The sequence below is a fragment of the Gordonia sp. NPDC003376 genome (assembly GCF_053589235.1).
Window position 1 is genome coordinate 1 of sequence record NZ_JBSFRM010000006.1, and the last position, 57,671, is coordinate 57,671.

Genomic DNA, 57,671 nt, shown 5'->3' on the forward strand with positions numbered 1-57,671 from the left:
CGCTTCAACTCCGCCGAATACCGCTTCGATCCAGACGCTGCCATAGGTTTCATCCTCCCTTGAGACGAACCCTCCGGAAACACCGGGACGGATCAAGGCGACGGATCAGTGCCCAATAGGCCCGACTTTTGAGACATCTGCACCTCGGACGCCCGTTGGCGATGCCTATCTCGTTTGTTGCGGTAAGGATCTGCGCTAGCCTCGCCAAGGAACAACGCCACAACCCCAAGTCTACTCCAAGGAGTACAGGTGACCACTGTTCGCGATGCAACTTTTCAACTTCTGCGCGAATTGGGATTGACCACAATCTTCGGTAATCCGGGTTCTACCGAGGAAACTTTCCTTTCCGACTTCCCCGACGATTTTCGGTACATTCTCGGATTGCATGAGGCCAGCGTCGTAGCGGCTGCCGACGGCTATGCGCAGGTGGTCCGCAAGCCCGCTCTGGTCAACGTTCACACCGGTGCCGGGATCAGCAATGCGCTGGGCACACTGGATTCGTCGTTCCAGAACAAGACGCCGCTCATCATCACCGCCGGACAGCAGACGCGCGAGATGCTGCTGCTCGAGCCGTGGCTGACCAACACCGATCCTGAGGTCATCGCACGGCCGTGGGTCAAGTGGGCGTACCAGCCGACCCGCCCGCAGGACGTGCCGGCGGCGTTCATGCGCGCCTACGCCGTCGCGATGCAGCCGCCACAGGGCCCGGTTCTACTGTCCCTACCGCTCGACGACTGGGACGTCGAGACCACCGTTCCCGCCGAGGTCCGGTCGGTCACGACCCGTGTCGCACCCGACCCGCAACGTCTCGCCGAGTTCGCCAGTATCCTCGGCGAGGCGACCAACCCGGCTCTCGTCTTCGGTTCCGATATCGCGCGCGGCCAGGGCTGGAACGAGGCAGTCGCACTCGCTGACAAGGTCGGGGCGCCGGTATGGGCGGCCCCTTCGTCCGAACGCGTGCCGTTCCCGGAGAATCACCCGCTCTATGCCGGCGGACTGCCGTTCGCCCAGGGCCTGCTGTCGCAGCGACTGGAGGGACATGACGTGATCCTCGTCGTCGGGGCGCCGGTCTTCCGTTACTACCCGTGGGTTCCGGGACGCTACATCCCGGAGGGCTCCCGATTGCTGCACGTTACTGACGACCCCGCCGAGTCGGGACGCGCTCCGGTCGGCGACAGTCTCGTGTCCGACGCCGTACTGGCACTGCGCGGACTCGCAGACCTGACCTGCCCCCGGTCGAACCCGGTCACCGTCGTAACTCAGGAACATCGCCTCGCCCCGCATGCTTCCGCAGAGGCCCGCCCCACCGATCCTGCTGACGACGACCGGCTGACTCCTCGCCAGCTCTTCCGCGTGCTGCGCGAGGCCGCCCCGGCAGATACCGTGATCGTCCAGGAGTCGCCGTCAAACATCGCTGATCTACACTCGGAGTGGGAGTTCACTTCTCCCGACAGCTATTTCGCGATGGCCAGCGGGGCGCTCGGATGGGACCTCCCCGCCGCGGTCGGCGTCGCACTCGCCGAACGTGACCTCGGACGCAACCGGCCGGTGGTCGCGGTGATCGGTGACGGGTCGATGCAGTTCTCACCACAGTCACTGTATACCGCTGTCCAGCAGGAGCTTCCGCTGGTCGTGGTGGTGCCGAACAACCATGAGTATGGAATCCTGAAGGCGTTCGCGGTCTTCCAGAAGAACCCCGGTGTACCAGGCCTCGATCTACCAGGCCTGAAACCGCATCTGGTTGCGCAGGGATACGGAGCTACGGGCGTGGTCGCGAAGACGGCGGCGGAGGTTCGGGTAGCGCTCCAGGAGGCGTGGGCGGGCCGGCGCGGGCCGACGGTGATCGAGGTTCCTATCGACCCGACCGTTCCGCCGTTGGTGTGACACACGAGCTCGGCAGGGCGTCGGAAGTCGGGGTGAGTACGGTGATCTCAACCGGGTTCGGTTTCGACGCACCGCCTTCGACGCTGCTGAACCGCGATTCGCCTGGTGACCAACAAGCCAGGGCGCGTCCGCTCTTTCCGTTTAGCGGAGCCCCAAACTTCTGGAACTGATACATTGTGCAAGAACGGCGTAGGCGGTCTTCAGGAAAAAGGCGCTGAATCGTGGTGTAAGCGATTTTGTGACCACTCACCTTCTGTTGCAGTAGCAGGGCGTTTGTCCTCGAAATGCGGGCTGTTGATCATTCGGAAACAGTCCCCTGGCCGGCCGACTTCGGGGTCATCAGTCTGGCTTTCCCTCATGGCCATTGCGCGGAATCAAGTCGTCAGACCACCCGCCTGGACCTCGCGCACAGAGAGCCACCCAGCGAGACGTCCGGGCCGGCGCATCCACTCGTGCGTGGGTGCCATTGGCGTTGTCGCCTGCGTCAAGGATCAAGTCCTCATTCGGATGTGAACTCGGCACAATTTGTCGTCTGATGGACGGCGATTTCTTGAATGTGTGGATACACTCCGTTGTGGCGCGTGTGCGCAACACGGTAGCTCGGATGTGGCGGCCACCGACTGGTTTGGTATTCGTAGTGGACGTTTCTGGCTGGAATATCGTGACAAATTATTGTTTGTGATCTTGTAGTTGGTGGAGTGGGCTGTGTCGATCACATGGTCCGGCGCAGGGTGAAAAAAAGATCGGACTGCTCTGTGGTAGAACGGCTTGTGTAGCAGCCAGTTTCCGGTGGTAGTCATTCCCTGGTCGGCGGTGGCTGGCTGATCTACTTCGTGGCAGGAACACTCAGAAATGGAGTTAGCAGCACTATGGCAATCCAGCCGAATACCATTGCTGATGCGATCACTAACCGTGGAACCGCTTTCACGGCCGAGGAGCGAACGCGATTGGGCCTGATCGGCCGACTTCCTTCTGCGGTCGAAACCCTCGATGATCAGGTCGCCCGCGCGTACAAGCAAATCGGCGGTTTCGAGACCGCGCTGGAGAAGTACAACTACCTGAATCAGCTGCACGACCGCAACGAGGTCCTGTACCACCCGAGGTAGCGCGCATCCGGACATCCGATCGGGTCCGGCAGAACGTGTCGCAACTGGTTTGCGCTTGCTCAGGCGTCGTCTCGTCGGGCAAGGTACGCCACCAACGTTGCGCGGCAGTGTGATTGGACTCTTCCACCACCCCTTGACGGTTGCCACGACGGGGCGGACACACATCCACTGACACCCCGTAGTGTTTGGCGACGCCGACGAACTCGGCGGTCAACTTCCCCGTCGAGGGGTGGCACACGGTGGCCATCCGGTCGAATCGCCACGACGTGGTCATCCCACCGAGTCGGCGGGTGATGCGATCGATTCCGGCGATCACCTGCGGGCGAGTCATATCCGGGGCCAGATAGCCCCGCCACTTTCCCGAATGAGACAACGAACCGACAAGCAGGAATGCTGTTGAACCCCAACCCTATTCGCTGGGTGGGCTCGGCAATTCCACCTAATCCCATTGCGTCTCTTCGCCCGGCGGATGCTCGATGATCGCGTTCGCCCGCTCAGTCACCCGAGCACAGTCCTCGCACCTCGGTCGCAGACCGCGGGCTCGGATCTGGCGGGTGAGCGTCTGATAGGACTGTGTGTAGCCAAGACCCTCGAGTTCGTCGCACAACGTGCGCGACCACACATGTGGATCCTCTCTCTGCCGTGTGGTCGCATACGTCAGGCACCGCTCGAAAGGATCAACCTCGGGCTACCTACGTTCGCCGGGCCTGCGGTCACCGTTGAGATAGGCCCTGATCGTCTTGCGGTCATGCCCGGTGTGACGGGCCTTCGCCGAGATCGTCCACCCCCGTTTGTGTAGTGCATGTACTTCCATATCGTTCTCCCGTGTCAACATGAAGGCGGGCCTCCTGAGATAGCTGGTGAGTGGTCAGAGACCACCAGCATCACGGGAGGCCCGCCTACTCTGGCGGAGCCACACGGGTGGGGAATTTAGATGAGCATCTGTGGGGAATCTCGATGAGCGCCGTCAGGTACGACGTTAAAGATGTACGGTCTCGTGTCCGACGCCGATGGGGTCTTCAAGCCCCTGGCTCAGCGCTTGGATGTCAGCCATCGCGCGTCGCGCCAGGTGCTCCGCGCGATGGTGGTCCTGCGTAACGTGTGCACGGATCACAACCGTATCTGGAATCGGACGGATGGCATCCTCGTCGAGACGCCGCCGGCGTCAAGGACGGAGATGGACAAGTCGATCTACAAGAACACGCCCTGGGCGTGGTGTACCACCGTAGTTCACCTCGCGGACGCCGCTAGCCGAGACGATTCCTACTCGACTTGGTTCTGGGATTTGATCGAAGAGTTCCCGGACTGGTTCGTCGACGGCCTCACCGCTCCCTCTCCGAAGTAGGCCGCGAAACCTCGGTGATGGCGCGCCCGCATTCGCGAGGCAGGCACGGCCGATACCACGGGTCGTGCGGTTGAGACAGCCACCCCGGGGCTGAGCTGCCAGCCGCCACAGGGCGTCCGCAGTGTGTTCGCAGCGCACCCAGCACGCCCCATACGCAGCAAACGTCCCAAACCCGATGAGCAGGTGTTTCAAGCTCTGCCGTGACTCACCAACATCAGCAAACACCCAGGTAACGGCGTTCGGGACGAAGAGGTCGTGGGTTCGAATCCCGCCACCCCGACGCAAGGTTGAGATTGCAGAAGAGGCCCTGGCCAGGAGAAATCCGGTCAGGGCCTCCTCGTCTTCAAAGCCCCGCCGTTCCTTGAGCTGAGGTGCGGACGAAGCGAACGAGCCCACGGGTCCCTGAGGTGCGAGCGAAGCGAGCCTCGAACGGCCCGGCGCCTTCGAGGCTCGTCGCTATCGCTCCTCGCGCCTCAGGCAGCGAGTTGGGGGTGCGAGCGCGGGGAGTCAGTCCTCCGTTCCCTGAGGCGCGAGCGAAGCGAGCCTCGAAACCCCTCACCCCACCACCGAATATCGCCCAGCCCGCAGGAAAACATCTACCTGCGACGTTGGTCGATGCCCTCGAGAATCGCAGCCCGGCGGAGGGCCTGCGTCAGTTTAATTACCCCCGTGACCCAACCTGGCGACGGCCAACGTGACGCCGAACGCGATCCCGGGGATCCGCTGTGGCTCCCGCCCAAACCCAAACGCGACAAGAGCCTGATCGTCGCCGCATCGTTAGTCGTCGCGGCGTTGGTGATCGGGGTCGGGTTTACCTTCTTCGGAAGCTCCGGACTCTTTCGCAGCGACGACGACACCGACGCGGTGACGATCGGAACCACTGAGGGAACTCAGGACTATTGGCCGATTTTCGTCCGCAAGGCGAAGGATCGCGGAATCACCATCCGGACGGTGAATTTCGCCGACGCCAACCAGGTCAATCCGGCGCTTGCGCAGGGACAGGTCGACCTGAATCTGTTCCAGCATCTGGCCTTCCTTGCCGACTACAACACCTCCACCGGGAATGACCTCGAACCGGTCGGCTCGACCTATATCGTGCCGCTCGCCGTCTACTCCCGCCGCTTCGACTCGATCGGCGCGATCCCACGTGGCGCGTCGGTGGCCATCCCGAATGATCCGACCAACCAGGCCAGGGCGCTGCTGGTGTTGCAGTCGGCTGGACTGGTCAGCCTGCGCAATGGCGGCACCATCGAGGCAACCCCGGCCGACGTTCTGCCGGAGTCCCGGGTCAAGGTGGTCCCGATCGCCGCACAGCAGACGGTCACCTCGCTTCCTTCGGTCGACGCCGCGGTGATCAACAACAACTTCGCTCAGGATGCGGACCTGGATCCGTCCTCGGCGATCTACAAGGACGATCCCAACGACTCCGCCGCGGAGCCCTACATCAATGTGATTGTCGCGCAGGCCGACAAGAAGAACGATCCGCTGTACAAGGAGATCGTCGAGGCATTCCATGATCCCGAGGTCACCGCGGCGTTGGTCGGCCAATCGCGCGGCACTGCCGTCATCGTCAACCGCACGCAGGCGGACCTGGAGACGATCCTGAGTGGGCTGGAGAAGCAGATCCGATGAGCGAGAAACCCCAACCCATCATCGAACTGCGCGACATCACGCAGACCTACAAGCTGCAAGGCGCCAAGGGCACCTTCAATGCGCTGGATTCGGTGAGCTTCACCATCAATGCCGGCGACATCTTCGCGATCATCGGCGGTTCGGGCGCGGGTAAGAGCACCGCGGTGCGGCTTATCAACGCGCTCGAACGTCCGACATCAGGACAGGTTCTCGTCGAGGGCGTCGACATAACGACGTTGAGCAACAAGGAGATCCGAAGCCTACGCACTCGGGTGTCGATGGTTTTTCAGCAGTTCAACCTGCTCAACTCGCGCACCGTGTACTCGAATATCGAGTTCGCCCTCGAGATCGCGAACTACCCCAAGGAAAAGCGCCGCGACCGCATCGCCGAACTGCTGCATTTCGTCGGACTCGCGGAGAAGGCGTGGGCTCGGCCGCGGCAACTGTCCGGCGGTCAGAAGCAACGCGTCGGCATCGCCCGCGCCTTGGCCGCCAATCCGTCGATCCTCCTCGCCGACGAAGCCACCTCGGCGCTCGACCCGCAGACCACGAATGAGGTGCTGCAGCTACTCAAACGGGTCAACGAGGAGTTCGGGATCACTGTCGTGGTGATCACTCACGAGATGGATGTGGTCCGCAAGATCGCCAATCGGGTCGCAGTCCTCGACAAGGGCCGATTGGTCGAGCAGGGCGATGTGTACGACATCTTCTCCGCTCCGCAGGCCGACCTCACCAAGCTCATCGTCGGGCATTCGCTGCACGGCGAGCCGAGCGCCGAGGACGCGGCGTTGCTCGGCGAACGCTATGAAGGCACCTTTGTCTCGGTCCCGATCGACGACAGCACCGAGGTCGGCCGGATCTTGGCCGACGTGACCCGGTCGAGCGACCTGGCCTTCGAGTTCGTCTACGGCGGAATCTCGGCCCTCCGGGGCCGGTCGGTGGGCAATATCACCCTGCTACTCAAGGGATCTGACGATGCCGTCGCCGAAGCGGTGCATCGACTCAAGGCGTCATCGAATACGGAGGAGACACCGTGAATATCGACTGGGACACGCTCCGCCCGATCTTCTGGGAATCGGTCTGGCAAACCTTGCAGATGGTGGTCGCCACCCTGGTGATCGGCGGATTCCTCGGGCTGCTGCTGGGCATCTTGCTGTACACCACTCGTCGCGGTGGGATTCTCGAGAATGTCTGGCTGTACAACATTCTCAACGTCATCGTGAACTTCGTCCGACCCATCCCGTTCATCATTTTCATCGTCGCGATCGGACCGCTCACCGTGAAGGTGGTCGGCACCACGATCGGCACCGGTGCAGCGATCTTCGCACTGGTCATCGCCGCGACCTTCGGGATCTCACGCATCGTGGAGCAGAACCTGGTGTCGATCGACCCGGGGGTGGTGGAAGCGGCGACCGCGCTGGGCGCCAGCCCATTACGGATCATCACTCGCGTGCTGCTACCCGAGGCACTCGGCCCACTGATCCTGGGATACACCTTCGTGTTCATCACCGTCGTCGACATGACCGCGGTGGCGGGCTCGGTCGGCGGAGGCGGCCTCGGAAACTTCGCCATCCAGTACGGCTATCAGCGATTCAACTGGTGGGTCACCTGGATTGCGGTTGCCGCTATCATCGTCATCGTGCAGGCGGCCCAGTTCTTCGGAAACTGGCTGTCGAACAAGGCACTTCAGCGCTGACCTGACGAATGACGATCCGATTCAACGAGTCGATCCGGTCGCGGCTGGGTCTGGAATGGGAAGTCGCCTGCGTGGACCGGCGCAGTGGTGAGCTGGCTCCGGCCGCACCCGAGATCCTGGCGACCCTCGGACGGCACACCGAGTTTCCGCATGTGACCGGCGAGTTGCTCACCAATACAGTCGAGTTGGTGACCGCCCCGCACCACCGGGTGGGTGCGGCGACCGATGAACTCGAGGACCTCGCGAGCCGGGTCATCAGCGTCGCCGAACCACTCGGTGTAGAGGTGATGTCCGCTGGCACCCACCCCTACAGTCAATGGTTCGATCAGCAGGTCACGCCGGGCAATCCCCGCTACGACACACTCATCGACCGGACGCAATGGTGGGGCCGCCAGATGATGATCTGGGGTGTGCACGTCCATGTGGGTATCGACCGCACCGACACCGTAATCCCGGTTCTCAACGGACTTCTCAATCATCTGCCGCTGTTTCAGGTCCTCAGCGCGTCGAGCCCGTTCTGGGCGGGTGAGCGCACCGGCTACGCCTCCAACCGAGCCTTGATGTTCCAGCAACTCCCCACCGCGGGGCTACCGCCGGTCTTTGCCGACTGGTCGGAGTACGAGCAATCCGTGGCCGACATGCTTCACATCGGTGTGATCGACGGCTTTGGCGATCTGCGTTGGGATATCCGGCCCTCCCCCAAGTGGGGCACCATCGAGTTGCGGGCCTTCGACGGTATCTCCACCGTGTACGAGATCGGCGCCATCGCGGCCTTCACGCAGACACTCGCCGAGCACCTGTCCCGGGAAGTCCGCCGCGGGGTGGAGATTCCGCGCTTCCCCGCCTGGTTTCATCGTGAGAACAAATGGCGCGCAGCCCGATACGGCGTGGAGGCGATCGTGGTCACCAATGCGCAAGGCGAGGAGCGACTGGCGACCGAGGTGATCGCCGAGTTGGTCGGCACACTGAGTCCCATCGCCGAGGAACTCGGCTGCGTCGAACATCTGCACCGCGTGCACACCATTGTCGACCAGGGGCCGAGTTACCTGCGTCAGCTTCGCGTTGCGCAGGCGCGTCAGGGCAGCCTGCGTGCGGTGGTTGGTGCGCTCGTCTCCGAGTTCCGGGACAACCACCTGACCGGCCTGCGCTGAGACCGTTCGCAACTCGGTCAGAGGGGGTTGGGGTCGACCCCATTTGCCGGACATCCTGATGGCCGGTGTGAGGCTGGTCAGGGAGGACGGAGTGATGGGAGCAAAGCGCAAGAGTTACACGCCGAAGTGAAGTATCGGCGTGAGGCTGCGCATCTGGGTGATCGACACCGGTCGCACGATTGCCGAGGTCGCGCGGGAGATCGGTGTGGGTGAGCAGTTGCTGGGCCGGTGGGTTGCGGTCGAGAGGGCCCGGATGGATGAAACGGCGCCGGCGGTGGATGCCGATGAGCGGGCAGGGTCGGAACGGTTGCGGCGTGAGGTGGCCGAGTTGCGGATGGATCGGGAGTTCCTAGAAAAGCAGCAGCCTTCTTTGCGTCGGAAACGTCGCACCAGAGCAAGCGTACGAAGTGATCGACGCGGAGAAGGCGTCTTTTCCTGTTGTCCGGGCCTCCGAGTTGTTGGGTGTGTCTCGGTCGGGGTTTATGAATGGCAGGCTCGTCGGGATTCACCACCCACACCACGACTGGGTTTGGTCGACGTGGCTCACGTATTATCAATGCTGTTGAAAGAGTGTGTATTTCAAGTCCAACGTCGCGAGATAGAGGTATGGTGGCGGGGCGAAATGACGGACGTGGGAGTGGCCGGGACGGATCGGCGGGTGGCGAGCCGACACGTCGAGTGGGAGACTGACTCCGCAGGTACGGACCGTGGGGCATGAGCACGACCGGTACGTTCCGGCTGTGGAGCGCCGAGCGCAGCGATTGGTGCAATCAGGAAATAGTCGGCACCTCCCACTACATGGGCACCATCTGTCGGCTCTGTGCACGGCACGGGGTCGCGGTGGGCGACGAGCTGCGAATGGATGTTGCCCTGGTCCCCGAACCGGACAACCCGCATGATTCGAACGCCGTTGCAGTCCGTTTCGACGGCCACACCGTTGGTTACCTCCCGAGGGATCTTGCGCCTGCATGGGTTCCGGCTCTGCGCCGAATAGCTGGATCCGAGTTCACCGCGATCACGTGCGGTCGGATTCAGCTGTGGGAGGGCAACGGGTGGCCCGATGACGACTGGGCGAGAGCGCCGGTCACGGTACTTCATGCCCGGGTCGAGATCAAACTCCGTGATCCGGCCAACGCGATCCCCTTGAACGCGCCGCCGGTGGGCCGCACACCGTGCTGCCGCGTGCGGCAATCGTGCAAGTCACCAAGGAATCGGACTTCTTCGACGCCCTCGCCCAGTTCGTGCCCGCCAACGGCTACGGATTGGTGTATGCCACGCTGCGCCGTGACGTCGTCGTCACTGCACGAACGACGAAGGACGTTGTTGCCGTGCGCATCAGCGGCGAGAAGATAGGTGAGCTCACGCCTGCGATGAGCGGAAAGTTCCTTCCCCTGATCGACCACCTGCAGTCGCGGGGATTGACGGCGGTGTGCTGGGCCGATCTCACCGGATCGGCGGTGGCGGCCGAGGTGCGCATCGATGCGGTGAAGGCGCACGAAGCCGACGCCGGTGTGCTGGACGGGCCTCCAACAGCTGCGCAGCCTCTGATTCCAGAGCTGGTGGCACAGTGGTGGGCCGCGGTGAGGACTCCACCTGAGCGGCGCGAACGGCTCGGCATGGGATACGCCCAGTAGTCTTTCCGCTTGGCGCACACGAGGGCAGCAGCAGGGCGTTGACGAGTGCCAGGTGTTCGATCTCTCCGCTGGGGCCGATGCTCTCGTCGGGGGCAACCGTAGTCGATCTGCTGCAAGCTCATGGCCGGGTCACGGCGCGATGCGGTCTGTCGAATCCAGGCGCCCGCATAGGTGTGGTGCCCTCCGGAGACCATGGCCGGCAAGGGATTCGGCCGAAAGGTCCCCGGTCACACGCCCAGTTGTGCTGCGAGATCCTCGATGTCGCGGGCGTGGAAGTCGTTGTGCGGTGAGCCCGAATCGTCCTTCGGGGCACCGCCCCACTCGGCGGGCCGCTCGATGAAGGCGGTGTGCAGGCCGTGTGAGCGGGCGGCGTCGAGGTCGGACTGATGGGTGGCCACCATCATCACCTGGGCCGGCTCGACCTCCAGCAGCCGTGCCAGTCCGAGGTAGGTCTCGGGGGCCGGTTTGTAGTGGTGCCACAGATTCGAGGCGCCGATGACATCCCAGCCGAAGTCGTTGCGCTTGGCCATCTCCGACAGCAGTGCGACGCTGCCGTTGCTCAGCGCACAGACGGTGAACCGACGACGCAGCAGCGCCAGACCCGGTGCGGCGTCGGGCCATCCGGGGATCGTGCGCCAGGCGCGCACGAGCCGTGCCACCGCGGCGTCGTCGGCGGTGACACCGGATTCGGCGAGCACACCCCGCAAGGTCTCGGTCTGCAGGTCGTCGAGACCACGCCAGGGCAGCTCACCGGACTCCACCCGGGCCAGTATCGGTGCGTACCGGCGGCGCCACTCCCGTGTCAACGCGGCCGCATCGTGTCCGGGCAACTCCGCGGCCATGGCGTCACGGATACCGGTGAACCAGTCGGCGACGGTACCGAAGGTGTCGAAGGCCAGGACCCGGATCTGATCGGCTGCGGTCACCGGCACGATCAGTGGGCGTCGGTCGCGAGCTGCGGCAGCGACTGGTCCTCGTCGAAGGACGCGTCACCGTGCGAGACCGGGGTCAGCGTCAGCAGACTGGCCTCGGGCCGGCAGCAGAACCGCGCCGGCGCATACGGGGAGGTGCCCAAACCCGCACTGACGTGCAGCTGCATCGACGCCCCCCACCTCGACGGACCCTTCACCCGGGACCGGTCGATGTGGCAGTTGGTCACCAATGCGCCGATACCCGGCAGGCACAGCTGACCACCATGCGTGTGGCCGGCCAGGACCAGGTCGTAGCCGTCGGCGGCGAAGCGGTCGAGTACCCGGGGCTCGGGCGAATGGGTCAGGCCCAGCCGCAGATGTGCCAGCGGATTGGGGCGCCCGGCCACGGTGTCGTACCGATCGCGCTCGATGTGCGGGTCGTCGACCCCGGCCGCCACCACACGTACCCCGCCGATCTCGAGCTCACGCACGGTGTGGGTGGTGTCGAGCCAGCCGCGCTCGACGAACGCCGCCCGCAGATCCTGCCAGGGCAACGGCTCGCCGTGGGTGCGCTTGTGGTCCTTCTTGAAGTACTTGAACGGGTTCTTCGGCTTGGGGCCGAAGTAGTCGTTGGACCCGAAGACGAACAGACCCGGCCGCGACAACAGACCACCGAGCGACTGGATCACCGCGGGCACCGCCTGTGGATGGGCGAGGTTGTCGCCGGTGTTGACCACCAGATCGGGTTCCAGGGCGTCGAGCTCGGACACCCACGCCTGCTTGAGGCGCTGGTCGGGCATCATGTGCAGATCGCTGATGTGCAACACCCGCAACGGCGTCGACCCGGGCTCGAGGACGGCCATCGTGGTGTGCCGCAACGTGAACGCATTGCGCTCGATCACCGTCGAATAGAACAGCCCGGCAGCCGCGAGGCCGGCTCCCACGGTCGCCGACCGCGCGATCGTCGACGACGGCAGGCGAAGATACAGACGCTGCACCGGATTCGAGTCGAGGATGGACATCAGCCCAGGATACGCGTGCGGGCGTTCATCCCGGAAGATCGATCACCACCGGTCCGACACCCGGGACCTGCACCGTCGTCTGGGTGGGCTGTCCGGACCCCTGGCCCTCGGCGCGCCGGCCGTTGCTCACATAGATGGTGATGGTGCTGCCCGGCAGTGCCGAGTCGCTCGGGGCGGTGAAGACCACCGTGCCCTGGGTCTTGCCGCTGTCGACCTCGAGCTGGGTGACCTTGAATCCCGCCGACTGCAGGCGAGAGGTGGCCTCGCTCGCGGTCAGCCCGGTGACCTGTGGGATCCGGCCTCGGTCGGTGCCCGCGACGTATCGCGGATCGGTCGGCGGCAGCTGGGTGGGGCCGAAGTTGTCGGCCACCGGCAGCATCGCCTGATACCACGTGCGGGCCGGTTCCATACCGCCGTACAGGTTGCCGTCGTAGCAGGACCGCAGCGGGCTCGAGCAGATTCCCGACGGGTTGGGGCCGTCGCTGTAGACGTAGGCGGCGCCGGCGATGTTGTTGGTGAACCCGAGGAAGGCCGACGAGCGGTGCGCCTCGGTGGTACCGGTCTTACCCGAGCTGGGCAGGGTCCATCCGATCGCCCCCGCGGCCCCCGCGGAGGTGCCGCCGCCCTTGTCGTCCTCGCTCAGGGCGTTCGCCAGGGTGTTGGCCAGACCGGTCTCCACCACGCGTTCACAGGCCGGCGGATTGAACGGGATCCCGGTGAGCGTCGGGTTCCCGTCCGGACCGGGGACCGGGTTGCCGTTCTCGTCGCGCTTGATGGTGCTGATCGACCCGATCGGCGACGGCGGGCACCACACACCACCGGATGCCAGGGTGGCCGCCACGTTGGAGAGCTCGACGCCGTTCACCGGGAGCGGGCCGAGGGTGAACGAACCGAAGTTCCCGTCCTTGACGTACTGGGCGATGCTCTTGTCCCCGTATCCCGACGTCCCCGGGGTGTTGTAGGACCGCAGTCCCAGCCGCACGGCCATGTCGACGGTGGGTTTGACGCCCACCTGCTTGAGCAGGTTCACGAACGCGGTGTTCGGTGATTGCGCGAGCGCCTGGGTCACCGACATCGACGCCGGGTACCGTCCGTCGTTCTTCACGCAGTAGGCGTTGGCCGGGCATCCGTTGGAACCGCCGCTGTTGCCCATGCCCTCCACTGCGAGGAACGCCGGCACCGGGATGTTGGTACCGGTCCCGAGGCCCTGCTCCATCGCGGCGGCGGTGGTGAAGACCTTGAAGACCGAGCCCGCGCCATCGCCGACCAGCGAGAACGGCTGCGGTTGGACGGTCTCGTCGGCGTTCTGGTCGAGTCCGTAGTTGCGGCTGGACGCCATCGCGAGCACCGCATGGGAGGTGGTGCCCGGGCGGATCGCGGTCATCACGTTGGCCACGCCGTCGGCGTGCGGGCTGGCCTGCGTCTGCGTCGCCCGCTGCACCGATCGCTGGACCGCGGGGTCCATCGTGGTCTTGATGATGTAGCCGCCACGCTGCACCGAGTCCCGGGAGATCCCGTTCTCGGCCAGGAACTGCAGTGCATAGTCGCAGAAGAAGCCGTTGTTGCCGGCGCCGATGCATCCCTGGGTGGGGATGTCGGCCCTGGCCAGGACGCCGAGCGGGGTCTTCTTGGCCTGGGTGAGTTCGTCGCGGCGGTCCGGGAAGTTCTGGATCATCGTGTCGAGCACGGTGTTGCGGCGGGCCATCGCGGCCTCGGGGTTGGTGTACGGGTCCAGGGCACTGCTCGACTGCACCATGCCGGCGAGCAGTGCGGCCTGCTCCACCTTCAGGTCCTTGGCGTGCACGCCGAAGTACACCTGCGCGGCCGCCTCGATGCCGTAGGCGTTGTTGCCGAACGGCACCACGTTCAGATAGCGGGTGACGATCTGCTTCTTCGCCTCCTGCTTGGCGGCGGCATCGGACATGCCCTTGCGCTTGGCCTGCTCGGTGAGCGACTGCTCGAGGGTCAGCGCCATCCTGACCTCACGCAGCTTGCGCGCCGGGGTGGTCTCGGTGGCGGCCTCGCGGTCGGCCTCGGTGCGGGCGAGCACGAGCAGTTGATAGTTCTTGATGTACTGCTGGTCGAGGGTCGACGCACCCTGCTGGACCTCGCCCGACGACGAGTTCTTCAGTGCGGCGCGGATCGTGCCCTTCCAGTCCACACCGTCGTGCTCGAGGAACCGCCGGTCCTCGATGGAGATGATCGCGGCGACCATGTCCGGGGAGATGTCGTTGTACCCGACCTGGTAGCGGTACTGGTCGAAGAGCAGTGCGATCGGGTTCCCGGCCGAGTCGGTCATGGTGGTGACCTCGGGCAGGGTGCCGTTGAGCAGTTCGGAGGAGACGTTCTCGACCGCCGACGCGGCGCGGTTCGAGACGAGTCCGACGCCGCTGGCCACGGGATAGAGGAGACCGGCGACGAGCACACCGGCGAGGACACACGCGGCAGCGAGCGGCCCGAGCTTCTTCGAGACTGGCACCACGACAGGATACGTGTGATTTCCCGAACACCCGGTCACCGGCGGGTGGGAGTCCGGTCGGGGGACACGGATTCTGGGTTTCACCTGCGGTTTCGTACCAAGTGTGCACGGTTGTGCCAGTTTTTCGTGTTCAGGGGTTGCGGCCTCAAGCACAGATCCCTAGATTGAGGGCAGAATGTGATTCACCTAACAGGCATTCGGGAGACGTGTCACACGTATCACGTCCGGATGAGGACTCCGTGAACCGGAGTCCGGTGTGGGTGGGGAGCACTCGACGTGGGGCGATGGCGTCCGGCGATGAGAATTCACAGAACAGGGGCGTGACGGTATGGCGACAGCGGCAGTATCGGCGGCGGCAGCAGCAGTATCGACAGGGGAGGCGCGACTGAGTTGGGTGTCGCAGGCGCGCTGCCGCGGCGAGAATCCCGATGACCTGTTCGTCCGTGGAGCCGCGCAGCGCAAGGCGGCGACCATCTGCCGGCACTGCCCGGTGCAGTTGCAGTGTGGTGCCGACGCGCTGGACAACCGCGTCGAGTTCGGTGTCTGGGGTGGGATGACCGAACGTCAGCGCCGGGCCCTGCTGCGTCAGCATCCCGAGGTCACCTCGTGGGCGGCCTTCTTCCAGGCGCAGCAACGCCGTCAGCGCGCCGCAGTCTGAGTTCCTGCAGTCTGAGTCCCTGCAGTCCGAGTTCCTGCCGTCTCGTTCCTGCGGTCCGGACATCGGCCGGCCGACACACACCCCACCACCCGAACACCACGAACCCCATCACCGACCGACACGCCGGCCGAGGGCGATCAGCCCCGGCCGGTGATCTGTTCGGCGACCGCCCGCAGTGCGACGCGGTCGGCCACCTCGAACGGCAGCGACGGCACCCCGACCACCGGCACCCGCGGATGCGATGCGGTGAACCGCTGCAGCAGGTGCAGCTCACGCTTGCCGGTCGCCGCGCGCTCGGCGTGCACCGCCAGCACCCCGCGGGTCAGATCGTCGTCGACGTGGTCGAGTGCCACCCGCGCGGCCTCCTCGGAGATCCCGGTGAGGTTGGGGTGGGTGCGGTTGAGGATCAGTCCGGCCAGCGGCATCGCCTCCTCGGACAGCCGGTTGACGAAGAACGCGGCCTCGCGCAGGGCGTCGGGTTCGGCCGCGGCGACCACCGCGAACCGGGTCCCGGGCTGTTTGAGCAGTTCGTAGGTCTTGAGTGCACGGTCCTGGAATCCGCCGAACATCGAATCCAGCGACTGGACGAAGGTGGCGACATCGCGCAGCATCTCGCCGCCGATGATCGTCGAGACCCCACGCATCGCGAGACTCATCGCCCCGGTCACCATCCGGCCCACGCCGCGGCCCCCACCGACGAGCACCTTCATCAGCCGCCCGGACAGGAACGAGCCGAGCCGCTGTGGGGCGTCGAGGAAGTCCAAGGCGTTCCGGGACGGCGGGGTGTCGACGACGATCAGATCCCAGCGTTTTTGCTCGAGTAGCTTGCCGAGCTTCTCCATCGCCATGTATTCCTGTGTGCCGGAGAAGGATTCGGCGACGGTCTGGTAGAAGGAGTTCTCCATGATCGCCGCAGCCCGCTCCGGGGTGGAGTATTCGAGCACCATCTCGTCGAAGGTGCGGCGCATGTCGAGCATCATCGCGTCCAGGGTTCCGGTGCCGTCGATCTCCACCGGCTGCGGGTCGTTGGTGAGCTCCGACATCCCCAGCGACTGGGCGAGTCGTCGGGCCGGGTCGATGGTCAGCACCGCGACGGTCCGGCCGTTCTCGGCGGCGTGCAGGGCCATCGCCGCGGCCGTGGTGGTCTTGCCGACACCGCCGGCGCCACAGCAGATCACCACCCGGGTCTCCGGGTCGGCGAGCATCGCCCCCATCTTCAGGTCGAGCGGCATCACGCCCCCGCTTTCTGCAGCAGATTCGCCAGTTCGTACAGGGAGCCCAGGTCGATGCCGTCGCCGAGCGCCGGCAGTTCCAGGGTGGGTACCTCCACGTCGTCGAGCTGGGCCTTGGCGATCTGCTGGGCCTGCAGCCGGGACGCGTGTTCGATGGTCTCGGTGAGCAGGCCGGCGAAATCCTCCTCCGACGCGGTGATCCCGGCGGTGGTCAGCCCGCCGGCCACCCGCTGTGCGTCGATCCTTCCCTCGGCGATGTCGTCGATGGAGTCCGGTGGCAGGTGGATCGGGCTGACGCGGTTGATGATCAGACTGCCGATCCGGAGCTCCTTGGTGCGCAGCTCCTCGACGGCCTCGATCGTCTCGGTGATGGGCATCGCCTCGAGCAGCGTCACCAGGTGGATCACGGTCTCCGGGGAGTGCAACAGCCGCACCACTCCGTCGCTCTGGTTGCGGATGGGACCGGTCTTGGCCAGGTCGGCCATCGCCTTGGTGACGTCGAGGAAGGTGCCGATCCGGCCGGTCGGGGGCGCGTCGACGACCACCGCGTCATAGCGACGCACGCCCTCCTTGTCGGAGGCGATGATGCGTTCCTTGATCTTTCCGGTGATCAGGACGTCACGCAGGCCCGGTGCGACGGTGGTGACGAAGTCGATCGCACCGATCCGTTTCATCGCCCGTCCGGCGAAACCGAGGTTGTAGAACATGTCGAGGTACTCGAGCAGGGCGTGCTCGATGTCGAGGGCCAGCGCCCACACCTCGCCGCCGCCCTCGGCGGTCGCGACCCGGGTGTCGGTGGGCGGCAGGGGGGCGATGTCGAAGAGCTGGGCGATGCCCTGCCGTCCCTCGCATTCCACCAGCAGGACGCGCTTCCCGTCCCCGGCCAGCGCCAGCGCCAGGGACGCGGCGACCGTGGTCTTCCCGGTTCCACCCTTGCCGGACACGAAGTGCAGCCGCGCGCGGGCGGCGGACTCCGGCCACACATTGGCCGCGGTCAGGTCGTCGGCGGTGTCGCCGGCTGTGTCGTGAGCCACCCGATCACCTTATCCACTGTGCTCAGCGCAGGGGTGAGACCGGTTAGGCTGACCATCATGAGTGAAGTGACCGCGTGGGAGTACGTGACCGTGCCGCTGCTGACGCATGCCACCAAGCAGATTCTCGACACCTGGGGTGCCGACGGGTGGGAGCTGGTCAGCGTGTTGCCGGGGCCGACCGGTGAGCAGCACGTCGCCTACCTCAAGCGTCCGAAGGGCTGACCCGGCCATGACCACCTGGACCGTTCGCCTCGCCGAGCTGGGTATCACCCTGCCCACCGCGCCCAAGCCGGTGGCCAACTACGTGCCGGCCGTCCGCACCGGCAACCACGTCTACACCTCCGGGCAGCTGCCGTTCGTCGACGGCGAGCTCGCGGTGCGCGGCAAGGTGTCGGAGACCGCCGAAGGTGTCGTGCGGCCCGACGAGGCGGCCGCCTGTGCCCGTCAGTGCGTCATCAACGCGCTCGCCGCGGTGGACGGCCTGGTCGGGATCGACTCGGTCGTGCGCGTGGTGAAGGTGACCGGGTTCGTGGCCTCCGCGGTCGGCTTCACCGGGCAGCCGGCCGTGCTCAACGGTGCCTCGGATCTGCTCGGTGAGATCTTCGGCGAGGCCGGGGTGCACGCCCGTTCCGCTGTCGGCGTCGCCGAACTGCCGCTGGCCGCGCCGGTCGAGGTGGAACTGATCGTCGAGGTCGCCGACAACTGAGTATCGAGATCGCCGGGCTGGTCGTCGCCGCAGCGGCGGCCGGCTGGGTGGATGCGGTGGTCGGGGGTGGGGGACTGATCCTCATCCCCGCACTGCTGATCGCGGCACCCGGCATCGCCCCCGCCTCCGCCCTGGCCACCAACAAGATGGCCGCGGTGGTCGGGACCTCGTCGGCGGCCTGGCGGTTCGCCCGCACCGTGAGGCTCGACTGGCGTCGGCTGACGCCGGTGTTCTGCTGTGCCGTGGTCTGTTCCGGTGCCGGCGCCTTCGTCGCCGGCACCCTGCCCCGGCAGGTGTTCGTCCCGATCGTCCTGGCCCTGCTGGTCGCGGTGGGGCTGTTCGTCGCGCTCAATCCGCGATTCGGTTCCGGTGCGGGCAGACTCCGGTCCCGCACCTCGATCCTCACCGGCTTCGTCGTCGCCGGTGTGGTGATCGCCTTCTATGACGGCATCATGGGCCCTGGAACGGGGACCTTCCTGATCATCACGCTGACCGCGCTGGTGGGGACCAACTTCCTGGAGAGCTCGGCGACGGCCAAGGTGATCAACACCGGCACCAATCTCGGTGCGCTGCTGGTGTTCGCCGCGCAGGGGCATGTGCTGTGGCTGCTCGGGTCGGCCCTTGCGGTGGGCAACGTGATCGGCGCCCAGTTCGGTGCCCGGATGGCTCTCGGCCGCGGCAGCGGGTTCGTCCGCTGGGTCCTGCTCGGAGTGGTCGTGGTGATGGTCGCCAAACTCTCCTTCGACCTGCTCACCGCGTGATCGGATAGGGTCGCAGGACAAGCAGAGTCGAGGGGGCCGCCGGTGATCGGGACGATCGGGGTGGTGACGCTGGCGATTCCCGGGGGCGATCGGCTCGGCGAGGTGGAGTTGCCGTATGCCGGGGGGACCGAACGATTCCTGGCGCGTGGCCGTGAACCGATCGAGGTGGACCGGTCGGTTCTCGTGGTGGCGGTGTCGCCCGGGCGGATCGTGGAGGTGGAGCGTTGGATCGCACCGCCGTCCGTCGGTCGTTCGGCGGATCTCCGGTGACCACGTGGGGCGCTTCCCGGCATTCTGTATCCGATTGACGCAGAGGAGGACCGATGCTCGGTTACAACGTTCCGGAGCCGGACGAGGCGATGTTGATCTCCGGCAAGAAGGCCAGTGAGGGCGGGGCGCCGTTCGAGGTGGTCGTGGGACACGGCAAATGGGTGATGCCGTTCTTCCGGAAGGTGCGCTTCCTGTCGATGGCGTTGCACGAGGCCACCATTCGCGAGGTCTGTGTGACCACGCAGGGGATCCAGCTCAATGTTCGCGCGGTGATCGCGCACAAGGTGGGTTCCGACGTCGTGTCGATCGTCAACGCCGGCCAGCGGTTCATCTCCGAGCAGGAGGCCGAGATGAACCAGCTGACCGGGCAGGTCTTCTCGGGTCATCTGCGGTCGATCGTCGGTTCGATGACGGTCGAGCAGATCATCCGGGAACGTGACACCCTGGCCCGGCAGGTGCTCGAGGCGTCGAAGCGCGAGATGGGATCGATCGGACTGGTCGTCGACTCGTTCCAGATCCAGTCGATCGACGACATGGATTCCGGCTACATCAACGCACTTGCCGCGCCGAACATCGCGAAGGTGCAGCGTGAGGCGGCGGTCGAGCGGGCGCGCGCCGACCAGGAGGCGGCCAAGGCGCAGCAGGAGTCGTTGCGCAACCAGGCCGACTACGAGCGCGAGACCGCGATCAAGCGTGCCGGGATCAAGTCCGAGACCGACAAGGCGAATGCCGAGGCCGCCCAGGCCGGTCCGCTGGCCGAGGCCCGCGTGACCCAGGAGATCATCCGTGAGCAGTCACTGCTCGCCCAGGCCCAGGCGGATCTGCGTGAGCAGCAACTGATCTCGGAGGTCGTCAAGCCCGCGGAGGCCGAGGCCCGTCGTACCCGCATCCTGGCCGAGGCCCAGGCGCAGGCGGTGGAGATCTCCTCGGCGGCGGCCGCCAAGAACAATCGGATCGCCCTCGACCAGCAGCTGATCGAGCAGTTGCCGCAGCTGGTGGCGGAGGCGGCGAAGGGACTCGGCACTTCCAACCTGACCGTGTTCAACGGCGCGGAGGGTGTGAACGAGCTGATGACCAGCGTGGTCACCCAGGGTGCGGCGCTGCTGCGCAGCCTCCAGGAGGAGATCGCACCGCGGGTCGTCGATCATGAGGACGATCCGGGCCGCGAGCGGTGAGGTCGGCGTCACGGCCGGTGTGGTCGGGGTATCCCGGCCACACTAGGCTGTGGCCATGACCGACCCCGGTACCCCCGAGACCCCGGCCGTGCCGACACATCCTGCGTACGGGCAGCTGCGTCAGGTCACGCCGTATGCCTCGGTGTTGTTGTGCGACAACCCCGGTGTGATGGAGCTCGACGGCACCAACACCTGGATTCTGCGGGCCCCGGGCTGCAAGGAATGCGTCGTCGTGGATCCTGGTCCGCCGCGGCACAAGAAGCATGTCAAGGCGCTCGCGGCCCAGCCCGGTGTGGCATTGACCTTGATCACCCACCGGCACTTCGACCACACCGGGGGAATCGACGCGCTCCACAAACGCACCGGTGCACCCACCCGCGCACGCCTGCGTGAACACTGCCGCGAGGGTGCGCCGCTGCGTGACCGCGAGGTGATCGACGTGGCCGGGCTGCGGATCACGGTGCTCTACACCCCGGGGCACACCGGTGACTCGGTGAGCTTCCTGGTGGAACTCGACGGTCATCGCGCGATGATCACCGGCGACACCATTCTCGGGACCGGGACCACCGTGATCGATCCGTCGGACGGCAGCCTGCGGGACTACATGGGATCGCTGAACCGCCTCATCGTCGACGGCGCCGACGCGGTGCTGCTGCCCGCCCATGGCCCCGACCATCCGACGCTGGAGCCGGTTGCGCGGTTCTACAAGGCGCACCGTGAGGAGCGGCTCGACCAGATCCAGGCTGCTCTCGACGAGATGGGCATCTCGGCCCGCAAGGCCAAACCGATGAAGGTGGTCCGCAAGGTGTACGCCGACGTCGACTCGAAGCTGTGGCCGGCCGCGCGGATGTCGGTCAGGGCCCAGCTGGAGTACCTCCGCGAGCACGAGTAGGCACCGACTCCGGACAAGCGAACGTCACCGACCCGCGACGGCGGAGCCGGCGCAGAGCTGTTGAGACAGCGACGTCACCGACATCGTTTGCGCCGCGCCGCGATGCAGGAGGAAGCGGCGGAGCGGAGCGACGATGTCGGTGACGACGAAGAGTGGTGCTTGTGGGCGCAAGCCCGCGACGGCGGAGCCGACGCAGAACTGCGGTGTGGTGCTTGTGGGCGCAAGCCCGCGACGGCGGAGCCGGCGCCGAGCTACCGTGCGCGGCGGGCGAGCCGTTCGCTGTCGGCGATCAGCACGCTCTTGCCCTCGAGTCGCAGCCATCCGCGCTGGGCGAAGTCGGCGAGCGCCTTGTTGACGGTCTCACGGGAGGCGCCGACGAGCTGGGCGATCTCTTCCTGGGTGAGGTCGTGGGTCACGCGCAGCGAGCCACCCTCCTGGGTGCCGAAACGCTGGGCGAGCTGGAGCAGCTGCTTGGCGACACGACCGGGCACGTCGGTGAAGATGAGGTCGGCCAGGTTGTTGTTGGTACGACGCAGGCGGCGGGCGAGGACGCGGAGCAGCTGTTCGGCGATCTCCGGACGATCCTTTATCCACGCACGGAGGGCGTCACGGTCCATCGATACCGCGCGGACCTCGGTGACCGTCGTCGCCGACGAGGTCCGGGGGCCCGGGTCGAAGATGGACAGCTCGCCGAACATGTCCGACGGGCCCATGATCGTCAGCAGGTTCTCACGGCCGTCGGGCGAACGACGACCGACCTTCACCTTGCCGGACAGGATGATGTACAGCCGGTCGCCGGGCTCGCCCTCGTGGAAGATCACATGTCCGCGGGGAAAGTCGACGGGCTGAAGCTGCTTGGTCAGTGCCGCGACGGCCGAGGGCTCAACGCCCTGGAATATGCCCGCCCGCGCCAGTACTTCCTCCACCAAGGAGTCCCTTCTCACTCAAAAACCGGTGGCGTACCCGGAACGGCACACCACCTGCAACGCTACTCTCGCCCCAAGCATATGTGTTGAATGGGTCACTGGCAGGTCTTTACGAACGTGTATCCGGCGAGGACGCTCAGCCCGCTCGGCGGGTCCGGAGCTCCTCGAGGGCGGCGGGCATTCCCTCGCGAGCGAGGGTGTCCACCCCCTGGGCGTCGGTGGCCTGGAGAAACTCCTCGACGTTGTCGCGGTTGACCGCCACCCGGTCGGTCCAGGCCTGGACCTTCTCCATCCCGAGTGCGAAGAGCATCAGCACCGCCGGGAACAACAGCACGGCAAGTCCTTGCATGGGGAACAGTAAACACAACCTGTTCGGTGTCTCCCAACCCGGAAGCGCCGTGGTGACCCACTTGTGACCTAACGGTCGCCTGCCGTGACCCACGCCGCGGAACGTCCACCCGGCCGGAATCGCTAACCTGGATCAGATGGCCGAGCGCAAGGTGCCGGCGTCGGTGCCACCGCCGACGCGGATCAGGACCGAAACCCACCTGGGGCTGGTCCGTCGTGCGCGCCGGATGGACCGCGCGCTCATGGTGGCCTTTCCGCATGTGTACTGCGAACTGGACTTCACCACTCCGCTCGAGTTGTCGGTGGCGACGATCCTGTCGGCCCAGTGCACCGATGTGCGGGTGAACCAGGTCACGCCGGCGCTGTTCGCGCGCTATCGCACGGCCCTCGACTACGCGCAGGCCGACCGCACCGAGCTGGAGGAGATGATCCGTTCCACCGGCTTCTACCGGAACAAGGCCACGTCGATCCTCGGACTCGGGCAGGCTCTGGTGGAGCGGTACGACGGTGAGGTACCGGGCCGGCTGAAGGATCTCGTCAGCCTCCCGGGCTTCGGTCGGAAGACCGCGAACGTGGTGTTGGGCAATGCTTTCGGTGTGCCCGGTATCACCGTCGACACCCATTTCGGCCGACTGGTACGTCGCTGGGCGTGGACGGAGGAGACCGATCCGGTGAAGGTCGAGCACGCCGTCGGCGCCCTCATCGAACGCAAGGAATGGACCGATCTGTCGCATCGTGTGATCTTTCACGGCCGGCGCGTATGCCACGCCCGCACACCCGCGTGCGGGGTCTGCATCCTGGGAAAGGACTGCCCGTCGGTGGGAACCGGTCCGATGGACAAGAGTGAGGCCGCGGCCCTGGTGAAGGGTCCCGAGACCGAGCACCTCCTCGCCCTCGCGGGAATCGGGGACTGATGGACGACACGTCGAACCCTGATCCCGACAGCCCGGATCGGGGCGACCCCGAACGGGCCGACACCGACCGGGCCGACACGGGATCCGCCGGCACCCCGATACCGCCGGGCACCGGTGGATCGCATGCCTCCCGGTTCCCGCCGGCGGCACGCTGGACGCTGGTCTTCTTCATCGTGATCATCGCACTGGTGGTGGCGATCTGGCCCCGCGGCGGCGAGTCGCAGACCACGTCGTCGGACGTGCAGGTGCGGCCCTCGGGCGCATTGTCGGCCACCGACCTGCAGGTCGACGACTCCGAACTCGCCCGGGCCCGCGCCGACGCCGCGCTCGCCCCGTGTCCGCAGACCGGGGTGCCGGTGGGGGCGGGAGCAGTGCTCGCGGACGTCGTCGCACCGTGTCTGGCGTCGGGTGCGCCCTACGACCTCGGTGCCGGTACGGCCGGCCGGCCCGTGGTGATCAACATGTGGGCGGTGTGGTGCCAGCCCTGCCGCCGCGAACTGCCGGTCCTGGCCGAATACGCCCGCCGCGCCGGGGATGCGGTTACGGTGCTGACCGTGCACGCCCGTGAAGGCGCCGGCAACCCGTACCTGGTGCTGCGATTCCTCGCCGAGCTCGGCGTGCACCTGCCGACCGTCCTCGACCAGGACGGCATGGTCGCCGCCGCCCTGCAGGCGCCGCGGGTCTTCCCGTCGACCATCATCCTGCGGGCCGACGGCACCATCGCGAAGGTCGCACCGCAGGTCTTCGAGGATCCCCAGCAGATCGCAGACGCCGTCCGTGACGCCACCGGGGTGACCACGTGAGCACCGGGCAGCAGGACACACCAGGGCAGAACCGGGGCACACCCCCGGAACCCCACATCGGCCCGCTGGTGGCGCGGGAGGCGATCCCGCCGTGGATGCGTCCGCTCACCGACAATGTCGCCGCGGTCCGGGAGAGTGTGCTCAACCGGGGCGGTGACCGCGACCGCTGGGCCACCATGTTCGGTGCGTCGCGCCGCTCGGCGGCCGTGTTGATCCTGATCGCCGGCACCTGGGACGCCGACCCCACCCATCCCGGCGGGCTTCCCGCCGACGCCGACGTCCTGCTCACCGAGCGTGCCGCCACCCTGCGCCAGCACAGCGGACAGGTCGCCTTCCCCGGCGGCAGCTTCGATCCGGGTGACGACTATCCGGTGGGTACCGCGCTGCGCGAGGCGGACGAGGAGACCGGGCTGTCGGCGACCGGCGTCGACATCCTGGCGACCCTGCCGACCTTCCCCGTCCCGCCGTCGGGCTTCGACGTGACCCCGGTGGTCGCGCACTGGAGCGCACCGAGCCCCGTCGGGGTGGTCGACGAGGGCGAGACCGCGCGCGTCGTCCGGGTCTCGTTGCGCGAACTCCTGGCCCCCGAGAACCGTTTCCAGGTGCGCCGGGAGGTGATCGGCGGACAGGACTACCTCGGGCCGGCGTTCTTCGTCGACGGCCTGCTGGTCTGGGGGTTCACCGGCGGTCTCATCGCGGCGATCAGCGACGCCGCCGGCTGGGACCGGCCGTGGGACCACTCCGACATCCGGCCCCTGGACGCGATGATCGAGCTGGCCGGCAGCCGTCAGGAGTCCGGATTCGCCGCCGTCCACCCGCGACACCTGCACCACCTCGCCGACCCCGACGGTCAGGGACGTCGATGAGTGCGGCGACCTGGGTCGATGTCATCGTCGTCGGGTTGGCGCTGCTCGCCGCGATCAGCGGCTATCGCCAGGGTGCGGTGGCCTCGGCGCTGGCCGTGCTGGGTGTGCTGCTCGGTGCCTTCGCCGGAATCCTGTTGGTACCCCACGTGATCGAGCGCATCGACGACCAGACGATGCAGTTGCTCGCCGGGGTCGGGGTGCTCGTGGCCCTGGTGGTGATCGGCGAGGTCGCCGGCATGATCCTGGGCAACGCGGCCCGCGGCGGCATCCGGTCCCGGGAGTTGCGCGCCGTCGACAGCGGCGTCGGCCTGGTGCTGCAGGCGCTGGCCGTCCTGGTGGCGGCGTGGCTGCTGTCGACGTTGCTGGTCAGCGCCAACTCGCCCACACTGACCCAGGCGATCGAGGGGTCGAAGGTGCTCGGCGCGGTGGACCGCGCCGCACCGGCCTGGCTGTCGGAGAAGCCGCGACAGGAGTTCGAACGGCTCCTCGGCGATTCCGGACTGCCCAGCGTGATCCGGTCGACCAACGAGAGCGTCGTCGAGCCGCCCGACGCGACCCTCGAGGACTCGAAGGCGGTGCGCCAGACGCGGGCGAGTGTGGTGAAGATCGAGGGCGAGGCGCCCCGGTGCCGACAGGCACTCGAGGGAAGCGGTTTCGTCGTCGCCCCCGGTCTGGTGATGACCAACGCCCACGTCGTCGCAGGCACCGACTCGGTCCGGATCGAACAGTCCGACGGCGCGGACGTGACCCCGAGCACCTACGAGGCCGAGGTGGTGCTCTTCGACAGCGCGACCGACATCGCGGTTCTGCGCGTCGACGGACTCGACACCCCGGCCCTCGACTTCGCCTCCCGTCCGGGGAGCAGTGGCGACGACGCCATCGTGATGGGCTATCCGCAGGCCGGTCCGTTCCTGGCGACCGCCGTGCGCATCCGCGAGATCCGGGACCTGCCGACCGCCAACATCTATCAGGACCGACAGGTGACCCGTGAGGTGTACACCGTGCGCGGGGTCATCCGCCAGGGCAACTCCGGTGGTCCGATGATCAACACCCGCGGCGAGGTGCTCGGGGTGGTGTTCGCGACGTCGGAGAACCCGGCCGACGAGACCGGCTATGTGCTCACCGCCGCGGAGGTCCGGGAGGACCTCACGATCGCGCAGGACCGCTATCGGCCGGTCGCGACCGGAGCCTGCGTCCGCGAGTGACCCGGTCGGCGCCGACCCGCGGATCCGACGGCGACTCGAGGAGCTCGATCAGCGCGGCGTTGACCGCGTCCGGCTGTTCCTGATGCGCGAAGTGTCCGCTGCCGGCGATCTCGACATGGGTCAGCGGATCTGCCCACACCCGGCCGGCACGCGCCGCGTGTTCGGTGATGAACGGGTCGTCGGTGCCCCGCAGCGACAGCGTCGGGATGTGCAGCTGCCGATGCATCAGCCGCATGAACCGGATGCCGTCGGGTCGGAACTGCGACCGGTAGGCCCACCGCTGGTACTCCAGACTGGAGTGGGCGACGTACGGGATCTGGATGGCCGAGCGGTTGCGGGTGAGCGCCTCGGCGAAGTCGTCGGTGGCCCGCCAGGCCTCACCGGACAGACCGGTGAGGTAGCGCGCGATGAACGAGCCGTCGCGGCGGGTGAGGCGGTTCTCGGCGAGGCGCGGCAGCTGGTTGTAGAGGAATCGGGGGAGGAACGACGACCGCTGATCACCGCGGAACAGCACGTCGTGCCGCAACGCCCGTGGATGGGGGGAGGCGATCACCGCGATCCGGCGTACGACGCGCGGATGCAGGGTGGCCGTCGCCCAACAGACCAGGCCGCCGTCGGCGTGCCCGACCAGCGTTGCATCGGTGTGCCCGAGCGCGCGGATCAGGCCGTGGGTGTCGCCGGCCAGCGTCCAGCCGTCGTATCCGCGTGGGGGTTTGTCGGAGTCGCCGTAGCCGCGTAGGTCCACGGCCACCGCCCGATATCCGGCCTCGGTCAGCGCGGTCAACTGGTGACGCCAGCTCCACCAGAACTCTCCGAATCCGTGGAGCAACAGCACCAGCGGGCGGTCGGCGGTGACCTGCCCGACCTCCACGGCGTGGAACCGCACCCCGTTGGCGCGGACGTCGAGATGCCGCCAGGCCCCGGGGAGCCGGACGGTCGACGGATCGGGTGCGGTCACCCGTCAGCCTTCGCGGGCGGGCGGAATCCTCGGATGGTCGGCCGCAGGCACCGATGCCTGGACGTGACCGGTGGTGGAGCCCGACGTCGGCAGCACCGACGAGATCTCCTTGACGCTCTCGATGGTCTTCTTCGGGCCGCGCACCTTGCGGAAGAACAGGTAACCCACGATCGCCACCACCACGGTGATCACGACCAGCAACACGAAGACGATCAGGAACGAGGCCCAGCGCGGCAGCCACTCGTCGAGCAGCTCGGCCAGGAAGAAGAAGAAGAACAAGCTGGCGTACAGCGCGGTGACGCCGGCGACGATCAGTGCGCCGGTACCGGCACCGGCCTTCTTGGCCTCGCCGACGAGCTCGGCCTTCGCCAGGGCCACCTCGGCGCGGACCAGGGTCGACATGCTGGCGGTGGCGTCTTTGACCAGGTTGCCGATGCTCGGTTCGCCGCGGGGCCCGAGATCTGCATCGGACAGCGGGATGGCGGGGACCGGTCGGCCTGCCGGTGCAGACTGGCCGTTCTCGTTTCGGCTCACAGCATCCTCCGTATCTGGGGTGTGGGGCATATGTTGCCATGCCACCCCGGGGGCGTGTTCGGCCACCGACACGGCGGCGTGCCCATCGGGGCCGACACAGCGGTGCGCCACCGGATTGGGGGCTTCCGGTGGCGCACCTGTTCATGGGCCGTCAGACGGCTGCAGGGTCAGGCCTTTTTGGCGCGGATGGCCTCGAACACCGATGGGTCGACCAGGGTGGAGGTGTCGCCGAGGTCGCGGCCTTCGGCGACGTCCTTGAGCAGGCGCCGCATGATCTTGCCGGAGCGGGTCTTGGGCAGTTCGGGGACGACGTTGATCTCGCGGGGTTTGGCGATCGGGGAGATCTCGATGGACACCTGTTGGCGCAGTTCGGCGATGAGGGTGTCGCCGGTGTTCTCCACGCCCTCACGCAGGATCACGAATGCGACGATGCCCTGGCCGGTGGTGGGGTCGGCCGCGCCGATGACGGCGGCCTCGGCGACTCCGGAGTGGCCGACGAGGGCGGATTCGACCTCGGCGGTGGAGATGCGGTGGCCGGAGACGTTCATGACGTCGTCGACGCGGCCGAGGACCCACAGGGCGCCGTCGTCGTCGAAGCGGGCGCCGTCACCTGCGAAGTACCAGCCCTGGTCGGCGAAACGTGACCAGTAGGTCTCCCGGTAGCGTTCGTCGTCGCCCCAGATGCCGCGCAGCATCGACGGCCACGGCTGGTCGAGGACGAGGTAGCCCTGTTCGCCGTGGGTGACGGGTTTGCCGTTGTCGTCGACGATCTGGGCGGAGATGCCGGGGAGTGGTTTCATCGCCGAGCCGGGCTTGGCGGCGGTGACGCCGGGCAGTGGGGAGATCATGATGGCGCCGGTCTCGGTCTGCCACCAGGTGTCGACGATCGGGGCGGTGCCGCTGCCGATGACGTCGCGGTACCACTTCCAGGCCTCGGGGTTGATCGGCTCGCCGACGCTGCCGAGCAGGCGCACCGACGACAGGTCGTGGGCGTCGGGGATCTCGCGGCCCCACTTCATGAAGGTGCGGATCAGGGTGGGGGCGATGTAGTAGATGGTGACGCCGTAGCGCTCGATGATCTCGAAGTGGCGGTGTTCGTCGGGGGAGTTGGGGGTTCCTTCGTAGATGACCTCGGTGGCGCCGTTGGAGAGGGGGCCGTAGACGAGGTAGGAGTGGCCGGTCACCCAGCCGATGTCGGCGCCGCACCAGAAGACGTCGCGGCCCTCTTTGTGGTCGAAGACGTAGTGGAAGGTGTAGGAGGCCTGGGTGAGGTAGCCACCGGAGGTGTGCACGATGCCCTTGGGCTTGCCCGTCGTACCCGAGGTGTAGAGCAGGAACAAGGGGTGCTCTGCGTCGAAGGACTCGGCCTGGTGGGTGGGGGATTGTTCGGCGACGGTGTCGTCCCACCACACGTCGCGGCCGTCGACCCAGGGCAGGTCGGGGTCGTGGTTGGTGCGGCGGACGACGAGGACTTTTTCGACCGAGGCGGCGGCGTCGGTACCGGTGCCGAGGGCTTCGTCGACGGCGGTCTTGAGCGGGGCGGGCTGGCCGCGCCGGTACTGGCCGTCGGTGGTGATGACGAGTTTGGCGGAGGCGTCGTCGATGCGTGAGCGCAGGGCGCCGGCGGAGAATCCGGCGAACACCACCGAGTGGGTGAGGCCGAGGCGGGCGCAGGCGAGCATCGAGATGATCGCCTCGGGCACCATCGGCATGTAGATGGCGACGCGGTCACCGGCGACGAGGCCGATCGCGGTGAAGTAGTTGGCGGCCTTGGACACCTCGTCTTTGAGTTGGGCGTAGGTGATGTCGCGGGAGTCGCCGGGCTCGCCGACCCAGTGGATCGCGACGCGGTCGCCCTTGCCGGCATCGACGTGGCGGTCGACGCAGTTGACCGCCACGTTCAGTGTGCCGCCGACGAACCATGTGGCGAAGGGGGCGTCCGACCAGTCGAGGACCTGCCCGAAATCGGTGTCCCAGTCCAGGCGCCGGGCCTGCTCTGCCCAGAACTCCAGTCGGTCGGAATCCGCGTGGTCGTACAGTTCGGCGGTGCCGTTGGCCTGGGCGGCGAACTCCGGGGTCGGCGGGAAACCGGGGACGGTCTGTGGGGCAGATGCGGTCATCGTGTGCATGGCCTTTCGCTGATCGGCAATTCGTCCGGCGTGCGACGGCCACGGTGATGCGACCTCGCAGGGATTCTCATTGTGAGGGTAGTCACGTTGGATGGCCGTTGCAGAAGGGGATGGGCCCCCACGTGCGGTGAAAGGGAGGCAGGGCTCGATGAACGGCGCATTCGTGCGCGATTAGGGTGACCAGATGTGAGCACCGATCCGTTGGCACCGTTGCTGGACCTGCCGGGCGTTCGGCCGGCGGCCGACGAGGCGCGGGACGCCCTCGGCGCGGTGCATCGTCACCCCGCCAATCTGCGCGGATGGGACAAGACCTCCACCGAGGCGTCGTGGCGGGCCGGGCGGTCGTCGGCGGCGATCGACGGTGGCAGTGTGGAACTGCGGCGCGACGGCGACTTCGACGACCCGATCCTGGCCGGTGCCATGCGCGTGGCCCAGGCGCTCGACGGCGATGCGCTCGATTCGCTCACCGCGGTGTTCCGGCGGGCCCCCGCGCAGGCCTTCGCGCGCCTGCACATGCTGGCCGCCGCCGACCTCGTCGACGATCCCGACGAACTGGGTCGTCCACGCGCCGGCGCCGACGTGGCCGCCCGTCTGGACCTGCTCGCCCAGCTGATCACGGGTGCCACGTCGGTGGCCGCCCCGGTCCTCGCCGCGGTGGTGCACGGCGAACTGCTGAGCGTGCAGGCGTTCCCGACCGCCAACGGTGTCGTCGCCCGTGCCGCATCCCGGCTGGTGTGCACGTCGTCGGGTCTCGACCCGCACAACCTCGGTGTGCCGGAGGTGACCTGGCTCAAGCGTCTCGGCGAGTACCGCTCGTTGTCGGCGGGATTCGGGACCGGTCGCGCGGAGGCGCTCGCGGCGTGGATCATCTTCTCCTGCGAGGCGTTGACGGGCGGGGCCGCGGAGGCGAGATCGATCGCCGACGCCGCGCGCAGCTGAGCCGGCGATCGGGCCGAAGGCGATCAGGCCGAAGGCGTGGGGGCGCAACCTGCTCCGGAACGCACTGCGGGCGGCGCTCGGTCTGTGACCGGTCGCCGCCCGCGTAGCACGGACCCAAGTTACCAAGCGTGCTTGGTGGGTTGTGGGTATCGCCTCGGCGAGGGACCGCGCCCCATCTCTGGTGGATCTCTTTCCGGCGCAGCCATTCTCGTGCCCATCACGACGCCATCAGATGATGTCGTCGGCGCTGTCCGAGGGTCGAGGCGCTGCCATCCAGAGTCACGTCAAGATGCCGCGATATCGCAGGCGCACAACACTTGTGCCTTTAGGTGGCTCGCTCCGCGTGGGTACTTGCCGCCCGTGCTGGGAAGTGCTCGGAGAGGGGGTTCGGCCCTTCTCTTCCGGATCGAACTTTGCCTTCCGAGATTTCCGTAAGACCCTTTCTACACCGTGACCGCGATCACATCAAGGGGAAAGGCGACGAAGTTCGTACCCACCGCTCTGGAGGGTCTGATCACGCTGGTGCGCAACGACTTTGCGAGATGGTCCCCGGCGTGTCGGTCCGCCGTCCGCCGGGTCGGCGGGAGCCGAGGAGCCGACCGAGGGCGCATCCCGCGATCACTCCGGCACCCACTGCCCCGACCATCGTCGCCGCCGCGATCGCCGGGCCCGCATCGGTGCGATCGCGGCGTCGTGGGGCGCTCGGGGTGAAGTCGAGGATCGGCCAGCCGTTCTCCTCGGCGTGGCGGCGCAGCCGGCGGTCGGGGTTGACCGCCACCGGGTGCCCGACGGCGGTCAGCATCGGCAGATCGGTGATGGAGTCGGAGAAGGCGAAGCTCGCCGCGAGGTCGTAGCCGTGCTCGGTGGCCAGGCCGCGCATCGCCTCCGCCTTTCGCTCTCCGTAGCAATAGAATTCGATCTCGCCGGTGTAGTGGCCGTCGGTGACGGCCATCACCGTGGCGCGGATGTGGTCCACGCCGAGCATCGCGCCGATCGGTGCGGCGAACTCGATACCGGACGCCGAGACCAGGACGACATCGCGGCCGGCGTGGCGGTGGTCGGCGATCAGGTCCTCGGCCTCGGCGTAGATCAGCGGGGTGACCACGTCTTGCAGTGTCTCCGCGACGATTCGGCCGACCTCGTCGACGTCCCAGCCCCGGCACATGCTCGTGATCGACCGGCGCAGGCGTTCGACGCGGCTGCGGTCGTGCTCGATCCCGAGCCCGACATTGCCGTAGACCGAGCGGACCAGGGTCCGTCTGTCGAGCAGTCCCGCAGAGTAGAAGTGCGGGACGAAGGCGAGTGCGCTCGATCGGGTGATGACCGTTTTGTCCAGATCGAAGAAAGCTGCAGCCCGGGAAGCAGGGGCGTGGTAGAGGCGACCGTCGCTCACACGGGCAGATGGTACGACGCCGACGGGCACTATAAGTCGAGTTCGGATATCTCGTGGTTCACGACTCGGCGAAACGGACATCGAAGTGACCTTCCTGCAGTAAACCCGCAGGCAGTGATACGAAATCGGCAAGTCGTATCGTTTGCTCGGTGTGTTTGCGGAGAAGCGTCGAAAGTGTATAGTCGTGTTATCCGGTCTTCGGGCCGGTGCCCTTCAGCCCGACCCCCCGGGGCTGAAGCGCGATGACCCCGGCCTCCTCCCCCCCTGGCCGGGGTCGTCCTCTATCTGGGGGTCGAAACATCCACTGCTCGCTGCTTGGGATCATCGGTCGCCGGAGGTCCGCGTACCCGGTGTTCGCGAGTGGGCCACCCGGCGTGGCTTCCTCGGCACCTGTCGTGTGCTGGTCGAGCGCGATGTCCCGGCGATGGCGAGGCGCCCGGACATCGGCCGGAGTGGGGCACGATTGCCGGTGACCACGGTGGTCACCTCGGCCCCTGCCGTGCCGTGATGAGATGGCGTTCGAGCCCGCCCACCAGCACGTCGAGGCCGAACTCGAATTCGCGATCATGGTCGAGTGCGGCCAGGGAACTCGCCGATTCGGCGACATTGTGCAGGCCCGCCGACAGCAACTCGTCGCGCCGCTCGACCAGCCCACCCCGGTTCTCGACCTGGTAGTTCTTGTCGGCGAAGTTCTTGTCGGCGAAGGTCGGGCCGACCGAGGACTCGCGGAGGACGGTGCCGACGAGAAAGGCGAAGACGCTCCGGAAGCCGTGTACGGCGTCGTCGGCGGTGAAGCCCGCTGCGCGCAGGACCCCGAGGGCGGAGTCGGTCAGGGCCAGGCCGGTCATCGAGCCGAGTTGTCGGGTCAGCAACAGCACCGCCACCTGCGGCTCGGCGGCCGCGGCCTGCCGGAATCCGAGTGACAGTTCCCGGATGTCGGTCGCCAGGTCGCCGGTGGGTGTCGGCCGTGGCAAGGCATCGAGAAACCGCAGCGCGACGCCGTCGAGCAGTTCGTCCTTGTTGGCGAAGTGGCGGTACAGACTCATCGCGTCGACACCCAGGACGAGCGAGATCGCACGCATGGTGAGCTTGTCGGTCCCGCCCTCGTTGATCAGGCCGGCAGTCGTCTCGAGGATGCGTTCCCTGCTCAGGCCCACCTCCGACTTCCGTGGACGGCCGCGCCGGGGCCGGGTGGGCGCCGTGGGTGTTCCCTCGGACCGATCGACATTCATGCGTGGCATTCTCGCGTACCCCCTTGTGGCAATTAAGTCTACCGTGTAGACATTCTATCTACGACGTAGACATATCCGGAACCGTTGGTCGGGTGCACGCCTCTGACCTGCGGTGACACCGGTTCGAAGGGGGCAGTATGACAGTCAAACTCTCGGCGATGACGTTGGGACACGTCACCATCCCGACCGCGATCCTGTTGGCGGGTCGGGAGGGCGAGACCAAGGTTCCCGTCACCTCCTATCTGATCGAGCACCCACGGGGCCGGGCCGTCTTCGACACCGGCATGAGCCCGGTCATCCAGGACTCCGATGATCCCGCCGGCCACGTCGGTGACCTGCTCGCGGCGCTGCACGTCTTCGACTACACCGTCGGCGAGGATCTCGCCGCGCGGCTGCAGGCTCTCGACATCGACCCCGGATCGATCGACCACGTCATCAATTCACATCTGCACTTCGACCACTGCGGCGGCAACGCGCAGGCGCCCAACGCCGAGGTCGTGGTGCAGGGACGCGAGGTCACCGCCGCCGACCAGGGCGGAGAACTGCGCGGGTACGTCGACGCCGACTACGACACGGGTCAGCCCCGACGTCTGGTCGAAGGCGAGCACGATCTCTTCGGCGACGGCAGCGTCGTGCTCTTCCCCACGTACGGGCACACCCCGGGTCACCAGTCGGCGCGGGTCCGTACCGACGCGGGCGAGTTCGTCCTGTGCGGCGACGCCTGTTACCTCCAGGAGTCGCTGACGACGCTGACGCTCCCGGGTGTGATCGCCGACCCGGAGTCCGCGATGGCCTCTCTCGAGTACTTCCGCGACCTGCAGGCGGCAGGGTCGACCATCATGTTCGGCCACGACCTCGACTTCTGGGCGACCGTTCCCCAGGCTCCAGCGCGTCTCGGCTGATCCGTCGGATCGCCCCTGCCTCACCGGACCCGGTCATCCTCCATCAGCTCATCAGCAGTACACCCAGCAGATAGAAGGGACATCACATGAGTCGACTGTTCGGCGAGATCCGCCAGATCGGTTATGTCGTCAAAGATCTCGACGCCTCGGTCAACAAATGGCTGGAACTCGGCGTCGGCCCGTGGTTCATCGTCAAGGACATCCAGACCGACTATTTCCGGTACCGCGGCGAGGACTCGCCCGTCCAGATGAGTATTGCTCTGGCCAATTCCGGTGACGTGCAACTGGAACTGATCCAGCAGCACAACGACGCGCCGTCCGGGTACCTCGACTTCCTGAACGCCGGTCATGAGGGCGCCCAGCACGTCGCGTACTGGACCGACGACTACCAATCCCTGTACGACACCGCGATCGCCGCGGGCTTCACCGTCCTGCACGAGGGTGCCATCGGTGGCGAGCAAGGCCGATTCGCCTACTTCGCCACCGAGTTCGACCCCGGGACCGTCATCGAGATCTCCGACATCAGCGGCCCCAAGGGGCAGGTCTTCGACTACATCAAGAACACTGCCGCCACCTGGGACGGCACCGACCCGATTCGAGTGACACCGTGACCGACAACCCCCAGACCGACAACCCCCAGACCGACAATCCCCAGACCGGCAACCGCGAGACGGGTACCCCGCTCAAGAACACCCCGATGGAGCTGCCCGACCTCGACGCGCTGCCCGCGGAGCTGCGTGAAGCGGTGGCCCGGCGCGGCAACATCCACGTCTATCGGATGGTGACCCACAGTCCCGGCCTCGCACCGTCGTTCCTGGCCATGGCCACCGACATGTTCATGGCCAACTCCCTGCCACCGGCATGGCGCGAACTGGTCATCCTGCGGGTGGGTCACCGATACGAGGCGCCGTACGAGGTCCACCACCATGTCAACATCGCTCGCGCCGTGGGGCTGGACGACGCCGCGATCGCCGCCGCGGGGTCCGGTGTCCTCGACGATCTCGAACCGGCCGAGAAGCTCCTGATCGAACTCGCCGACGCGCTCCTGGACCGGCACACGCTCACCGACGACGAGCGGGACGCCGCCCGGACGATCCTCGACGTCGACCAGTTGGCCGCCCTCGTCCTGACCGTCGGTTTCTACCAGCTGGTCAGCAACTTCCTGAACACCTTCGGTGTGACCATCGAGCAGTTCTGACCATTGCGACCCCTACGTGGACGCCTCGTGCGTCAGGAAAGGACAGATATGAGTACCGGACGTCTCGCCGGTAAGGCCGCCATCGTCACCGGGGCGGGGTCATTGGAGGACGGCCTCGGCAACGGCAAGGCCACCGCGATCCTGATGGCCCGCGAGGGCGCACGGGTGCTGTTGGTGGACAACCGCATCGCGGCCGCCGAGGTGACCGCGGCCGCCATCGCCGAGGAGGGCGGCGAGGCCGCGGTCTTCGAGGCCGACGTCGCGAACGAGGAGGACGTGAAAGCGCTTGTCGCCGAAGCCGTTCGTCGCTGGGGACGGATCGACATCCTGGACAACAACGTCGGGATCGAGGCGTGGGGCCGGATCGGTGAGGTCACCGACGAGCAGTGGGAACGGGTCTTCCGCATCAATGTCACCGGATCGATGTACACCGCCCGCCACGTCATCCCGGTGATGGCCGCCACTGGTGGCGGGTCGATCATCAACATCTCGTCGACGGCGAGCCGCAAGGGTGGTGGGCTGGCCACCTACGCCGCATCGAAGGGCGCGATCGAGGCCATGACCCGGGCGCTCGCCCTCGACCACGGCCGGGAGAACATCCGGGTCAACTGCATCCAGCCCGGCGCCGTCTACACCCCGCATGCATGGGCAAAGGGCGTGCGGCCCGATCAGGACGATGCGCCGATGGCGGACTGGATGCGCGAGGCGCGCAAGAACGCGGCCCCGCTCGGGGTGGAGGGGACCGGCTGGGACATCGGCTATGCCGCACTGTTTCTCGCCTCCGACGAGGCAAAGTTCATCACCGGCGTCACGCTACCGGTCGACGGCGGACTCGTGCTGTAGCCCGATGCCGTCACCCGCCGACCACGCGGTGTCCACAGTTCGACGGCCGTCCACAGCGTGGCGGTCGCAGGGCTGCCGATGACCGGGTTCCGGTGGCCGGGGCGCGCAGGATGGCGGCATGTCCGAGACCCTTCTCGTCCTTGTCCACGCGGATCTGCGTGATGACGTCGCCCGGTGTGCCGCCGCCGCGGGGTACCGGATGGTGATCGGGGAGTCGGCGTCGTGCCGTGCGGAGTGGTTGCGGGCGCGGGCGGTGGTGGCCGATCCCGAGGCGGTGACGGAGTTGCGGGCGGCGTCGGTGCCACGGCGGGAGGGCGTGCTGCTCGTGGCCGCGGGCGAGCCACCGCCGGCGGTGTGGCGGGCGGCGATCGATCTCGGTGCGGGTGAGGTGGCACTACTCCCCGTCGACGAGGGCCATCTGGTCCGGCGACTGACCGATCTGCGGATGCCACGTCGCGCCGGAGGCGGCGGGATCGCGGTGATCGGGGCACACGGCGGGGCTGGGGCGTCGGTGCTCGCGGCGGCGGCGGCATCGGTGGCCGTCGACGACGGTGAACGCGTGCTGCTACTCGACGCCGACGATCTGAGTGGCGGCCTGGATCTGACGCTGGGTGTCGAGGACCGGCCCGGATTACGTTGGCAGGACCTGACTCTCGAGGGTGGAACGGTGAGTGGCCAGGCGTTGCACCGGGCGCTGCCGGCGGCCGGTGATCGATTGTCGGTGCTCGCCGGGCGGCGCGACGATCCGCGTCCGGTCACCGCCGACGCCGTGCTGGCGACGGTCGATGCCGGTCGCGCACACGGGGATCTGGTGGTGGTGGATCTGCCCCGTGCGGATTCCGCGGTGGTGCGTGGCGTCGTCGAATCCGTGGATCTGGTGGTGCTGGTGACCACGGCGACCGTCGCGGGATGTGCCGCCGCCCGGCAGGTCGCGGCCAGGCTGCTGCACGACGCGGTCGCGGTGGGGCTGGCGGTTCGCGGCCCCGCACCGGGCGGGTTGCGGGCAGCGCAGATCGCCGATGCGGTCGGGATGGCGGTGCTGACCGCATACCGCCCGGACCCGCGACTGCCGCGTGCCCTGGAAGACGGCCGTCTCCGTCTGGGGACACGGTCGCCGCTGCGTCGGGCGGCACTCGCGATCGTGCAGGCCGCGCGGCTCGGTGAACGGGCCGCATGACCGGGCGCAGTGACGAGGCTCTGCTGGAGCGAGTGCGGACGCGGTTGGCGGGGGCGGCCGCGGAACCTACCGCGGAGCTGATCGCCGATGCCATCCGGGCCGAATCCGGCGGCGTACTGGGCGACACCGACCTGTTGTCGGCGTTGCGGTATCTGCAGACCGAACTGACCGGTGCCGGACGGCTCGAGGAGTTGCTCGCCGAACCGTCGATCGCCGACATCCTCGTCGTCGGGCCGCACCGGGTGTGGGCCGATCGTGGTGCGGGACTGGAACTCACGCCCATCACCTTCGACGACGACGCCGCGGTCCGCCGGCTCGCCGGCCGACTCGCGCTCGGTGCCGGCCGCCGCCTCGACGACGCCCAGCCCTGGGTGGACGGACAGCTGTCGAACCTCGGCCGCCGCGGATACACGGTGCGGCTCCATGCGGTGATCCCGCCACTCGCGGTGGACGGCACGTGTCTGTCGTTGCGCGTACTTCGCAGCACCGGAATGGGATTCGACTCGCTCGTCACCTCCGGGGCGGTTCCCGGCGATGCGGTCGGGGTGATCCGGACGATCCTCGCCGCGCGTCTGTCGTTTCTCATCGTCGGTGGTACCGGCAGCGGCAAGACCACCCTGCTCGGAGCACTGATCGGGCAGATGGGTGACACCGAGCGGGTGCTGTGCGTGGAGGACGCCCAGGAACTGACGCCGGCTCATCCGCATGTCGTCCGGCTGGTGGCCAGGACGGCGAATGTCGAAGGTGCAGGGGAGGTCCCGGTACGGGTACTGGTGCGTCAGGCATTGCGGATGCGACCCGACCGGATCGTCGTCGGGGAGGTGCGCGGCGCCGAGGTGATCGATCTGCTGACCGCGCTGAACACCGGCCACGACGGGAGTGGCGGGACGTTGCATGCCAATTCCACCGCCGAGGTCCCCGCCCGGATGGAGGCGCTCGCCGCGCTCGGCGGCATGGGTCGCGATGCGTTGCACAGTCAGCTGGCCGCTGCCGTCCAGATCGTGCTGGGGGTGTCGCGTACCGTCGACGGGGTGCGCGGCCTGGCCGAGATCGGAGTGCTCTCCCGCGGCACCGACGGACTGGTCAGCGTGGTGCCGGTCTGGTTGCGCGGCAGTGGCTTCACCGCGCACAGGCATCTGTTCGAGCAGATGGTGGCAGGACGATGACGGGATGGGCATCCGCCGTGATCCCGGCGGCGATGGCCGCGGCGGTGCTGCTGTGGGGACGGGGGCGAGCCCACCACCGAATGATCGCGACGGTACCGGATTCGGTGGGCACCTCGGTGCCGGTGGTGGTTCCACGGGCACGGGGATCGCTGCTCGCAGTGACCGGCATCGCCCTCGCCACGCTCATCGGTGGGGTGTCGATGGCGGTTGCCGGGGGAATCCTCGCCGGATTGCTCGCATGGCGTCGCCGCGGCCGACACCGCACCGACGCCGCCGACCGGAGGCGGGATGACCTGCTGACCGCGTTGTCGCTGATGATCGCCGAACTCGCGGTGGGTGCTCCGCCTGCCCGCGCGTGCGCGGCCGCGGCCGCCGAGATGGCGGCGGCGCGGGAGGGACCCGGGGCGGTGGCCGATGCACTGGCCGTCCTCGCCGGGCGCGCCGAGCTGGGTGGCGGTGTCCCCGACGCCGCCGATCTCGCCGACGACGGTGAGACCTCGTGGGGACGGATCGCGGTGGCCTGGCAGACCTCGGACACCCACGGACTCTCGCTCGCCGACCTGCTCGAGTCGCTGCGTGCGGACCTGCTCGCGCGCAGGGCGTTCACCGAACGCACGCGGGCCGGACTGGCCGGACCGCGGGCCACCGCCACCGTCCTCGCCGTACTGCCCCTGCTGGGGATCGCGCTGGGACAGGCCACCGGTGCGCGCCCATTGCAGACGCTCACCGGGGGCGGGCTCGGTGGCATCCTGCTCGTGGTCGGCACCGCGCTGGTCGCCGCCGGGGTGATCTGGTCGGATCGGATCACCGACAAGGTGCTCACCCGATGAGCCCACTGATCCTGTTGTGCCTCGCTGCTGCGTGCTGGTGTTGGCCCGGCCCGCGGTGGCGGCTGTGCCGCGTCACCGGACCACCGCCCCGCCGGACCGGCGAACCCCGTTGGCCGGGCCTGCCCCGCACGGTGGAGGATCCGTTCGCGGTCGCCGCATGTCTCGATCTGTTCGCGGTGTGTCTTCGTGCCGGGCTGCCGGTGTCGGCGGCGGCGCGGGTCGCCGCGGGCAGTGCACCGGAGTCGCTGGCCGTGCCGCTGACGGCCACCGCCGAACTCCTCGAACTCGGCGCCGACCCCGACCGTGCCTGGGCCGTGACCGAGGGCGTTGCGGCCGGTCGGTTCGCCCGGAGGCGGACCCACGCGAGACCCGCGGTGCACTTCGATGATCTGGCCACTCTCGCGCGACGTTCCGCGCGTTCGGGTTCGGCCCTGTCCCAGGGAGTTTCCGGACTGGCCGACTCGGTACGCCGGCAGGCCCACGACGACGCCCTGGCCCGCGCCGAGCGGGCCGGGGTGATGGTCAGCGGTCCGCTCGGACTGTGCTTCCTGCCCGCGTTCATCTGTCTCGGGATCGTTCCGGTGGTGATCGGACTGGCGACGCGAACACTCGGCGGAATCTGAGGGAGCCGAACGGGCTTCCGCTGCGTCCAAGTATCACGGCCGCAGATCGTCGGTCATCCGAGAGAACAGGAAAGATCATGTCGCCCAGAAGAACTTACCGTTCCGCCCGTGCCTGGCTCGACGAGCAGGCGCTGCGTCTGCTGACCGACGAGAGCGGGATGTCCACGGCCGAATATGCCATCGGCACCATCGCGGCCGCGGCCTTCGGCGCGATCCTCTACACAGTGGTCACCGGTGGTGACATCGTCAGCGCGTTGACCGGGATCATCGACAAGGCCCTGAACACGTCGGTGGGCTGATGATGGCCGGGCTCTGCGGTGACGAGGACGGGATGGCGAGCGTCGAGGGGGCGTATGCGATCGCGGCGATCGTCGTCGTCCTGATCCTCGCTCTCGGCGGGATCGGGGCGGCCATCACCTCGATCAGGTGTACCGACGCCGCCCGCGAGGTGGCCCGGTTGACCGCTGCCGACGACCCCGCCGCCCGCGCCGCCGGGCAGCGGCTGGTCGGCGACCGGGCACGGATCACCGTGAGCGAGAACGACGATCGGATCGTCGTCGAGGTGGCTGATGGCGTGTTGATGCTGCCCGGGCTGACCATGTCGGCTCGGGCGGTGGCCGTCCCTGAGCCGCACGGCTCCGATCAGGTGGTCTTCGCCCCCCGGGTGCAGCCGTGAAGTCCGGGCCGAAGCGGCTCGCCGACGACGAGGCCGGCTTCGCCACCCTTGCCGCGACCGGGGTGATCGTCGCGGTGGTCGCGGTGATCCTCCTGGTCATGGCGTTCGGTGCGGCTGCGCTCGCGCGGCATCGTGCGCAGTCGGCGGCGGACCTGGCCGCGTTGGCCGCCGCGGCCGAGCATGTCGCCGCCGGGCCGGACCCGTGTGCGGTGGCCGTGCGCGTGGCGCGGTGGCAGTCGCCGCCTGCGCGGGTCGTCGACTGCCGGACAGCCGACTCCGATGTGGTGGTGCGTGCCGAGGTCGCGGTGGACCTGGGGCCCTTGGGTGTACGGCGCGCCGAGGCGGTCGCGCGGGCGGGACCGGCGTAGATCGTGATCGATCCGAACAAGATGAGTCATTTGTCCAGACGATTCCGAATCTCCGCCGACCCGCGTTGTGACGATCGCAGACTTCGTTCCTGTGACCGCCCTGAGAGGCGTCACAGACGAGCATCCGTACGGGGGCGGGGCTTGCCTGATCACAGCGAGACAAGGAGCAATCGAAGTGCACATCGCACGTAACCCGCGCCGCCGGAGCGGACTGATGATGGGCCTCGCCGCCGCAGGCGTCACCGCGGCCGTGGCCGCCCCGTTCGCCTCGGCGGCGGCACCGATCGCAGCCGCCGACGCGGCCACCACCGCGGCTGTCACCGCGACGCCGGAACCGTCGCCGATCATGTACTACCAGCAGGTCATCGCCCAGACCCTGGCGAACCTGCAGGAGATCGGCACGACCCTCGACACCCAGGGCGCCACCCCCATCCTCGCGGCGATCCTGGCCAACCAGGCCGGACATGCCGAGGCCATCGGGGCCGCACTCGGCGAGATCGGACCGAACCTCGTCGCCTCCCTGCAGACCGATCTGCCGCGCCACCTCGCGGCGGCGCAGAGTGAACTCGCCGCGGGCAATGTCGACGGGGCCCTGAATCAGGTGTTCATCGCGGTCCTGATGCCCGTCCTGAAGGGGCTCGATCTCTTCGGCGGCACCCTGGCCCCGATCGTCGCGGCACTCTCCGAACCCCTGGAGAATCTCGATGCGGTCGTCAAATGGCAGCTCGCCAACACGATCCTGATCGGCGGGATCGCGCTGATCAGCCCGATCGCCGGTGCCTACGGCGGCCTCGGTGACGGGATCCAGGCACTGATCGACGCGGCCGAGGCCGGTGACGCCGTCTCGGTGGTGAACGCGCTCCTCACCTTCCCGGGCAAGGTCGCGAGCGGCTTCCTCAACGGTGGCACCGGTCCCGACCTCGGCGCGTTCCTCGGCATCGACATCCCGGGATTCACCATCACGTCGGGTGGCCTCCTCGGCGGTGCCGACGGCGGTCCCAACGGGTCGTCGCTGTTCGGCAGCATTCCCGCGCTGCAGTCGCTGCAGCACGACATCGCGGCGATCCTCGACGGTACGTCGCCGTTCAGCCCGCATCCCAAGACGGCGGCCACCAGCAGCACACGATCGATCACGGTGACCCTGCCGACGGCCGAAACGACGGACACGACCACCGCGGTGTCCACTCCGGGCGTCGCCGGGGCCGGGACAGCGGAGGCACCTGCGCCGGAGACCATCACTCCCGCACCGACCACTCCCGCACCGATCACTCCCGCACCGACCACTCCCGCACCGACCACGCCCGAGGCGAGTGCCCCCGGGACGGCCGTTCCCGAGACGGCGACGCCCGACACGACGGAACCGGCGTCGAGCGACTCCGGCGACCCGGCCTGTTCGCCGACCACGGCCCCGAACCCCACGGCCCCGAACCCCACGGCCCCGAACCCCACGGCCCCGAACCCCACGGCCCCGGCCCCCTCGGCCCCGGCCCCCTCGGCCCCGGCCCCCGCGGCCGACGAGGGTGCGGGATCGTCCGCCGCGCCGACGGACCACGGTACGGCCGGGACCGCCGAGACGGCGTCGTCGGGCGGCGCCGCCACCACGGACTGATCTCACCATCCCCCCGCGGGGGCCGGTGGCGCCGACTAGTGTTCGGTCCTCCGGCCCCTGACAGTGGGTGTCCCGACGGCGAGGGCCGCGAAGACGGTGGGAGCGACGTGCTGACGATCATCGACGACGAGGCGAGGCCGCGTGCGCATCGCACCGACCCGATCGTCGGGCGTCGTGCCGAACTCGCGCTGCTCGACGGGTTCATCGTCGCCATCACGGCGGGGGATGCGCCCGTGGTCGGCGTGGTGGGTGCGCCGCTGATCGGGGTCACGACACTGATGACCGGTTGTGCCGCGCGCGCCGACGCCGCAGGGATCACGGTGCTGCGCGCCTCGGGCACGGAGTCCGAGACCGATATCCCCTTCGCCACTCTCCAGGAACTGCTCCTGCCGGTGGTCACGGAACCTGCGGCGCCGACCGCGCTGCGGATCGCGCTGGGCCTCGACGACGGGACCCGGCCGGACGAGGACACCGTCATCGCCGACACGCGGGCGCTTCTCGCCGATCTGGCCGCGACGGCAGGTCTGCTCGTGGTCGTCGACGATCACCACCTCGCCGATCCGTTCTCGTGCAGGGTCATCGCGGCGTGTGCCGGTATCCCCGCGACGGGCATCCTGCTCGGCACGCATGGCGCCGCTCTCGATCCTGCGCCGCCGACCACGACGATCCACCTCGCCCCGCTCGACACCGGATCGGCGGGGATTCTGCTGAGACGACGACACCCCGACATCGCCGATACCGTCGCCGCGCAGGTGATCGGCTGGTCTTCCGGAAATCCTTTGGTGCTCGACGAGATCGCTGATTCCCTCTCGTCCCGGCAACGTGCCGGTACCGGTGACCTGCCGCGTGTACTGCCGATCAGCCGTCGGCTGCGTCGACGTGCACGCGACACCCCACCGCCGGGAAGCACCCACGCGGTGCCCGATCCCGACGGGGCACTCGTGGAGTTCCTGCGTTCACTGGCCCTGCCATCGGGTTCCGGTACGGACGAGGCCAGGCGGTCGCGGATCCTCGACGACTCCCTGGCCTGGGCACGATGCACCGGCGATGAGCAGGACACCCTGATCCGGATCGCGGCGACCGGCGTCGAACCCGGGCGGGCCACAGCACTGGAAGACCATCTCGTGGGTCTCCGCCGGGATCGGCACACAGCGCCCGCCGATGCCGCCGAGATCATCCTGGGGCTGTCGCTTCTCGCCGAGATCAAAGTGGCCGCAGGGAATGTGGACGACGGTGTCGCCCTGCTGCGGGAGGCGGCGACTCGTGCACCCACCTCGGCCCGCCGGGCGCGCCTCATCGGTCGGGCGGTGGGCGTCGCCGCGGTCACCGACGTCGCCCTCGCCGCCGAGCTGATGGAGCACCTGCGCACCGACGACCCGTACTTCGGTCGATCGCTCGTGGCCGCGACCGGCGCCGCCGCCGTCCTCGCCCATGGACCGCGCGGCGACATCGATGCCGCACACCGCATCCTGCACTCGGTGCTCGATCGGCAGCCGGTGGTGCACCACGGCGTGACGCCGTACGCCGGACCGGTGGTCGTCGACGCCCTGCGCGCATTGCGTTGGGCCACATGGCTGGCCCGCCGGCCGGAACGGTGGGACTTCTATCACGCCGCGGTCGAGCGACTCTCGCCCGATTCCCGGCACCCGCTCGACGAGGCGACGGTCGACGGCCGGGTCGACATGGCGCGAATCGATGCGCTGATCCTGCGCCTCGACGATCCGTCGACGCCGCCGGTCGACGTGGTGCTGATCGGCGAAACCGCCTCGGCCGTCGATCATCTCGGTGAGTGTCGGAAAGCGATCGAGGCGATGTCGGATCTTGCGACCCGGCGCGACCTCCCCATGATCAAGATGTGGATCGACCTGCAGCTCTCGCTCGACGACCTGAACCGTGGTGAGTACGCCGCGGTGATCGCCGCGCACGGCGGTGTGCGCCACCGCGACCACGACCCCACGGTCGCCCCCAACATGCTGGGGTGGGCGGCCGACTATCACCTGGCCATCGCACACGCGCGGCGAGGCGAGGTGGACATCGCGATCCGGATTGCGGAATCGACTGCCGCCTGGGCACTTCCGCGCCGGGCCCACACTGTCACCGGGTGTGCCGAACATGTTCTCGCGATCTGTGCAACGGCGCGCGACGATCACGAATCCGCCTACACCCACCTCGCCGCGATCACACCACCGGGAACCTGTCTGGAACCGAGCTGGTGGGCGACAGCCGTCGACTTCGAGATCGTCCATGCGGCCGTACGGACCGGGCGCCGCGACGTGGCACGACGTCACGTGACCGCCATGCAGCGTGGCGGCTATCCGGAGCGATCCGCGCCGGCGCAGATGCTGTATCTGACCTCGTGTGCACTGGTGTCGTCCGGTGCGAGTGCCCATCGATTCTTCGCCGAGGCGCTCGCCGTCCCCGGAACCGAACGCTGGGTGTTCGACCGTGCACGGGTTCAGTTCCTCGCCGGTTCGGCACTGCGCCGCGGTCATGCCCTGGCTCGGTCGAGGCCGCTGCTGGCCGATGCGGCGTCGGCCTTCTCGCGCATCGGTGCCCAGCCGTGGGCCGACTGGGCGCACCGGGAATGGGAGGCCACCGCCGCCACTCGTCGCAAGACATCCACGTCGGGAGCCGACGCCTCGCCGCGACCTCTGACCCCGCGCGAACGACATATCGCCGCACTGGCCGCGGAGGGGCTGAGCAACAAGGACATCGCCGCCCGTCTGGTGATGTCCCCGCGCACCGTCGGCAACCATCTGCATCGGGTGTACGCGAAGCTGACGGTCACGTCGCGGCTGGCTCTCCGTGATGCTCTGGCGCAGCTATCCGATCCTGGGCCGGCCGACTGAGATCGCCCTCGGAGTTCCTCGGGTGCAACAGGTCTCGGAGTGCCGCACGGGATCGGACGCCGAGGACACCGTACACGTGATGCAGGTGGGTGCCCACCGTGCTCGGCGACATCACGAGTTGCGTGGCGATCTCACGGTTGGTGCGCCCCGCGGCGGCCATCTCCGCGATCCGCTGCTGGGTGGCGCCGAGTCGCTCGAACCCGGTACTCGACGCGATACCGGTGAGGACACCCAGGCTGTGCAGTTCGCGGCGTGTCTGTTCGAGCCACGGCCGCGCACCCAGGAGCTGGAAGGTCATGGCGGCCCGGCGCAGCTGGTCGCCGGCGCAGGCCACGGCGGCGGGACCGCTGTCGCGGCGCAGCACCCGAGCAAATGCCAGCCGGACCCGTGCGGTCGTGAACGGCCACCGGTCTCGGTCGGGTCGGGCGAGTGTGTGGGTGAACACCTCGACATCCGACGTGGTGATCGCCAGGGCTCCGAGGAAGAGCATCGTCGAGCGCGCCCGGCGGTAGCCGGGGTCGGAGTCGGGGCCGATGACGGTGCGCCCGGGGGCGTCGAGCATCTCGGTCAGCCGTCGATGCAGGGCCGCGAGATGGTCGCGGGCGTCGCTGCGCTGGGCGGCCTCGGCGAACTCGAGTGCGGTGCGGTCGTCGAATGCGATCAGCTCGCCGTAGTCGGCGTTCCCGGAGAGGCCGGCGAGAAGGCGGTGCGCCCGACGCGGCTGGTCGGCCGCCAGAGCGCCGGCCGCACGGATGTGCACCGACCGGTCTCGGAGCCGCCGAGCACCGCGGGGAGTCGACCATGCCGCGAGGAAGTCGGCGTGTTCGCTTGCTGTGGAGTCGTTTCCGCGATGGGCGTCGAGGACTCCGAGGCCATGGTGCAGCCACGCCTCGGACACCGGATGATGATCGCGATCGGCTCGTAGTGCGAGTCCGTGGGCGGCGATCGACGCGGCGCGATCCCAGTTGCCGTTGTCGATGCCGTCGGCGGTGAGCAGCACTGCCGCATAGATCGCCGATGCCGTCGGATACCGACGAGTCCACAGTCGTTCCAGGCCATCTCGCCACCAGTAGTGGCGCTCGCGCGTGTTGGTGGCGAAGGCGACCCGGATCGTCTGGGCGGGGTCGTCGGTGGAGGCGAGGATGCGCGAGTCCTCCGCCGGCGCACGACCCCCGGCACCCGAGCCGACGGCCGCAGCGGCGATCGTCGCCCACGTCGAGACCCGATCTCCGAGACGGGATACCGTGTCGGAGAACAGGTCCCAGATGTCATCGGACTCGTCCGACGAGGCGACCAGGAACATCACCCAGAGGGCCTCGTCGAGTACCCAGCGGCCCGCGATCCGGTCGTGATCGCGTAGCCCCGCAGCGATCGAGTGGGCCAGTGTGGTCAGCCGCATACCGCTGCCGAGGCCCAGATGCAGGTGTGCCACCTGGGCTTCGAGTGACATCGCGGCGGTCCGGTCGGCAGACAGCGCCTGTCGTAGCAGCAGCGACACCTGGTCGAGGTTGGCGGTCACGTCGGCGGCCACCCCGGCCGCGGCCGCCAGTAGCCGGCCTCGCGTCTCCGGGTCGGTACCGGACTCCACCGCGCCGGCGAGTTCGCTTGCCGCCCGGTCGATGTCGCCCGACCGGAGCTCGGCAAGCGCACGCCGGGTGGCCTCGGTGGGATCGGTCGGCATCTCCGGCGTCCCCGCCTCGGGCCCTGTGTCGGTCAGATGCCAACGGCGGGTGACGATCCGGTCGTCGACCGCGGCGTCGGGGGATGCCGTGGCGAGGATCGCGATCGGCTGGTCGCGGAGTCGGCGGGCGACGCCCACGAGAACGTCGGCGCTGGCCCGGTCGATCAGGTCGAGATCGTTGAGCAGGATGATCGCCGGGCCCATCGGTTCGGCCGCCCGGGCCAGTCCGACCAGCCCACCGATCATGGCCAGGACATCGGGTTCGGCGACATCGGGTTCGGCGGACGCGACGAGTCGTTGCAGCCGTCGGAGCAGGCGAGAGGCGAGATGATCGTCGTCGACGGGCAACGTGATGTGACGGAGCAACGACTGGAGCGCACCGAGTGGGTGGGCGCGGTCGGCGGTGAACCGATGCCGCAGGACCAGGGCTCCGGACCGCCCGGCCCGCGTCAGGATGGCGTCGACGGTGCGGCGCGATTCCCGCGTCGAGGCGCCGACGATCAGCGTCAGTCCCGGCGGCGGGGTGATGGCTTCACGCGTCGTCGCAGACATCCTCGACTCACTGCTCTGTGGACCGAACCCGCTCAGGCTACTCGACGGTAATATCGCCGCGGGCCGGAATCGCCGACTGTGCACCGACCGCGGTGTCCGGGCGCAGCAGTCCGGATGATGTCGTCCGGGCATACGACGATCCTGGGCCCACACCGATCTCGATGCCACGATCGGTGAATGGGTATCGCACTTCGACGGCTTCCGATCGTGCTTCTCGCCGGCGTGGGACTCGCCGGCACCGTGGTCGGCTGCGGCTCGGCGGACACCACCACCACCGGGTCGTCGGTGCCGGTCGTCGTGGTCACCGAGACACACACGGAGACAGTGGGCGCGGCACCGACGCCGGCGACGTCGCCGACCTCGACGAGCCCCCGAGCCGATACCGTCGCCTATGCGGGGGAGTGGGTCGGACACACCCGCAGCATGACGTTGTCGGCGGGTGGGACCGGCACGATGTCGGTGTTCAGCGGTGCCGCCAACGGCGAGCAATGGACGCTCACCTGGGGCATATCCGGCGGCGGCGTCGACATGACGCTGGTGAACCGGACCTCGGTGGTCGGCGACGGTGTATCGGGCTCGATGCACGCCGGGGCGACCTATCACGGCGTGCTCACCGCCGACGCCGCCGGCGTCACGTACATGACCATGACGGGCTTCGGGAACGAGGGCTACGCGGTCACCTGGTGCAACCAGGACCGCTACGGCTATTCGCCGGAATGCGGTGCGTGAGCGCGCACCGCCACCGCCCGGCTGGTCAGGCCGAATCCACCACGATCCGTTTGGGATACACCCGTGTGGAGTGCATGGGTGCGAACCAGACCTGCCCGAAGTGCACGTCGGTGTCACCGCGGTAGGCCAGTTCGAGTCCGCCGCCGGTGGCGGTGCGCACGCGCGGGCGGACGGCCTGGACGAACGGCGCCCAGTGCACCACCTCGCCCTCGGTGAGGAAGCCCCCGGCCGCCGCCCACATCTCACCGGTGTCGTGGTCGGCGGTGGCCAGGTACACCTCGCCGAGCCCGGGGTTGATCCGCGGCCCGACCATGGCGCTCTGCAGATACCACTGTGCGGTGTCGGCGAGGATGTGACCGCCGTGGCGGACGGCGCACCAGGCGTAGTGGATGTCGAGGGCGTCGAGGGGTCGAGGGCCTGTGCCTCGGAGTCGAACACGTCCCACTCGCCGATCGTCGACGGCGTCCGGTCGACGTCCTGGGTCGGTCGGGCGAGCAGGAAGTACACCGGGCGGGCCCGCAGAATCGTCCGTGAGGGGGTCGAGTCTCCGGACAGCCGGTCATGCATCGGACCAGTATTGCCGAAAGTCACCTCGTTCGCGCCGACGCGGTAGTCGATACGCGAGGTGTCGTCCGGAGATCGGATATGCGATCACCTCCAGAGATCGCACCTGCGATCAGGTCTCCGACAGCCACCTCGTGATCGCCGACAGCGTCTCCACGGCTCCCGCCTTGTCCAGGGGGTCGTTGCCGTTGCCGCACTTGGGGGACTGCACGCACGACGGGCAGCCGCTCTCGCATCCGCAGGCGCCGACCGCATCGCGGGTGGCGGAGATCCAGGTGGCGAACTCGGTGTAACCGCGCTCGGCGAAACCGGCTCCACCGAGGTAGCCGTCGTAGACGAACACGGTGGGCAGGCCGGTGTCGGCGTGGCTGTTGGTCGACAGCCCGCCGATGTCCCACCGGTCGCAGGTGGCGATCAGCGGCAGCAGTCCGATCGCCGCGTGCTCGGCGGCATGGAGGGCCCCGGGCAGCCGGGTGGCGTCGATGCCGAGTGCGGCGAGATCGTCGTCGGGCACGGTGTAGAACACCGCGCGGGTGTGCAGGGTGTGGCGCGGCATGTCGAGTTCGACGGCGTCGAGCACCTCCCCCGACAGCAACGTCCGCAGGTAGCCGACCACCTGATGGGTGACGTCGACGTCGGCGAGCGCGACGGTCAGCGGTCCGTGGGTGGTCTGTTCGATGATCTCGGTGATCACCACCTCGGTGGTCTCGCGCGCCGACGTCGTCCAGTCGGGTTCCTCGGGATGGGCCAGGGCCAGACCGTCGTCGAGGTCGAGTTCGTCGACGACGTAGCTGCGGCCCTGGTGGATGTGCACGGCGCCGGGGTGCACGCTCGACGGTGCGCGACCGGAGTCGACGGTGCCGAGCAGTTCGGAGGTGGTCTGGTCGACGATCAGGATCTGCCCGGCGATCCCGCCGCGAATGTCGATGTCGCCGTGTGGGTCCACGCCTGCCGCCGGATACCAGCCGGCCTTCCGCCTCCGCAGCAGGCCCTGGGCGGTGAGTTCGTCGACGGTGTCCCGCGCTCCCCAGGCGTCGATCTCGGCGTCCTGCAACGGGAACTCGGTGGCCGCGCACAGCAGGTGGGGGCCCAGGACATAGGGGTTGCGCGGGTCGAACACCGGGGCCTCGACCGGGGTGTCGAGCAGGGCCGCCGGATGATGCACCAGGTAGGTGTCGAGCGGATCGTCACGGGCCACCAGCACCACCAGGGCGTCACCCGAAGTACGTTGACGTCCAGCACGTCCCGCCTGCTGCCAGAACGACGCGACGGTGCCGGGATATCCGGCGATGATCACCGCGTCGAGACCGCTGATGTCCACGCCGAGTTCGAGGGCGTTGGTGGTGGCCACCCCGACGAGTTCGCCCTCGGAGATCTGCCGTTCGAGTCGCCGGCGATCGTCGGCCAGATATCCGGCGCGGTAGGCGGCCACCTTGTCGACCAGTTCGGGTGCACTGTGTGCCAGGGCCTCTCGCGCGCCGAGCGCGGTGATCTCCACGCCACGCCGGCTCCGGCCGAAGCACAGGGTGCGGGCGCCCTCGATCACGAAATCGGCCAGCAGGCGGGCGGATTCGACGCCGGCGGATCGCCGGACCGGGGCGTCGTTCTCGCCGGTGACCCCGGGTACGAAGTCCGGTTCCCACAGGGCGATGGTCCGTTCGCCGCGCGGGGACCCGTCGTCGGTGACACCGACCGCCGGTTCGCCGATCAGCCGGGTCAGTGCGGCGGCCGGATCGGCGACGGTGGCGCTCGCGGCGATCACGGTGGGATCGGAGCCGCACGCGCGTGCCAGACGCAGCAGACGTCGTAGTACCAGCGCGGTGTGTGCGCCGAACACCCCGCGGTAGTGGTGGCATTCGTCGACGACGATGTATCGGAGGTTGCGCAGGAAACCGCGCCAGTGGCCGCGCGTGGGACCGGCCGCGCCGCCGCCGGCGAAGACCCCGGTGAGGATGCCGATGTGCAGCATGTCCGGGTTGGTGAAGATCCACCGCGAGTGTGTGCGTGCCCAGTGGCGGATCTCCGGATCGGTGTCGCCGTCGTACGCGCACGGTGCCAGATGGGAGAACGCCGATCGGCCGGCGATCAGCGATGTCACCGCACGGATCTGGTCGGCGCCCAAAGCCTTTGTCGGAGCGAGGTACAAGGCGGTGGATCGTTGGTCACGCACCATCGCATCGAGGATCGGCAACTGGTACGCCAGTGATTTTCCGGATGCGGTGCCGGTGGAGATCGCGACATGGTGTCCGGCCGCGGCGTGGTCGGCGGCCTGCGCCTGGTGGACCCACGGACGGTCGATACCGGAATCGATGAACGCCTCGCGGACCGCGTCGTCGACCCATGCCGGCCACTCGGCGAAACGTGCTGTGCGGGTGGGGATGACGGACAGATGCGTGACGGGACCGGAGTCCGTTCCGGTTCCGGCGAGAGATCGGCGGAGAAGGTCGGTGCCAAACGTGTGGGGAATCATCTGGTCGAGGCGGATCAGGGGCGCCGGAGCCCGGAATTTGCTCGCCGGACAGGGATTCGAGACCTGATCGATATGGGCCGTATCTGGCGCGTCATCTCCGCGAATGTTACAGGCAGGGGCATCTGCGGGGGAAATCGCAGTCTTTTCGCGCACGGTGGGACCGTTGACTATCGCTGACGCTCCGAACGTGATTGACTGTCTTCGGCCGCAGCTTCTTCCGGTGCATCGTCACTGCGGTGTGTTGGGGGAATCGGGTTGCAGCCGTGGTACTGAGTTTACCTCCACCGGGTCATCTGAACCGGGGGGAGCTTCTTCGAGGTATGGCGGTCAGACCGGCCACGGTGCGGGGTCACCTCGCACCGTGTCAGATGGAATGTATGTAAAGGAATGCAGTAATGGCACAGGGAACTGTGAAGTGGTTCAACGCGGAGAAGGGCTTCGGCTTCATCGCGCCTGACGAGGGGTCCGACGACGTGTTCGTCCACTATTCCGAGATCCAGGGATCCGGTTTCCGCACCCTCGAAGAAAACCAGCGCGTGGAGTTCGAGGTCGGTCAGGGCACCAAGGGCCCGCAGGCGACCGGCGTTCGCGCCGTCTGAGACTCGCCGACGAGGTAGCCACCCGGCTACTCGATCGAAAACCGCTCCTGACCTGGGTTTCCAGGCCGGGGGCGGTTTTTTGTGTGGAGGGGAAGTAGGGTCGTGGCCGTGGGCCAGTTGGCGTTCTTCTCGGCGGAGACCGATGAGCCGGTGATCGACGACCTCGCCGGTCTCCTGGCCGGCACCGGGCAGTCGGTGAGCACGAAGTCGGGTACCCGCGTCTCGGTCGTCGTCGATGCCCGGTGGCGGGCCGAGGCGATCGTCGCCGAGATCCGTGCGACCGGCCTCGTCGCCGACGTCGCGGTCTCGGAGGAGGGGAGTCCGCTCGCCCGCACCACGGTCGATCACCGCCTCGACGAACTGCATCGTGCCTGGTCGACGGGGGCGGTCAAGACCATGCCGACCGGCTGGGTGCCCACCCCGCGGGCCCTGCGGTTCTGGGCTCTTGCCTCCGGTCGCGGTGATGTCGATCACTATCTTCTGGGCCTCGACCCGCACTGCCCGGACTCCCACGCGCTGCTGTCCACCGCCCTGATGCGGGCCGGCATCGCGCCGACCCTGGTGGGCACCCGCGGCCAGGCGCCGGCATTGCGCGTGGCCGGACGCCGGCGTCTCGATCGTCTCGCCGAGTACGTCGGCGCACCACCGTCGCAGGCGGCGCCGCACCAGTGGCCACGCGAGCACTGGTGACTCGCGCAGACCGCACGATCTGGGCTTGTCCGACGAGAATCCCATCGGTTTTCCCGATCATCATGCAACTCCATCGAGTGTCCTCTGACCAGGGGATCTTCGGTGGCTTTCGGCGTCGCTCCGGGTGATGATCGGCGGGGACCGGGAATTGCGATGTGCAATCGGCACTAATAATGAGGTACAAACCGAACTGACTACACCCGAACCGAGGTCGCCCGGCCCGGTTCAGAAGCGAAGGACCCGCGTTGGCCGAGACCAGCACCACGACCACCTCCAGTGGCAAGGCGATCCGTCGGCTCGTGATCGTCGAGTCGCCCACCAAGGCGCGCAAGATCGCCGGCTACCTCGGGTCGAACTACGTGGTGGAGTCCTCCCGTGGGCACATCCGGGACCTTCCCCGCGGTGCCGCCGATGTCCCGGTCAAGTACAAGGGCCAGCCCTGGGCGCGCCTGGGCGTCAACGTCGACGACAACTTCGAACCGCTCTACGTGGTGTCCCCGGACAAGAAGAGCACCGTCACCGAACTCAAGTCGCTGATGCGCGACGTCGACGAGCTCTACCTCGCCACCGACGGTGACCGCGAGGGGGAGGCCATCGCCTGGCACCTCCTCGAGACGCTCAAGCCCAGGATCCCGGTCAAGCGGATGGTCTTCCACGAGATCACCGAACCGGCCATCCGGGCCGCCGCGGAGAATCCCCGCGACCTCGACATCGACCTCGTCGACGCGCAGGAGACCCGCCGCATCCTCGACCGCCTCTACGGCTACGAGGTGTCGCCGGTGCTGTGGAAGAAGGTGATGCCGAAGCTGTCGGCGGGCCGTGTGCAGTCGGTGGCCACCCGCATCATCGTCCAACGCGAACGTGAGCGGATGGCGTTCGTCTCCGCCGACTACTGGGACATCGACGCGGTGATGGATGTCGGCGCCGATGCCTCCACCACGCCCCGCACCTTCACCTCACGGCTGGTGTCGGTCGACGACGCCCGCGTGGCGACCGGTCGCGACTTCACCCCGCAGGGTGCGCTGAAGAAGACCGACGGCGTCATCGTGCTCGATCGGGCCCGCGCCACCGCCCTGGCATCGGCACTCGACGGTGCGGCGATGACGGTCACCTCGGTGGAGGAGAAGCCATACACCCGGCGCCCCTACGCACCGTTCATGACCTCGACGCTGCAGCAGGAGGCGGGTCGCAAACTGCGCTTCTCGTCGGACCGCACCATGCGCATCGCGCAGCGGCTGTACGAGAACGGCTTCATCACCTACATGCGTACCGACTCCACCACGCTCAGCGAGTCGGCGATCAACGCCGCGCGGGCGCAGGCGCGGGAGCTGTACGGCGACAGCTTCGTTCACCCCACCCCGCGGCAGTACACGCGAAAGGTCAAGAACGCCCAGGAAGCCCACGAGGCGATCCGTCCGGCGGGCGAGACCTTCCGCACTCCCGGTCAGGTGGCCGGCCAGCTCGAGACCGACGAGTTCCGGCTGTACGAACTGATCTGGCAGCGCACGGTGGCCAGCCAGATGGCCGACGCCAAGGGCACCACGCTGAGCCTCCGGATCGGCGGCACCGCCACCTCCGGCGAGACCTGCACGTTCGCCGCGTCGGGTCGCACCATCACCTTCCCCGGCTTCCTGTCGGCCTATGTCGAGACCGTCGACGACCAGGCCGGTGGCCAGGCCGACGACGCCGAGAACCGGCTGCCGGTGCTCACCCAGGGGCAGGCACTGACCGCCACCGACCTCGCCGCCGACGGCCACACCACCAATCCGCCCGCCCGCTACACCGAGGCCTCGCTGGTCAAGGTGCTCGAGGAGCTCGGCATCGGCCGCCCGTCCACCTATGCCTCGATCATCGGCACCATCCAGGACCGCGGCTACGTCATCAAGAAGGGCAACGCGCTGGTCCCGTCGTGGATCGCGTTCGCCGTGGTCGGCCTGCTCGAGGCCTACTTCCAGAGCCTGGTGGACTACGACTTCACCGCCTCCCTCGAGGACGATCTCGACCAGATCGCCAACGGCCGGGAGAACCGCACCCGGTGGCTCACCGAGTTCTACTTCGGTGACGCCGCCCCCGACGCCCAGCACGACGCGGAGATCGCCGGTTCGGAGATCGCCAAGCACGGCGGCCTGAAGAAGCTCGTCGGGGTGAACCTCGAGGAGATCGACGCCCGCGAGGTCAACTCGATCCGTCTGTTCGACGACGAGCAGGGCCGCCCGGTGTACGTCAGGGTCGGCCGGTTCGGGCCGTACCTCGAGCGCAACGTGGCCCAGGGCCCCGACGCCGAACCCGATCTGCAGCGCGCCAACCTGCCCGCGGACATGACCCCCGACGAGCTGACCCTCGCCGTGGCCGAGAAGCTGTTCGCCACGCCGCAAGAAGGGCGCTCGTTGGGTGTCGACCCGGTCAGCGGCAACGAGATCGTCGCCAAGGAGGGCCGCTTCGGACCGTACGTGACCGAGGTGCTGCCGCCGGACGACGAACCCGACACCGACACCGACGACGGCGGTTCCGCCCCGGCGCCGGCCACCATCCCGGCCGGTCCCACCCCGCGTGACGGCGGTGCCGACGCCGACATCGTGCCGCTCGACGACACCCCAGCCGGCACCGGCGCCACGACAACAGCCACCAAGACCGCGACCACCAAGACCGCGACCACCAAGACCGCCGCCACGAAGACGGCGAAGAAGGCCGCGAAGAAGGCGACCGGTCCCAAGCCGCGCACCGGGTCGCTGTTCAAGTCGATGGACATCTCCACGGTCACCCTCGACGAGGCGCTCAAGCTGCTGTCGCTGCCGCGCGTCGTCGGTGTGGACCCGGCCTCGAACGAGGAGATCACCGCGCAGAACGGCCGCTACGGTCCGTACCTGAAGAAGGGCACCGACTCCCGCTCGCTGGCCACCGAGACCCAGATCTTCGAGATCACCCTCGACGAGGCGCTCACGATCTACTCCGAACCCAAGCGTCGCGGCCGGCAGGCCGCCGCCCCGCCGCTGCGTGAACTCGGCAACGACGAGGTCAGCGGTAAGCCGATGGTGATCAAGGACGGCCGGTTCGGTCCGTACGTCACCGACGGTGAGACCAACGCGTCGCTGCGCAAGGGCGACGAGGTCGCCACCATCACCGTCGAGCGGGCGATGGAGTTGCTGGCCGACCGCCGGTCGCGGGGACCGGCCACCAAGAAGGCGACCAAGAAGGCCGCCAAGAAGACCCCGGCGAAGAAGACGGCCACCAAGACCGCGGCGGCGAAGAAGACCGCTGCCAAGAAGACGACCGCCAAGAAGACGACCGCCAAGAAGACGACCGCCAAGAAGACCGCCGCGACCAAGACGACTGCGGCCAAGAAGGCACCGGCGAAGAAGGCACCGGCGAAGAAGACGACGGACTGAGCAGACACCGGACCGAGCCGACGGCGATCGGCCCGGGTTCCCGGCCGCCCGGACCCGATGCCCGAGGGATGACGCCCGGGGGATGACGGGGTCTGCGGGGCGATGACGGGGGCTACGGGATCCGGGGTTACGGGATCTGGGTCGCCAGCCCGAGCGGCCGCGCGAGCAACGTCTCGATGCCGCGGCCGCGCAGTTCCACACCCTCGCCGATCGACCAGTGGGTGGCCTCCTCCTGGGAGGCCAGGAACACCGCCCGAGCCGACCCGAGAACACGGGTGGGCTCGTCCTTGGCGAGTTCGGTCAGCCGGGCGGCCTCGTTCACCGGGTCACCGATCACCGTGTACTCCAGGCGGGCCTCGGCGCCGATGTGCCCGGCGATCGCCTTGCCCGCCGACACCCCGATCCCGATGTCGGTGTCACCGAGCGTGTCGTACAGCTCCTGGCGCAGTTCCCGCGCCGATGCCAGAGCCCGTCCGGCGAAGTCGTCGAGGTCCAGGGGCGCGCCGAAGATCGCCAGCGCCGCATCACCCTGGAACTTGTTGACGAACCCGCCATGGCGGCCGACGACGGCGACCACCACCCGGAAGAACTCGTTGAGCAGGTCCACCACCTCGCGCGGTGGGCGGTTGACCGCCAGCCGCGTCGACCCGACGATGTCGACGAACAGCACGCCGACGTAGCGTTCCTCGCCGCCGAGTTCGGTTCCGATCTCGATCGCCCGGCGGGCGACGTCCTCACCGACGTAACGGCCGAACAGGTTGCGCAGCTGCTGTCGTTCGCGTAGGTCGGTGACCATGTCGTTGAACCCGGCCTGCAGCAGTCCGATGTCGGTGCCGTCGTAGATCTTCACCGACGCGGTGAGATCACCCTCGGACACCTTCGCCTGGGCGCGGCGCAGCTGTTTGATCGGGTCGTTGATCGCGG

53 protein-coding genes and 3 pseudogenes (1 of these 56 running past the window's edge) are annotated in these 57,671 nt (G+C 68.0%); 39 read left to right on the forward strand and 17 right to left on the reverse strand.

The window, feature by feature from the left end:
• The first annotated feature begins 249 nt into the window (after positions 1-249).
• Complete coding sequence (gene mdlC / locus ACWDUA_RS08310; protein WP_449750543.1) at positions 250-1,884, forward strand: benzoylformate decarboxylase; 1,635 nt, start codon at positions 250-252, stop codon at positions 1,882-1,884.
• A gap of 869 nt (positions 1,885-2,753) precedes the next feature.
• Positions 2,754-2,990 (forward strand): hypothetical protein, encoded by a 237-nt coding sequence (locus tag ACWDUA_RS08315; protein ID WP_449750739.1) that lies wholly within the window; start codon positions 2,754-2,756, stop codon positions 2,988-2,990.
• Here the strand turns inward: ACWDUA_RS08315 and ACWDUA_RS08320 are convergent.
• Positions 2,977-3,825 (reverse strand): annotated as a pseudogene (locus ACWDUA_RS08320) (IS21 family transposase); the annotation flags it as partial. The gene ACWDUA_RS08315 and the pseudogene ACWDUA_RS08320 overlap by 14 nt on opposite strands.
• Positions 3,826-3,987: 162 nt before the next feature.
• Between ACWDUA_RS08320 and ACWDUA_RS08325 the strand changes: the two are divergent.
• From ACWDUA_RS08325 to ACWDUA_RS08360, 8 genes and pseudogenes are all read left to right on the forward strand, one after another.
• The gene (locus tag ACWDUA_RS08325) at positions 3,988-4,335 is read left to right on the forward strand and encodes a hypothetical protein (protein ID WP_449750544.1); all 348 of its coding nucleotides are present in this window, start codon (positions 3,988-3,990) and stop codon (positions 4,333-4,335) included.
• Positions 4,336-5,130: 795 nt separating this feature from the next.
• Positions 5,131-5,967 (forward strand): MetQ/NlpA family ABC transporter substrate-binding protein, encoded by an 837-nt coding sequence (locus ACWDUA_RS08330; RefSeq protein ID WP_449750727.1) that lies wholly within the window; start codon positions 5,131-5,133, stop codon positions 5,965-5,967.
• Complete coding sequence (locus tag ACWDUA_RS08335) at positions 5,964-7,004, forward strand: methionine ABC transporter ATP-binding protein (RefSeq protein ID WP_449750545.1); 1,041 nt, start codon at positions 5,964-5,966, stop codon at positions 7,002-7,004. Before ACWDUA_RS08330 ends, ACWDUA_RS08335 begins: the two co-directional genes overlap by 4 nt.
• Entirely contained in the window at positions 7,001-7,663 is a 663-nt protein-coding gene (locus tag ACWDUA_RS08340; protein WP_449750546.1) for a methionine ABC transporter permease, read from the forward strand. Before ACWDUA_RS08335 ends, ACWDUA_RS08340 begins: the two co-directional genes overlap by 4 nt.
• An 8-nt stretch (positions 7,664-7,671) precedes the next feature.
• Positions 7,672-8,814, forward strand: a complete 1,143-nt coding sequence (locus ACWDUA_RS08345) for a glutamate--cysteine ligase (protein ID WP_449750547.1) — start codon at positions 7,672-7,674, stop codon at positions 8,812-8,814.
• Between the two features lie 157 nt (positions 8,815-8,971).
• Positions 8,972-9,532, forward strand: coding sequence for a transposase (locus tag ACWDUA_RS08350; protein ID WP_449750728.1), 561 nt, complete (start codon positions 8,972-8,974; stop codon positions 9,530-9,532).
• A pseudogene (locus ACWDUA_RS08355) lies at positions 9,529-9,789 on the forward strand (HIRAN domain-containing protein); the annotation flags it as partial. The gene ACWDUA_RS08350 and the pseudogene ACWDUA_RS08355, both read left to right, overlap by 4 nt.
• Before the next feature lie 197 nt (positions 9,790-9,986).
• The gene (locus tag ACWDUA_RS08360; protein WP_449750740.1) at positions 9,987-10,448 is read left to right on the forward strand and encodes a hypothetical protein; all 462 of its coding nucleotides are present in this window, start codon (positions 9,987-9,989) and stop codon (positions 10,446-10,448) included.
• A gap of 227 nt (positions 10,449-10,675) precedes the next feature.
• Here ACWDUA_RS08360 and ACWDUA_RS08365 read toward each other — a convergent pair whose 3' ends face one another.
• The 3 genes from ACWDUA_RS08365 to ACWDUA_RS08375 are packed head-to-tail and all read right to left on the reverse strand — an operon-like array spanning position 10,676 to position 14,860.
• Complete coding sequence (locus tag ACWDUA_RS08365) at positions 10,676-11,374, reverse strand: haloacid dehalogenase type II (RefSeq protein WP_449750548.1); 699 nt, start codon at positions 11,372-11,374, stop codon at positions 10,676-10,678.
• Between the two features lie 8 nt (positions 11,375-11,382).
• Complete coding sequence (locus tag ACWDUA_RS08370; protein WP_449750549.1) at positions 11,383-12,381, reverse strand: metallophosphoesterase; 999 nt, start codon at positions 12,379-12,381, stop codon at positions 11,383-11,385.
• A 25-nt stretch (positions 12,382-12,406) separates the two neighbouring features.
• Positions 12,407-14,860, reverse strand: coding sequence for a penicillin-binding protein (locus tag ACWDUA_RS08375; protein ID WP_449750550.1), 2,454 nt, complete (start codon positions 14,858-14,860; stop codon positions 12,407-12,409).
• A 328-nt stretch (positions 14,861-15,188) separates the two neighbouring features.
• Here ACWDUA_RS08375 and ACWDUA_RS08380 point away from each other — a divergent pair, with 328 nt between their 5' ends.
• Entirely contained in the window at positions 15,189-15,518 is a 330-nt protein-coding gene (locus tag ACWDUA_RS08380; RefSeq protein ID WP_449750551.1) for a WhiB family transcriptional regulator, read from the forward strand.
• A gap of 137 nt (positions 15,519-15,655) precedes the next feature.
• Here ACWDUA_RS08380 and ACWDUA_RS08385 read toward each other — a convergent pair whose 3' ends face one another.
• A complete protein-coding gene (locus ACWDUA_RS08385) occupies positions 15,656-16,750 on the reverse strand; it encodes an ArsA family ATPase (RefSeq protein ID WP_449750552.1) in 1,095 nt (364 codons plus the stop codon).
• Positions 16,750-17,784, reverse strand: a complete 1,035-nt coding sequence (locus tag ACWDUA_RS08390) for an ArsA family ATPase (protein ID WP_449750553.1) — start codon at positions 17,782-17,784, stop codon at positions 16,750-16,752. Before ACWDUA_RS08390 ends, ACWDUA_RS08385 begins: the two co-directional genes overlap by 1 nt.
• Positions 17,785-17,841: 57 nt before the next feature.
• Here ACWDUA_RS08390 and ACWDUA_RS08395 point away from each other — a divergent pair, with 57 nt between their 5' ends.
• From ACWDUA_RS08395 to ACWDUA_RS08420, 6 genes are read left to right on the forward strand one after another with little or no spacing between them, the layout of a single operon-like run.
• Entirely contained in the window at positions 17,842-18,006 is a 165-nt protein-coding gene (locus ACWDUA_RS08395) for a DUF4177 domain-containing protein (protein WP_169798191.1), read from the forward strand.
• A 7-nt stretch (positions 18,007-18,013) separates the two neighbouring features.
• The gene (locus ACWDUA_RS08400) at positions 18,014-18,490 is read left to right on the forward strand and encodes a RidA family protein (RefSeq protein WP_449750554.1); all 477 of its coding nucleotides are present in this window, start codon (positions 18,014-18,016) and stop codon (positions 18,488-18,490) included.
• Complete coding sequence (locus ACWDUA_RS08405) at positions 18,487-19,251, forward strand: TSUP family transporter (protein WP_449750729.1); 765 nt, start codon at positions 18,487-18,489, stop codon at positions 19,249-19,251. The genes ACWDUA_RS08400 and ACWDUA_RS08405 overlap by 4 nt, the downstream gene beginning before the upstream one ends.
• Before the next feature lie 42 nt (positions 19,252-19,293).
• Positions 19,294-19,521 (forward strand): hypothetical protein, encoded by a 228-nt coding sequence (locus ACWDUA_RS08410; protein WP_449750555.1) that lies wholly within the window; start codon positions 19,294-19,296, stop codon positions 19,519-19,521.
• Between the two features lie 53 nt (positions 19,522-19,574).
• Positions 19,575-20,696, forward strand: coding sequence for an SPFH domain-containing protein (locus ACWDUA_RS08415; RefSeq protein ID WP_449750556.1), 1,122 nt, complete (start codon positions 19,575-19,577; stop codon positions 20,694-20,696).
• A gap of 55 nt (positions 20,697-20,751) precedes the next feature.
• The gene (locus ACWDUA_RS08420; protein ID WP_449750557.1) at positions 20,752-21,588 is read left to right on the forward strand and encodes an MBL fold metallo-hydrolase; all 837 of its coding nucleotides are present in this window, start codon (positions 20,752-20,754) and stop codon (positions 21,586-21,588) included.
• 251 nt (positions 21,589-21,839) lie between these two features.
• Here ACWDUA_RS08420 and ACWDUA_RS08425 read toward each other — a convergent pair whose 3' ends face one another.
• Together ACWDUA_RS08425 and ACWDUA_RS08430 are read right to left on the reverse strand one after the other, a co-directional pair.
• A complete protein-coding gene (locus tag ACWDUA_RS08425) occupies positions 21,840-22,514 on the reverse strand; it encodes a Crp/Fnr family transcriptional regulator (protein WP_006373149.1) in 675 nt (224 codons plus the stop codon).
• Positions 22,515-22,650: 136 nt separating this feature from the next.
• Positions 22,651-22,863 carry a hypothetical protein gene (locus ACWDUA_RS08430; RefSeq protein WP_449750558.1) on the reverse strand — a complete coding sequence of 71 codons (213 nt, stop codon included), beginning with the start codon at positions 22,861-22,863 and terminating at the stop codon, positions 22,651-22,653.
• Between the two features lie 136 nt (positions 22,864-22,999).
• Here ACWDUA_RS08430 and nth point away from each other — a divergent pair, with 136 nt between their 5' ends.
• From nth to ACWDUA_RS08450, 4 genes are all read left to right on the forward strand, one after another.
• Complete coding sequence (gene nth, locus ACWDUA_RS08435) at positions 23,000-23,776, forward strand: endonuclease III (RefSeq protein ID WP_449750559.1); 777 nt, start codon at positions 23,000-23,002, stop codon at positions 23,774-23,776.
• Complete coding sequence (locus ACWDUA_RS08440; protein WP_449750560.1) at positions 23,776-24,579, forward strand: TlpA family protein disulfide reductase; 804 nt, start codon at positions 23,776-23,778, stop codon at positions 24,577-24,579. Before nth ends, ACWDUA_RS08440 begins: the two co-directional genes overlap by 1 nt.
• 95 nt (positions 24,580-24,674) lie before the next feature.
• Positions 24,675-25,445, forward strand: coding sequence for an NUDIX hydrolase (locus ACWDUA_RS08445; RefSeq protein ID WP_449750730.1), 771 nt, complete (start codon positions 24,675-24,677; stop codon positions 25,443-25,445).
• Entirely contained in the window at positions 25,442-26,650 is a 1,209-nt protein-coding gene (locus ACWDUA_RS08450) for a MarP family serine protease (RefSeq protein ID WP_449750561.1), read from the forward strand. The genes ACWDUA_RS08445 and ACWDUA_RS08450 overlap by 4 nt, the downstream gene beginning before the upstream one ends.
• Here ACWDUA_RS08450 and ACWDUA_RS08455 read toward each other — a convergent pair.
• The 3 genes from ACWDUA_RS08455 to acs form a co-directional block, all read right to left on the reverse strand.
• The gene (locus tag ACWDUA_RS08455) at positions 26,592-27,608 is read right to left on the reverse strand and encodes an alpha/beta fold hydrolase (protein ID WP_449750562.1); all 1,017 of its coding nucleotides are present in this window, start codon (positions 27,606-27,608) and stop codon (positions 26,592-26,594) included. The genes ACWDUA_RS08450 and ACWDUA_RS08455 overlap by 59 nt on opposite strands.
• A 3-nt stretch (positions 27,609-27,611) precedes the next feature.
• Positions 27,612-28,142, reverse strand: coding sequence for a phage holin family protein (locus ACWDUA_RS08460; RefSeq protein WP_449750563.1), 531 nt, complete (start codon positions 28,140-28,142; stop codon positions 27,612-27,614).
• 167 nt (positions 28,143-28,309) lie between these two features.
• Positions 28,310-30,262 (reverse strand): acetate--CoA ligase, encoded by a 1,953-nt coding sequence (gene acs / locus ACWDUA_RS08465; protein ID WP_449750564.1) that lies wholly within the window; start codon positions 30,260-30,262, stop codon positions 28,310-28,312.
• A gap of 195 nt (positions 30,263-30,457) precedes the next feature.
• Between acs and ACWDUA_RS08470 the strand changes: the two genes are divergently transcribed.
• The gene (locus tag ACWDUA_RS08470) at positions 30,458-31,210 is read left to right on the forward strand and encodes an oxidoreductase (protein ID WP_449750565.1); all 753 of its coding nucleotides are present in this window, start codon (positions 30,458-30,460) and stop codon (positions 31,208-31,210) included.
• 514 nt (positions 31,211-31,724) lie between these two features.
• On the opposite strand, the gene ACWDUA_RS08475 is transcribed toward ACWDUA_RS08470, so the two are convergent.
• Positions 31,725-32,603 (reverse strand): HAD family hydrolase, encoded by an 879-nt coding sequence (locus ACWDUA_RS08475; RefSeq protein WP_449750566.1) that lies wholly within the window; start codon positions 32,601-32,603, stop codon positions 31,725-31,727.
• Positions 32,604-33,085: 482 nt separating this feature from the next.
• On the reverse strand, positions 33,086-33,835 hold the full coding sequence (locus ACWDUA_RS08480) for a TetR/AcrR family transcriptional regulator (RefSeq protein ID WP_449750567.1): 750 nt from the start codon (positions 33,833-33,835) through the stop codon (positions 33,086-33,088).
• Between the two features lie 137 nt (positions 33,836-33,972).
• Here ACWDUA_RS08480 and ACWDUA_RS08485 point away from each other — a divergent pair, with 137 nt between their 5' ends.
• From ACWDUA_RS08485 to ACWDUA_RS08545, 13 genes are all read left to right on the forward strand, one after another.
• The gene (locus tag ACWDUA_RS08485; RefSeq protein WP_449750568.1) at positions 33,973-34,737 is read left to right on the forward strand and encodes an N-acyl homoserine lactonase family protein; all 765 of its coding nucleotides are present in this window, start codon (positions 33,973-33,975) and stop codon (positions 34,735-34,737) included.
• Positions 34,738-34,823: 86 nt separating this feature from the next.
• Complete coding sequence (locus ACWDUA_RS08490) at positions 34,824-35,348, forward strand: VOC family protein (protein WP_449750569.1); 525 nt, start codon at positions 34,824-34,826, stop codon at positions 35,346-35,348.
• On the forward strand, positions 35,345-35,935 hold the full coding sequence (locus ACWDUA_RS08495) for a carboxymuconolactone decarboxylase family protein (RefSeq protein WP_449750570.1): 591 nt from the start codon (positions 35,345-35,347) through the stop codon (positions 35,933-35,935). The genes ACWDUA_RS08490 and ACWDUA_RS08495 overlap by 4 nt, the downstream gene beginning before the upstream one ends.
• 48 nt (positions 35,936-35,983) lie before the next feature.
• Positions 35,984-36,778 (forward strand): SDR family NAD(P)-dependent oxidoreductase, encoded by a 795-nt coding sequence (locus tag ACWDUA_RS08500; protein WP_449750571.1) that lies wholly within the window; start codon positions 35,984-35,986, stop codon positions 36,776-36,778.
• A 118-nt stretch (positions 36,779-36,896) separates the two neighbouring features.
• The gene (ssd, locus tag ACWDUA_RS08505) at positions 36,897-37,955 is read left to right on the forward strand and encodes a septum site-determining protein Ssd (RefSeq protein WP_449750572.1); all 1,059 of its coding nucleotides are present in this window, start codon (positions 36,897-36,899) and stop codon (positions 37,953-37,955) included.
• The gene (locus tag ACWDUA_RS08510) at positions 37,952-39,121 is read left to right on the forward strand and encodes a TadA family conjugal transfer-associated ATPase (RefSeq protein WP_449750573.1); all 1,170 of its coding nucleotides are present in this window, start codon (positions 37,952-37,954) and stop codon (positions 39,119-39,121) included. The genes ssd and ACWDUA_RS08510 overlap by 4 nt, the downstream gene beginning before the upstream one ends.
• The gene (locus tag ACWDUA_RS08515; RefSeq protein ID WP_449750574.1) at positions 39,118-39,951 is read left to right on the forward strand and encodes a type II secretion system F family protein; all 834 of its coding nucleotides are present in this window, start codon (positions 39,118-39,120) and stop codon (positions 39,949-39,951) included. The genes ACWDUA_RS08510 and ACWDUA_RS08515 overlap by 4 nt, the downstream gene beginning before the upstream one ends.
• Positions 39,948-40,574 carry a type II secretion system F family protein gene (locus ACWDUA_RS08520; protein WP_449750575.1) on the forward strand — a complete coding sequence of 209 codons (627 nt, stop codon included), beginning with the start codon at positions 39,948-39,950 and terminating at the stop codon, positions 40,572-40,574. The genes ACWDUA_RS08515 and ACWDUA_RS08520 overlap by 4 nt, the downstream gene beginning before the upstream one ends.
• Before the next feature lie 77 nt (positions 40,575-40,651).
• Positions 40,652-40,873, forward strand: a complete 222-nt coding sequence (locus ACWDUA_RS08525) for a DUF4244 domain-containing protein (protein WP_449750576.1) — start codon at positions 40,652-40,654, stop codon at positions 40,871-40,873.
• On the forward strand, positions 40,873-41,250 hold the full coding sequence (locus ACWDUA_RS08530) for a TadE family type IV pilus minor pilin (protein ID WP_449750577.1): 378 nt from the start codon (positions 40,873-40,875) through the stop codon (positions 41,248-41,250). Before ACWDUA_RS08525 ends, ACWDUA_RS08530 begins: the two co-directional genes overlap by 1 nt.
• On the forward strand, positions 41,247-41,618 hold the full coding sequence (locus ACWDUA_RS08535) for an Rv3654c family TadE-like protein (protein WP_449750578.1): 372 nt from the start codon (positions 41,247-41,249) through the stop codon (positions 41,616-41,618). The genes ACWDUA_RS08530 and ACWDUA_RS08535 overlap by 4 nt, the downstream gene beginning before the upstream one ends.
• Positions 41,619-41,793: 175 nt before the next feature.
• Complete coding sequence (locus ACWDUA_RS08540) at positions 41,794-43,227, forward strand: hypothetical protein (RefSeq protein ID WP_449750579.1); 1,434 nt, start codon at positions 41,794-41,796, stop codon at positions 43,225-43,227.
• 107 nt (positions 43,228-43,334) lie between these two features.
• Complete coding sequence (locus ACWDUA_RS08545; protein WP_449750580.1) at positions 43,335-46,076, forward strand: LuxR C-terminal-related transcriptional regulator; 2,742 nt, start codon at positions 43,335-43,337, stop codon at positions 46,074-46,076.
• Here ACWDUA_RS08545 and ACWDUA_RS08550 read toward each other — a convergent pair.
• On the reverse strand, positions 46,012-48,309 hold the full coding sequence (locus tag ACWDUA_RS08550) for a response regulator transcription factor (RefSeq protein WP_449750581.1): 2,298 nt from the start codon (positions 48,307-48,309) through the stop codon (positions 46,012-46,014). The genes ACWDUA_RS08545 and ACWDUA_RS08550 overlap by 65 nt on opposite strands.
• 177 nt (positions 48,310-48,486) lie before the next feature.
• Here ACWDUA_RS08550 and ACWDUA_RS08555 point away from each other — a divergent pair, with 177 nt between their 5' ends.
• Positions 48,487-49,038, forward strand: coding sequence for a hypothetical protein (locus ACWDUA_RS08555; RefSeq protein WP_449750582.1), 552 nt, complete (start codon positions 48,487-48,489; stop codon positions 49,036-49,038).
• Positions 49,039-49,063: 25 nt separating this feature from the next.
• Here the strand turns inward: ACWDUA_RS08555 and ACWDUA_RS08560 are convergent.
• Positions 49,064-49,605 (reverse strand): annotated as a pseudogene (locus tag ACWDUA_RS08560) (hypothetical protein).
• A 109-nt stretch (positions 49,606-49,714) separates the two neighbouring features.
• Positions 49,715-52,072 carry a DEAD/DEAH box helicase gene (locus ACWDUA_RS08565; protein ID WP_449750583.1) on the reverse strand — a complete coding sequence of 786 codons (2,358 nt, stop codon included), beginning with the start codon at positions 52,070-52,072 and terminating at the stop codon, positions 49,715-49,717.
• A 395-nt stretch (positions 52,073-52,467) separates the two neighbouring features.
• Here ACWDUA_RS08565 and ACWDUA_RS08570 point away from each other — a divergent pair, with 395 nt between their 5' ends.
• From ACWDUA_RS08570 to topA, 3 genes are all read left to right on the forward strand, one after another.
• A complete protein-coding gene (locus tag ACWDUA_RS08570) occupies positions 52,468-52,671 on the forward strand; it encodes a cold-shock protein (protein ID WP_004022110.1) in 204 nt (67 codons plus the stop codon).
• A 108-nt stretch (positions 52,672-52,779) separates the two neighbouring features.
• Positions 52,780-53,361 carry a hypothetical protein gene (locus tag ACWDUA_RS08575; protein ID WP_449750584.1) on the forward strand — a complete coding sequence of 194 codons (582 nt, stop codon included), beginning with the start codon at positions 52,780-52,782 and terminating at the stop codon, positions 53,359-53,361.
• Positions 53,362-53,606: 245 nt separating this feature from the next.
• Positions 53,607-56,747, forward strand: coding sequence for a type I DNA topoisomerase (gene topA / locus ACWDUA_RS08580; RefSeq protein ID WP_449750585.1), 3,141 nt, complete (start codon positions 53,607-53,609; stop codon positions 56,745-56,747).
• Between the two features lie 127 nt (positions 56,748-56,874).
• On the opposite strand, the gene ACWDUA_RS08585 is transcribed toward topA, so the two are convergent.
• On the reverse strand, positions 56,875-57,671 hold the 3' portion of the coding sequence (locus tag ACWDUA_RS08585) for an adenylate/guanylate cyclase domain-containing protein (protein ID WP_449750731.1). 664 nt of this gene lie beyond the right edge of the window; the window shows 797 of its 1,461 coding nt (coding positions 665-1,461); its start codon lies beyond the right edge, outside the window; it ends in the stop codon at positions 56,875-56,877.

Excerpts from the sequence above, each read along its gene's own strand:
- nth (WP_449750559.1), top strand. The coding sequence starts at position 23,000 with ATGGCCGAGCGCAAGGTGCCGGCGTCGGTGCCACCGCCGACGCGGATC.
- ACWDUA_RS08520 (WP_449750575.1), top strand. The coding sequence starts at position 39,948 with ATGAGCCCACTGATCCTGTTGTGCCTCGCTGCTGCGTGCTGGTGTTGG.
- ACWDUA_RS08480 (WP_449750567.1), bottom strand. The coding sequence starts at position 33,835 with ATGAATGTCGATCGGTCCGAGGGAACACCCACGGCGCCCACCCGGCCC.
- ACWDUA_RS08530 (WP_449750577.1), top strand. The coding sequence starts at position 40,873 with ATGATGGCCGGGCTCTGCGGTGACGAGGACGGGATGGCGAGCGTCGAG.
- ACWDUA_RS08440 (WP_449750560.1), top strand. The coding sequence starts at position 23,776 with ATGGACGACACGTCGAACCCTGATCCCGACAGCCCGGATCGGGGCGAC.
- ACWDUA_RS08525 (WP_449750576.1), top strand. The coding sequence starts at position 40,652 with ATGTCGCCCAGAAGAACTTACCGTTCCGCCCGTGCCTGGCTCGACGAG.
- ACWDUA_RS08515 (WP_449750574.1), top strand. The coding sequence starts at position 39,118 with ATGACGGGATGGGCATCCGCCGTGATCCCGGCGGCGATGGCCGCGGCG.
- ACWDUA_RS08445 (WP_449750730.1), top strand. The coding sequence starts at position 24,675 with ATGCGTCCGCTCACCGACAATGTCGCCGCGGTCCGGGAGAGTGTGCTC.
- ACWDUA_RS08345 (WP_449750547.1), top strand. The coding sequence starts at position 7,672 with ATGACGATCCGATTCAACGAGTCGATCCGGTCGCGGCTGGGTCTGGAA.
- acs (WP_449750564.1), bottom strand. The coding sequence starts at position 30,262 with ATGACCGCATCTGCCCCACAGACCGTCCCCGGTTTCCCGCCGACCCCG.
- ACWDUA_RS08315 (WP_449750739.1), top strand. The coding sequence starts at position 2,754 with ATGGCAATCCAGCCGAATACCATTGCTGATGCGATCACTAACCGTGGA.
- ACWDUA_RS08565 (WP_449750583.1), bottom strand. The coding sequence starts at position 52,072 with ATGATTCCCCACACGTTTGGCACCGACCTTCTCCGCCGATCTCTCGCC.
- ACWDUA_RS08430 (WP_449750558.1), bottom strand. The coding sequence starts at position 22,863 with ATGCAAGGACTTGCCGTGCTGTTGTTCCCGGCGGTGCTGATGCTCTTC.
- ssd (WP_449750572.1), top strand. The coding sequence starts at position 36,897 with ATGTCCGAGACCCTTCTCGTCCTTGTCCACGCGGATCTGCGTGATGAC.
- ACWDUA_RS08485 (WP_449750568.1), top strand. The coding sequence starts at position 33,973 with ATGACAGTCAAACTCTCGGCGATGACGTTGGGACACGTCACCATCCCG.
- ACWDUA_RS08385 (WP_449750552.1), bottom strand. The coding sequence starts at position 16,750 with ATGCCGCTCGACCTGAAGATGGGGGCGATGCTCGCCGACCCGGAGACC.
- ACWDUA_RS08450 (WP_449750561.1), top strand. The coding sequence starts at position 25,442 with ATGAGTGCGGCGACCTGGGTCGATGTCATCGTCGTCGGGTTGGCGCTG.
- ACWDUA_RS08550 (WP_449750581.1), bottom strand. The coding sequence starts at position 48,309 with ATGTCTGCGACGACGCGTGAAGCCATCACCCCGCCGCCGGGACTGACG.
- ACWDUA_RS08490 (WP_449750569.1), top strand. The coding sequence starts at position 34,824 with ATGAGTCGACTGTTCGGCGAGATCCGCCAGATCGGTTATGTCGTCAAA.
- ACWDUA_RS08420 (WP_449750557.1), top strand. The coding sequence starts at position 20,752 with ATGACCGACCCCGGTACCCCCGAGACCCCGGCCGTGCCGACACATCCT.
- ACWDUA_RS08400 (WP_449750554.1), top strand. The coding sequence starts at position 18,014 with ATGACCACCTGGACCGTTCGCCTCGCCGAGCTGGGTATCACCCTGCCC.
- ACWDUA_RS08415 (WP_449750556.1), top strand. The coding sequence starts at position 19,575 with ATGCTCGGTTACAACGTTCCGGAGCCGGACGAGGCGATGTTGATCTCC.
- ACWDUA_RS08500 (WP_449750571.1), top strand. The coding sequence starts at position 35,984 with ATGAGTACCGGACGTCTCGCCGGTAAGGCCGCCATCGTCACCGGGGCG.
- ACWDUA_RS08510 (WP_449750573.1), top strand. The coding sequence starts at position 37,952 with ATGACCGGGCGCAGTGACGAGGCTCTGCTGGAGCGAGTGCGGACGCGG.
- ACWDUA_RS08370 (WP_449750549.1), bottom strand. The coding sequence starts at position 12,381 with ATGTCCATCCTCGACTCGAATCCGGTGCAGCGTCTGTATCTTCGCCTG.
- ACWDUA_RS08335 (WP_449750545.1), top strand. The coding sequence starts at position 5,964 with ATGAGCGAGAAACCCCAACCCATCATCGAACTGCGCGACATCACGCAG.
- ACWDUA_RS08395 (WP_169798191.1), top strand. The coding sequence starts at position 17,842 with ATGAGTGAAGTGACCGCGTGGGAGTACGTGACCGTGCCGCTGCTGACG.
- ACWDUA_RS08555 (WP_449750582.1), top strand. The coding sequence starts at position 48,487 with ATGGGTATCGCACTTCGACGGCTTCCGATCGTGCTTCTCGCCGGCGTG.
- ACWDUA_RS08380 (WP_449750551.1), top strand. The coding sequence starts at position 15,189 with ATGGCGACAGCGGCAGTATCGGCGGCGGCAGCAGCAGTATCGACAGGG.
- ACWDUA_RS08570 (WP_004022110.1), top strand. The coding sequence starts at position 52,468 with ATGGCACAGGGAACTGTGAAGTGGTTCAACGCGGAGAAGGGCTTCGGC.